Source organism: Arthrobacter sp. 10N418 (genome assembly GCF_056394725.1).
Window position 1 is genome coordinate 55,856 of the sequence record NZ_JBFTIK010000006.1, and the last position, 56,360, is coordinate 112,215.

The window sequence follows — 56,360 nt, forward strand, 5'->3', positions numbered from 1 at the left end:
CGTGCGAGCACCCGCACCCATCCCGTGGAACCGTAGCCCTGGTATGCGATGGTCTGCGGGATGAAGTGCCAGCGGCGGGCCGTTTTGAGGCGCAGGCCGTTGACGCTGTCCGAGACCCAGTGGGCGAGGTGGAAAACCCGGTTGCCGGACAGGGGTTGCTGCTGCGGGGGTTGCTGCGAGGCCAATTCCATGCCTCCACTCTCCCACAGCGCCGAGCCCGCACGCGGACTGCGGGCAGCGAATTGGCCAGCTCGGGCCCCGCCTCACCGGCCGTCCCCTAGCAAGCTGCGCAGTGTGGCGGCGTTGCGCACGGCGTGGCCGCCGCCGTCGTTGTTGAAATAGGCAAAGACGTCCTTGCCGGCGGTCTCCCATTCGCGGATCCGGTCCGCCCACCAGCGCAGGTCCTCGTCCGGATATGAGCCGCCGTACAGGTGGCCCGGGTCCGGCCCGTGCAGCCGGACGTAGACGAACGGCGCCGTCGCGCGCAGGATACACGGGAGCCCGGCGCCGCTCATGACGCAGTACGCCGCGCCATGCCGCTCCAGCAGGGAGAACACGTCGGGATCCTCCCAACTGGGGTGGCGGAACTCCACGCTGACGCTGATCCACTCCGGCAGTGCGGCCAGGAAGTAGTCCAGCCGGGCGTCATCACGGGCGAAGCCGGGAGGCAGCTGGACCAGCAGCACGCCGCGTTTGTCGCCGAGCTCGTGCCAGCATCTGACAATCCGTTCCACCCAGGCCTCAGGGGCGTAAAGCTTCTTGGCGTGGGTCAGGCCGCGCGGGGCCTTGACGGACAGCAGGAACCCTGCCGGCAGGCGGCGGCGCCACCCGGCGAAGCTCGACTCCCGGGGCCAGTGGTAGAAGCTCGCGTTGAGCTCCACGGTGCGGAAATGGGCCGCATAGTGTGCCAGGCGGTCCCGTGCCGGAAGCCCCGGCGGGTACAGCACGTTTTCCCAGTGGTCGTAGCTCCAGCCGCTCGTTCCAATGTGGTTCGTCCCAAAGTGGTAAATCCCCACGTCGGGCGCCATGTCGGCCGTCCCGTCTCCTGCGCCCGCCGGTGCCGGCCTAGACTTCCCCGGCCCAGTCCCGTGCGTGCGGGGCGAACGCCTCTTCCCAGCGCTGCCGCTCGTGCTCCGGCAGCGGGCCGCGCGCGACGGCGGCCGCCGCGGCATCGAGGTTGGCGGTCTTCGATGTGCCGACGATCGCTGTGCCGACACCGGGGGCGAACGCCGAGAACCGCAGGGCCGTCCCCTGCCAGTCATCGGCTTCGGGCTCCAGGCCCATCTCCCGCAGGCGCAGCCAGTAACTCTCGCCATACACCCCGGCCGGCCGGTCACGGTGGCGCCAGGGCGCATTGGCCAGCGGACGCTTGGCGACCACTCCCAGGCCGCTCCGGGCCGCGTCGGGGAGCACTTCACGAAGTGACCGCTGGTCCGCCAGGTTCACGGACGACTGCACGGCCCCGAACACCCCGGCCCCGGCCGCCCAGGCAAGCGCGTCGTTCTCCCCGCTGTAGCCGGGCATCCGGACCTTTCCGGCCTCCACGCAGGCGAGGAGCGCCTGGATGGCGTCGCCCTGTTGCAGCACCGCGAGGGGGCACGAATGCAGGAAAACGACGTCGAGGACGTCCGTGCCCAGCTTCGCCAGGGCCTCGTCCACGCCGCCGGTCACGGCGGCAGCGCTCCAGTCCGCAGCGCCGTCGACGCCGTAGCCGACCTTCGTGGACAGCACGACGCCGTCGCGGTGCGCGGGGATCCAGCTGCCGATCCGTTCCTCGGACAACCCGTAGCCCCGGGCGGTGTCGATGAAGTTGATGCCCAGTTCCAGGGCCCGGTCCAGGAGCGCATGCGCCTCGCGCTCCGTCACGCCGTCGTATCCGATGTGCCCCGCGCCGAAGCCGAGGGCCGAGACCTGCAGGGGCGAGTCTCCTGCGCGTGTCGTTCCGAAGTTCCGTTTAAGCATGGTTGGATCCTAGCCCTGCGGGCCGGGCGGCCCGCAACTCCGGGCCGGCGCTGAAAACTCGTCCGCAGCCGTGGGGTGTGGCACTGTAAGTGTCATGGCACGCATCGAGGATTACGCAATGGTCGGCGATCTGCACACCGCCGCCCTTATCAGCACCGAAGGCTCCATCGACTGGCTGTGCCTGCCCCGGTTCGACTCGCCCGCGTGCTTCAGCGCGCTGCTCGACACACCCAAGGCCGGCCGCTGGCTCCTGGCGCCGGCAAGCGGCGGCGAATGCACGCGGCGGCACTACCGGCAGGACACGCTCATCCTGGAAACGGAATGGGAGACGCCCGACGGCACGGTCAGGATCATCGACTTCATGCCGCCCCGCGACTCTGTGGCGGACATCGTGCGGATCGTTGAGGGTGTCCGCGGCACAGTGCGGATGCGCGGGGAGCTGACGCTGCGGTTCGACTACGGCCACATCGTCCCGTGGGTCCGCCATGACGAGCACGGGATCCATGCGATCGCCGGACCGGACGCCGCCTACCTCGTGACCGAGGCTCCGCTGCGCGGCGAGCGGATGCATACGGTCAGCGACTTCACGGTGACCGCGGGGGAACGGGTGCCGTTCGCGCTGACGTGGAGCCCCAGCCATCTCGGCCGCCCCCGCCCGGTGGATCCGGAAGCGGTCCTGGTGTCCACCGAGGCTTTCTGGAAGAACTGGTCGGCCAAGTGCAAGATCAAGGGCCCCTACCGTGACGCCGTGAAGCGGTCCCTCATCACCTTGAAGGCGCTGACCTTCGCCCCGACCGGCGGCATCGTCGCTGCGGTGACAACCTCCCTGCCGGAGGAGATCGGCGGCACCCGGAACTGGGACTACCGCTTCTGCTGGCTCCGGGACGCCACCCTCACCCTCCAGGCGCTCCTTGCCGTGGGCTATACGGAGGAAGCCGGTGCATGGCGAGACTGGCTGCTCCGGGCAGTCGCCGGAGACCCAGCGGACCTGCAGATCATGTACGGGCTCCACGGCGAACGCCGGCTGCCGGAGATGGAACTTCCCTGGCTTGGGGGCTATGAAGGTTCCGCCCCCGTGCGGACAGGGAACGGCGCGGCGGGGCAGCTGCAGCTCGACGTCTGGGGCGAAGTGCTCGATTGCCTGTCCCTGACGCGGAATTCCCTCCTGAAGCACACCGACGACGCCTGGGACGTCCAGGTCGCCCTGATGGAACACCTTGAGACCGCATGGCGCCACCCGGACAACGGGCTGTGGGAAATGCGCGGCCCGCAGCGGCACTTCACGCACTCCAAGGTGATGGCCTGGGTCGCCGCAGACCGCATGGTCAAGGGGGTCAGGGACTTCGGCCTGACCGGTCCCGCAGACCGGTGGGAGGAACTGCGCGACACCATCCACGCTGAGGTCATGGCCAACGGCTTCGACGCCGAGCGCAACACCTTCGTGCAGTCGTACGGGCGGCCGGAGCTGGACGCGAGCCTTCTGCTCATCCCGCGGGTGGGATTCCTGCCGCCTGATGATCCGCGCGTCATTGGAACCATCGACGCCGTCCAGGCCGAACTGACGCACGACGGATTCCTCCTCCGCTACAAGCCGGCGGAAAGCGACGACGGGCTCCCCGGCGAGGAGGGCGTCTTCCTCGCCTGCTCGTTTTGGCTGGTGCAGGCCCTGCTGGGGGCGGGCCGGCGCCACGAGGCCAGGGAACTCTTCGAGCGCCTGCTGGCGCTGCGCAACGACGTCGGGCTCCTCAGCGAAGAATGGGGCGTCGACACAGGACGGCAGCTGGGCAACACGCCGCAGGCATTCAGCCACTTCGCGCTCGTGCTCAGCGCCCTGGGGCTGCACGAAGACGGCGTGCACCGCAGCGACACCCCGCTGACGACTTCGGCCATTGAAGAGGTCGCCGCGCCGGCGGACCCTGCACGGGCGGCCTTCGTGAACCCGTAGCACGGCCGGCGCCGGACGTTCCGCACAGCCCGGGGCTTTGTCGAGACAAAGCCAGTAAGTACACTTACTAATATCCCAACGTGGGGTGATGGGCAGAAGGAGTGTGCAGATGGCTGGGTATTTCGAGCTCGTGGACGCGCCCGACGGCGGATACCGCATCCGGATGATGGACGGAACGGGCAACCTGATGGCGGTTTCAGTCACGTTCGCCACCAAAAAGGCGGCCGTGGCCGGAGTCGCGCTGGCCCGGGAGATCGCCGGAACGGGCCTCATCCGGGACCGCAGTTCCGACGGCCAGGCCGCAACGATCGGTTCCGTGCCCAGGGTGATGAGACGGACCGTTGTCGGCGCAGGACGCGGGCCGTCCGTCACGGGCGGTTCGCTTGCAGCAGGGCGGAGGGCCCGTGCCCACCACTGATCCTGCCGCCAACCCTCCTGCCGGCCGGCACGAAGCCGCCGTCCTCTTCGATGTCGACGGGACGCTGGTCGATTCCACCTACCTGCACACTCTCGCCTGGTGGCGGGCCTTCCGGCAGGCCGGCCACGACATTCCGATGGCCAGCATCCACCGCTCGATCGGCATGGGCGGGGACAAGATCCTCGCCGCCCTGCTGCCTTCGGGCCGGGACCTCTCCGGGGACGACGCCATCTTGTCCGCCCAGTCGGCCGTGTTCGCCACCTTCTGGTCGGCACTGCGCCCCCTCGACGGGGCCAGGGATTTGCTGGCCGAGTGCCACGGGCGGGGCCTCGCCGTGGCCCTGGCATCGTCGGCCCGGGGCCGGGACCTTGAAATTCTCAGGTCCACGATCGGGGCGGACGACTACGTTCACGCAGCCACGAGTTCCAGCGACGCCGAGGAGAGCAAGCCCGCGCCGGATATCCTCGTCGCTGCCCTGGCGGCCGTCGGCGTGCAGGCCGGCGATGCCGTCTACGTCGGCGACGCCGTCTGGGACATCTACGCCGCCGGGGCGCTTGGCATCCCGGCCATCGGACTGACGTGCGGGGGGACCAGCGAAGCGGAGCTACGCGAAGCCGGCGCCGTCGAAGTCTACGAGAGCCCGCGCGCGCTGCTGGAGAATCTCAGCGACAGCGCGATAGGACGGCTCCTCACGGGAACTTCTTCCACGCCTTGAGAAAGTCCGCCTCGGATCCGGCCGCCAGCTGCTCTTCCTTGGCGTGCAGCCGTCCGTAGGTGAAACCGGCCTCCGCGCCGCCCGGCGAGCGCCTGCCGAGCTCGCTCAGCAAGGCGCGGGCAACCACACTGTCCTGGTGCAGGCCAAGGACTGTTTGAATCCGGCGCGCAGCCGAAGCCGCACGTTTGGCCCGCTTGCCGGCATTTCCCCCGAGCGTTGCGGCGAACTCGGAGGCGTAGCGCAGACGCTTGGCGGCCTTGCGGATCTCGTGCAGGCGGGTGTCCCGGGGAACGGTGCCGGCCTGCGTGTGAAGCGCCTGCACGGCGCGCCTGAGGCGCGCTTCATCCTTGGCGACGAGCTTTCGGCTGGTTTTGCGCGGGCGCCGGGACGCTTTCGCCGACAGGGCTCCAGCCGCGAGCAGCTCCGAGAGGCCGGCCAGCAGCTGGGCGTACCTTTCGCTCCCAAGGGCAGCCAGGACGCCCTCAAGTCCAGCAGCGGCGGACGCCTCGAGCTCCTCGTCGATCCGTGCAGCGGCCGGACCGAAGACCAGGTCCTCGGGCTCGGCTGCGAGCAGCTCCTGGAGCCGGGCCTGGACCACCCCGGGATCCCGGGCTGCGCCGAGCACCCCGGAGAGCCACTTCAGCTCGGACCGCACGCCCTCTCCGGCGCCGTCCACGAACAAGGTTCGGCCGGTGGCCAGCAAAGACCTGAGGCGGCGGCCCGAAATCCGCATCTGGTGGATGGACTCCGCCTGGCCTGCACGGACACCCGGGGCATGGCGGCGCAGCTCGCCGAGCTGTTCCCCGAGATAGGCCAGCAGGACGGTGCCGGCGGTGGTCGCCATGCTTCACTCTACTTCGCGCAGCCCGGCAATTGTGGGGAGCCGGGGGTCCGGAATGCCGGCAGTTTGCTGTGCCACTGCTGGTCAAACGCCTATTGTCGGACGATGGAACAACGCGTATTGGGAAAGACCGGCCGGAACGTTTCAGTTGTCGGGCTCGGCACGTGGCAGCTGGGGGCGGACTGGGGCGAGGTGGACCAGTCCCAGGCGCAGGCTGTCCTGGCCGCGTCGGCCGATGCCGGCGTTACCTTCTTTGACACGGCGGACGTCTACGGCGACGGCCGCAGCGAGCAGGCGATCGGCGCCTTCCTGGCCGGGCGCCCGGACCTGGACGTCACGGTCGCCACCAAGATGGGCCGCCGGGTGGAGCAGCGCCCGGAGAACTACACCCTTGCCAATTTCCGCCAGTGGGTGGACCGTTCACGGCGGAACCTGCGCACCGACCGCCTGGACCTCGTGCAGCTGCACTGCCCGCCAACCGCCGTCTACAGCAGCGCCGAGGTCTACGACGCGCTGGACACCCTCGTGACCGAGGACGCTATCCGGAACTACGGCGTGAGTGTCGAGCGCACCGACGAGGCCCTCGAAGCGATCCGGCACCCCGGCACGGCGACCGTCCAGCTCATCCTCAATGCGTTCCGGCTGAAACCGCTGGATGAGGTGCTCCCGGCGGCCAGGGCAGCCGGCGTCGGCATCATCGCCCGGGTGCCGCTCGCCTCGGGGCTCCTGTCCGGCAAGTATTCCCGGGACACGTCCTTCGCCCCGGACGACCACCGCAACTACAACAGGACGGGTGCGGCGTTCGACGTCGGGGAGACGTTCTCCGGCGTGGACTTTGAACAGGGGCTCCAGGCAGCGGCGGAGTTCGGCCGCCTCGTGCCGGAGGGAGCCACACCTGCCCAGGCCGCCATCGCCTGGATCGCCGCCCAGGACGGCGTCAGCTCCGTCATTCCCGGCGCCCGCAGCGCGGACCAGGCGCGCGCCAACGCCGCGGCCGCGCAGGTCCGAATCGATGCGGAGTTCAAGGCCGGCGTGCAGGACATCTACGACCGCTACTTCCGGCCCACGATCCACCCCCGCTGGTAACCCTGCCAGCACGGGTTCCGGCGCGGCGCCGCTAGAGCGGCAGCAAACCGGAGAGGTCGGCGCGCAGGCCGGAGGCGGCCACCCGGCCGGCGGCGACGGCGTCGGTCCAGCCCAGCTGTCCGCTGACCATCGACAGCCAGGTGTCGGCGTCGCACTCAATAACGTTCGGGGGAGTGCCGCGCGTGTGCCGCGGGCCTTCCACGCATTGCGTTACGCCAAAGGGCGGGACACGGACCTCCACCGAGTTGCCGGGTGCCCGTGCGGTGACTTCCTCCAGCGAGTAGCGCACCGCCGTCGCGAGCGTGCTGCGGGAGAGGGGGGAGGCGCCGGCGCCTGCGTCCGGCGCCGGGACGGCCGCCCCCAGCCACGCGGCCAGCGCGGCGCGGCCTTCGTCGATGGCGATGCGGCGGCGGGCGACAGCCACGGACTAGTCCAGCAGGGCCGAGACGGCGCGGCCGAGGCGGATCTTGCCCACAGGGCGGCCCCCGCCCAGGACGGGATCGACGACTTTCTCCAGCACGCTGGACACTTCCGGGATCTCGACGGCGCCGGATGCAGCAAGGAGGGTCAGTCCGATCAGCGTGGTGGCCCGGATGTTGCCGTCAAGGATCTTGATGGCGACGGAAACGCCCTGCGGGGTGGCCATCACCAGGACGCCTTCGGCGCCGACCTTGGCCAGGATGCCGAGCTCGTCCATGACAATCGTGTTGGCCTGCCCGCGTCCCTGGACGGCCCAGGGGTAGTCCAGCATGGACGTCGCGATCGTGGCGGCGCGCGCATTGGAGTTCTTGTCCCCGGGGGCCTTGGCCAGCTTCGAGAACGCCCGTGCCAGGCCGGTCAGCGACACGGCGGCGACGGGGGCGCCGCAGCCGTCGATGCCCAGGTGGGCGATGCGTTCGCCGCAGTACTCCTCGATGACGGTGCGGACGCGCTGCTGCAACGGGTGGTTGGGCTCAAGGTAGCTGTGGGTGTCCCAGCCGTTTTCCGTGCACGCCCAGAGGAAAGCGGCGTGCTTGCCGGAGCAGTTGAACGCAAGCCGGGACTTGCCCCGCTCAGTCTGGACCAGCCAGTTCCTGGCCGTCTCGTCCTCGGGCCACGCGCCCGGGCACTGCAGCTGGTCTTCCTTGACCCCGGCCGCCTTCAGCATGCCCTCCACGACGTCCATGTGGTCGAGCGAGCCGACGTGGCTGCCGCAGGCGATCGCCACCTGGGCCCCGCGCAACGGGACGCCGGACTGCATGGAGGCGAGGGCCTGCAGCGGCTTGAGGGTCGACCGGGCAAAAATCGGGGTGTTGATGTCACCCAGTTCGGTCACGATAGTGCCGTCCGCGGCCAGTACGACAGCCGAGCCGATGTGGCGGGATTCGACAAAGCCGCTGCGTTCAACGACTGCCAGTTCGACGGCGGACTCGACTGTGAAGGTGGCATGCGGGTTCAGGGGCATGTAGCAAGTCTAAGGTGCCCGGTGGGGATACCCCGGTTATTCCACGGTCACCATGACGGACTGCCAGCCGGAGGCGCCGTCGGGCACGGGATCCGCCCGCTTGTCCGTCTGCAGCTCACCGGTGCCGTCGGTGGCACGGGCCTTGATGTAGTGCGGGCCCGGGGTGGCATCCCAGTCAAGGGACCACTGCCGCCAGGTCACGACGGATGCCTCGTCGGAGAGGACCGCCTCCATCCACGGGCCGTTGTCGATCTGGACCTCGACCTTGGTGATGCCGCGGGTCTGGGCCCAGGCAGTGCCGCCGAGGGCCACCCGGCCGGCGGGCACTTTGGCGAAGGATTTGGGGACCTCGACCCTGGCCATGGTTTTGATCGGGCCGCGCTCGGACCAGCCGCGCTGCGTCCAGTACGCCTTGTTGTCGGCGAAGCGGGTGACTTCGAGATCCACCACCCATTTGGTGGCCGAGACGAATCCGTATAGCCCGGGAACGACCATGCGCACCGGGTAGCCGTGTTCCAGGGGAAGAGCCTCGCCGTTCATGCCGATCGCCAGCATGGCGTCCCGGTCATCCTGCAGGACCTCCAGCGGGGTGGAGGCGCTGAAGCCGTCCACCGAAGTGGAGAGCACCATGTCGGCGCCCTGCTTGGGCCGGGCCATTTTGAGCACGTCGCGGATGGGCATGCCCAGCCACTTGGCGTTGCCGGCCAGGTTCCCGCCGACGGGGTTGGAGACGCACGTCAGGGACACATGGGATTCGATCAGTTTCGCATCAAGCAGGTCCTGGAAACTGAGCCGTACTTCCTGCTCCACCAGGCCGTGGACACGCAGCTCCCAGTCCTGGGCGTTGATCTCCGGCACGCTGAGGGCCGTGTCGATGCGGTAGAAATCCTTGTTCGGGGTGAGCCATGGCGTGACACCGGGAGTCCTGGACTGCACGCCAGCGGGAACAGCAGCGGCAGGCTTCGCCGGGGCCGGCAGCTTCAGGGATTCCCGGGCCTGGGCCACGTTGCTGCGGGCCGCGCTGAGCAGCCGCCCGCCCGTGGCGGCGATGACCGACGCCGCGGCGGTGATGCCCGTGGCGGCGAAGAAGGCGCGGCGGCTGGTGGCCGGGCGTTCGGGCTCCTTGGCGGCCACGTCGGCGGCCATGTCCGGCCACGCCCGCATCCGCCACAGGCGCGTGATGAGCAGCCGCAGCACGATGAGGCCGGCCACGGTGCCGATCAGGGACGGAATGGCATCCACGGGCTTCACGCTGGCCCGCGTCACCACGCTGGCGACGATGACGGCGCCCATGACGAGCACCCCGGCCACGCCGAGGGCCCATTTGCGGTAGGCCACCACACCCAGCACGCACGCCAGGATCAGGATCGTCAGCCCCATGCCGACGAACAGAGCGGCCTTGTCGTTGGTCCCGAACGTGGTGACCGCGAAGTCCTTCATCCACGGCGGCGTGAAATCGATGAAGGTCGATCCCAGGGCGATCAGCGGTGTCGCCCGCGCTGTGAAGAACGCGCCGACCAGTTCCGCGACGGACAATACGACGGCGGCGGCGGCCACACCGGCCACCGCGGCCAGGGCGGTGGCACCTGAGAACCGCTGCGTGGGCTTCTTGCTGGGCTTCTTCATACAGGCTGTTCGTAGCGGCACGGTCCGCGGATTGTCCTGCGAGTGGACATGCTCACCGGGCCTCGGGGGACATGTCCAGCCTGGGCCCGAGGAAGGGGCATGTCCGGGCACAAGATTGGGCATGTCCAGCCCTGGGCCCGAGGAAGGGGCATGTCCGGGCACAAGATTGGGCATGTCCAGCCCTGGGCCCAAGGAATGGGCATGGTGGCATTATGTCCAGTGGCCGCGTCCGGGACTGGGCATGTCCCGGTGGTTGCGCGGCGGTTCCAGAGTGGACATGTCCAGCCTTGGGCCTAGGGAATGGGCATGGTGGCATTATGTCCAGTGGCCGCGTCCGGGACTGGGCATGTCCCGGTGGTTGCGCGGCGGTTCCAGAGTGGACATGTCCAGCCTTGGCCCTAGGGAATGGGCATGGTGGCATTATGTCCAGTGGCCGCGTCCGGGACTGGGCATGTCCCGGTGGATTGCCTGCGGCTGGGCATGTCCGGGCATGCCCAGGCACAAGATTGGGCATGTCCAGCGGCAGTCACAGCTTAGGAGCCTTCGGGTCCAGCACGTACCCTTGGAGACTGTGAAGGTACTTGTCATCGGCCCCGGCGGCCGCGAACACGCCATTGTCCGATCCCTGCTTGCAGACCCCAACGTGTCCGAGGTCCATGCGGCCCCGGGCAACGCCGGCATCAGCAAGCTGGTCCCCACACACGCCATTGACGCGAACGACCCTGGCGCGGTTGCCGCCCTGGCCAGCAGGCTGACGGCGGACCTCGTGGTGGTCGGCCCGGAGGCGCCCCTCGCCGCCGGAGTGGCCGACGCCGTCCGCGCCGCCGGCATCCCGGTCTTTGGACCCAGCAAGGCCGCGGCGCAGCTGGAAGCATCCAAGGCCTTCGCCAAGGAAGTCATGGCCGAGGCCAGCGTGCCCACGGCAATGGCCCGGGTCGCGAGCAACGCCGAGGAAGCCGCCGACGCCCTCGATACCTTCGGCGCACCCTATGTCGTGAAGGACGACGGCCTCGCCGCGGGCAAGGGCGTCGTGGTCACCAACGACCGGGACGAGGCCCTCGCCCACGCCCAGAGCTGCTTCGACACCGGCGGCACGGTGGTGATCGAGGAGTTCCTCGATGGCCCCGAGGTCTCTGTGTTCGTCCTCTGTGACGGCCGCAACACCGTGGCACTGTCCCCGGCGCAGGACTTCAAGCGCATCTTCGACAACGACGAGGGCCCCAACACCGGCGGCATGGGTGCCTACACGCCGCTGGAATGGGCGCCCGAAGGCCTCGTCCAGGAAGTCATCGACCGCGTGGCCCAGCCCACGGTCAACCAGATGGCCCACCGCGGCACGCCGTTCGTGGGCGTGCTGTTCGTCGGCCTGGCCCTGACCTCCCGCGGCACGCGTGTCATCGAATTCAACGTCCGCTTCGGCGACCCTGAAACCCAGGCCGTCCTGGCCCGGCTCAAGACCCCCCTGGGCGGGCTGCTGATGGCAGCCGCCAAGGGCGAACTGGACAAGGTGCAGCCGCTGCGCTGGTCCAAGGACACCGCAGTCGCCGTCGTCGTCGCCGCGGAGAACTACCCCGGCACGCCCCGCACCGGGGACCGCATCCGCGGGCTCAAGAAGGTCGAGGCGCTCGAGGGCGTCCACGTCATCCACGCGGGCACGAAGCTTGACGCCGAGGGCAAGGTGGTGTCCGCCGGCGGCCGTGTCCTCGCCGTCGTCGCCCTGGGGGCCGACCTGGTGGAGGCCCGCGAACGGGCGTACGACGGCGTCGAGCTGGTCCAGCTGGACGGCGGCCAGTTCCGCACCGACATCGGACGCAAGGCGGCGCGGGGCCAGATCCGTGTAGCGGCCCCTGGGGCCCCGGCCGCGTCGAAAGCGAAGGCATGACCGTGACCGAATCTCCATCATCGACGCCGGAAACCGCCGCCCCGAAGGGCGGGCTGGACACCGCGGCCCTGGACCTGCCCGGCTGGAGGCACGTCTACTCCGGCAAGGTCCGTGACCTGTACGTTCCGGTGGATGAGTCCATCACGGCGAGCTTCGGCCGCGAATGCGTCCTGGTGGTCGCGAGTGACCGCATCAGCGCCTACGACCACGTGCTGGCCAGTGAGATCCCGGACAAGGGGCGCATCCTGACCCAGCTGAGCCTCTGGTGGTTCGAGCAGCTCGGGGTCGAACACCACGTGCTCGCGTCGACGGTCGGCAGCGGCGTCCCGGCCGCCGTCCAGGGCCGGGCGATGATCTGCAAGAAACTGGACATGTTCCCGGTGGAATGCATCGCCCGCGGCTACCTCACTGGGTCCGGCCTCCTGGAGTACAGGCAGTCCCGCACTGTGTGCAGCATTCCGCTGCCGGAGGGCCTGGTGGACGGGTCCCGTCTCGCCGAAGCCATCTTCACCCCGTCGGCCAAGGCCGAGGTGGGCGAGCACGACGAAAACATCACCTACGGCGCCGTCGTGGACCTGGTGGGCGAGGACATCGCCGCCAGGCTGCGCGAGCTCACCCTGGCGATCTACACGAAGGCCGAGGCCATCGCCCGCGGCCGCGGCATCATCCTCGCCGACACCAAGGTGGAGTTCGGCTTTGACGCCGCCACGGGCGTCATTACGCTGGGGGACGAGGTGCTGACCCCGGACTCGTCACGTTTCTGGGATGCCGCCACCTATGAGCCCGGCAAGGCCCAGCCCTCCTATGACAAGCAGTACGTCCGTGACTGGCTGACCTCGGCCGAGTCCGGCTGGGACAAAGCGTCGGACGCGCCGCCGCCGGCGCTTCCAGCCGACGTCGTGGTGCGCACCCGCAGCCGTTACGTGGAAGCTTACGAGAAGCTCACGGGCCGGGCGTTCGCCTAGCCTGCCGGGTGCCTGCCGGTGCCGTTGCTGCAGCCTATGCTTCCGCCGAGGCTGCGGCCTCGGCGCGCCGCTGCGCCAGACGGATTTCCAGCACCGCGTCCATGGCTTGCTGGACCCGGTCCGAGGCTCCCGCCGCGCTGAATTCCTTCTGGGCTTCTTCGAGGTAGACGAGCGCCTCGGCGGATTCCCCGGCGGCCTTGAGGGCCTTACCCAGCAGCAGCGAGACCTCCCCGGCCGTATGCCGGGCGAGTGACTCCCGTTCGGCGTGGATCTCGCGCAGTTTTTGCACGGCTGCGACGATGTCCCCGGTGAGGTAGAGCCAGCGGGCCCGGATGAACGCCACTTCCAGCTGGTCCGTTTTGTTGCCGCCCACGATTGAGAGCGCCAGTTCGGCACGTTCGATCGAGGACAGGGTTTCCGGTTCCACAATCCCCGAGGAGAGCCGGACAGCCGCGGAGGCCTTGTTGAACCGGGCCCAGAGGTCGATGTCGTTGGCGGGCGAGAGCAGCCTGGCGGCACGCTCGTGATACTTGATGCCCTCGGGGTAGTCGTGGCGCATGAAGGCCACGTTGCCGATAACCCAGGCGACCTCGCCGGCGAGCTGGGACATGGAGTGGTCGTCCATCTGCTCGTTCATGGCCTGGCAGTATTCCCAGGCCTCATCGAGCCGGCCGCTCTCGGCCAAGGCGCCGATCAGTGAGCGCAACGCGCCGATGATCATCGTGGAGCCCTTGGGCAGCTGGGCGCAGAGCTTCACAGCTTCCTGCGCGTTCTCCACGGCTGCGGTCAGCTGGCCCTGTCCCTGGGAGGCGGCAGCGAGCATCTGCCGGGCCCTGACGCCGAGGCCGGCCGATTCGGCGGCCATGGGGTGGTCCAGGAGGTGCTGGATCACGTCCTTGCATTCTTGCCACAGTCCCTGTTTGATCAGGCATTCGGCCTGCATGTAGGTCATGTTCCACCACGCGCTCGTGTTCTTCGCTTCCAGGGCGATCTTGGCGGCGGCGGCGGCGTGGGCGGCGGCCACCGGGTAATCCCGGAGGTCCCAGGCCTGGCGGGCGTACAGCCCTGCGAGCACGTACTCGGCGTCGCTGACGGACACGGGCTGGCTCCAGGCCTCCAAAGCCTTGGGGGCAAGCTCAAGCCGACGGGCGAGCTCCTCAATAACATCGGCGGTGGGTTCGCGGCGCCCGGTTTCCAGCAGCGAGATGTAGCTGGGGGAGTACAGGTCGCGGCCCAGCTCCGCCTGCGTCAGGCCGCGCTCAAGCCGTTCCGCCCGGAGCTTCTCCCCAAATCCGTTTCCCACGGATACCTCCTAATTCCGGACATTCTTTGTACTAAATGCTTGACAGTCTCTGTGGAAAACATTTTACAATGTATGTCAACAAGGGTAGTGCTGACTTGGTAAGGACCCCGACTCATATTGAGGAACTCTATGTTGAAGAAGATTGCAGCCGGCGTCGTGCTTGCGGGCGCGCTGGCATTCTCCGCTGCGGCCCCGGCCGTCCTGTCCGCCGCGTCCCTCACCGAGAACTCAGGCGTTGCCGCCGTCGGCAACTGGCCCGATCCCATGTCCGTGCCTCAGGCGGTAGGGAACTGGCCCGATCCGATGGTCTACTCCACCAACGTCGGCAACTGGCCCGACCCCATGTAGCAGGACCTGTTGTCACAGGCCGCAGGCCAGAGCTTCGCAGCCCCGGGACACGGTGTTCCGGGGCTGTTTTGTGCCCGGACAGCGGTCCAGGTGTGACAGGGGCGGACCGAGGAGGCGCGCCAGGCCCGACCCGGGCGGGCCCCGGCGCACCCGGGATCGGGCATAAAAAAGAGGGCCTTCCGAATGGAAGGCCCTCTTCTGATTGGTCGGGATGACAGGATTTGAACCTGCGACCTCGTCGTCCCGAACGACGCGCGCTACCAAGCTGCGCCACATCCCGATCCGCTGCAAAAGCAACTTCACAAGAGTATCCGATGGGAGCCCCGGATGTGAAATCGGGGTACGGGCCATGCGGCGGACTGCCGGGCCGGATCAGACCAGGGAGTCCTTCCAAGCTCCGTGCAACTGCGCGAAGCGTCCGCCGCCGCCGATCAACTGCGCCGGGGTCCCGTCCTCGACGATGCGCCCGTCATGGACCACCAGGACACGGTCGGCAGTCTCCACCGTGGAGAGCCGGTGCGCGATGATCAGCGCCGTCCGCCCGGCGTCGGACCCGCCACCACGTACTCCGCGCAGGAGTTTCGACAGCCCGGTCTGGACCAGGCGCTCGGACGGGATATCGAGCGAGGAGGTCGCCTCGTCCAGGATCAGGACGGCCGGCCGGGCCAGGAATGCCCGGGCAAAGCTGATCAGCTGGCGCTGTCCCGCGGAGACGCGGCCGCCGCGCTTGTTGACGTCGGTGTCGTAGCCGTCCGGCAGTTCCGTGATGAACCCGTGGGCGCCCACCGCCTTGGCCGCGTCCTCGATCTCCCCGCGGGAGGCTTCCGGCCGGCCCAGGGCGATGTTGTCCGCCACCGAGCCGCTGAACAGGAAGGCTTCCTGCGTGACCATGACGACGTTCCTGCGCAGGTCTTCGGTCGTGAGCTGGCGCAGGTCCACGCCGTCCAGCGTGAGCGACCCGGAGGAGACATCGTAGAAGCGGGCAATCAGTTTCGCCAGCGTGGATTTGCCGGCCCCGGTCTGCCCCACGAGGGCGACGGTCTGGCCGGCGGGGATGTGGAGGTCCATTGTCGGAATGATGACGGGGCCGTCGCCGTAGCGGAATTCGACGCCGGCGAAATCGATGGTTCCTTTCGCGTCGGCCAGGGCCACGGGGGACTTCGGCGGCCGGACCGTGGGCACTTCCTCCAGCAGGCCGGAGACCTTCTCGAGGGCCGCCTGGGCGCTCTGGAAGGAGTTGTAGAACATGGCCATCTGGTCCACCGGCTGGAAGAAGCGCTTGGTGGACAGAATCAGGGCCAGGAGCACGCCCACCGCCAGCTCGCCGCTGAGGACCCGGAAACCGCCCAGGAGCAGCACGACGGCGACGCAGACGTTGCCGATCAGCACCAGGCCTGGCTGGAAGATGCCGTTAAGGTTGATGGAACGGACCGTCGCGGTGCGGTAGTCCTCGGAAAGCTCGGCGTAGCGGGCGGCGTTCTCGCGCTCCTTCCGGAAGGCCTTCACGGCGCGGATGCCCGTCATGGTCTCCACGAAGTGCACGATCAGGCGGGCCGAGACGACGCGGGATTGCCGGAAGGCGATCTGCGAGTGCTTCTGGTACCAGCGGGACAGAAAATACATCGGCACGCCCGCGGCCAGGACCAGCAGTCCGCTGCGCCAGTCCAGGGCGAACACCGTGATCGCCGTGAATGCCATGAACAGCATCCCGGAGGCCAGCGAGCTCACGCCCGAGTCCAGGAGTTCGCGCAAGGCCTCCAGGTCCGAGGTCTGCCGGGCGATGATGCGGCCGGAGGTGTATCTCTCGTGGAATTCCAGGCTCAGCCGCTGGGTGTGCCGGAACACGCGGACGCGCAGGTCCAGGAGCATCGACTGGCTGAGCCGGGCGGTCGACGTGACGTACAGCGCGGTCAGGCCGGCTGTGGCGACGGCCGCCGCGAGATAGGCGGCCCCGGCGAGGACCAGCGGAAGGTTGTCGCCGGCGAGCAGGGCCGGCAGGGCGTGGTCGATCCCGAAAGCGATCAGCGCCGGGCCGGCCACGCGGGCGGCCTGGGACAGCACCACAGCGGCAATCGTCAGCCAGAAGCGCCCCCGGACAGGGCGGATCAGGGAGCCCAGGAGGGCCAGCGACCGCCGCTGGACGGCCTTGCTCTCACCCTTGGTGAGGTGGGCGTTGTCCTCATTGGCGGTGCCGAACGTTGCGCTGCTCATCGGGAAATCTCCTCGGACTGGTCCTCGAGGGCTGACAGTTCTGAATCCAGGTCCCGCGGTTCCGGATCCAGGCTGGCAATCACGTGCCGGTAATGGCTGTTCTCCGCCAGCAGCCGGGTGTGGGTCCCGACGGCGGTGATCCTGCCGCCTTCAAGAAGCGCCACCCGATCGGCAAGGGCCACAGTGGACGGCCGGTGGGCGACGATCAGCGTGGTGGTGTCCGTGAGGACCTCCCGCAACCGGGCCTCGACCCGCTCTTCGGTATTGACGTCCAGCGCCGACAGCGGGTCGTCGAGGACCAGTATCTTCGGCCGCGCGGCGATGGCACGGGCCAAGGCGATGCGCTGCCGCTGTCCGCCGGAAAGGCTGAGGCCTTCCTCGCCGATCAGGGTGTCCAGCCCCTCGGGCAGGGAGTAGGCGAAGTGCGCCTGGGCGACGTCAAGTGCTTCCTCCAGGGCCGCCTCGCGGCGCTCCGCCGAGCTGTTCTCGGGGAGGCCAAGGAGGACGTTGTCGCGCACCGAACTCGAAAACAGGGTCGTGTCCTCGAAAGCCACAGCGACCACGGTGCGCAACTCCTCGACGCGGAATTCGCGCAGGTCCACCCCGTCGATCGTGATGGACCCGTCGGAGACGTCATAGAGCCGCGGGACAAGCTGGAGCAGGGCGCTTTTGCCGCTGCCTGTGGTGCCCACGAGGGCCATGGTCTCGCCCGGCGTGATGTCCAGGGAGATGTCTTTGAGGAGCGGCCTGTCCGGGGCGTCCTCGAAGGCGAACGTGGCGTTCCGGAAGCTGAGGGCGCCCTTGAGCTCGGAGGGCCGGCGCGGGGTCTCCGGACTGGTGATGGTGTTCTCCGAGTCCATGACCTCAAAGTGCCGGTCAATGGCGGTCTTGGCAGTGAGGGCCATGGCCAGCAGCATGCCGCAGAACTCGACAGGGGCGGCGATCACGGCCGCCGTGGCGAAGAACGCCACGAGGGCACCGATGCTGAGCTCGCCGCGGGAGGCGAGGAGGACGCCGACGACAAGCGCGGTGCCGAGGGCGAGCTCGGGCAGGAGCGTGACGACGAGGCTGAAGGTGGCGAGGTGTTTGGCCTTGGCGATCTCGGTCTGCCGGAGCTCCTCTGCCTGCTCGTTGAAGTTCGCGAGGGCCTCGCGGCTGCGCCCGAAGGCCTTCAGCACCCGGATGCCATGGACCGATTCCTCGACGGTGGTGGCGAGATCGCCTGCCTGGTCCTGGCTGCGGCGGGCCACTTTGCTAAAGCGCGTCCTGAACCGGAAACCGTAAATCATGATGGGCACGGCCGCGGCCAGGAAGATCAGGGCCAGCTGCCAGCTCATCGAGAACATCACAACGACGCCGATCACCACCGTGAGCGTCGTGACGACGAGCATGATGGCGCCGAACGCCATCCAGCGCCGGAGGAAGTTCAGGTCCGTCATGGCGCGGGAGAGCAGCTGCCCGGAGCCCCAGCGGTCATGGAACGAGACCGTGAGGTCCTGAAGGTGGCCGTACAGGGAGACGCGCATCCGGGTTTCCACGGTGGTGGCCGGGTTGATGACGAACTGGCGACGCAGGGCCACAAGGCCGGCCTCCGCGATGCCCAGGCAGAGGACAACGAGCGAGGCTGTCCACAGCGCGTCCGTGCTTCCGCCCGGCTTGAGGGAGTCGTTAATGAGCACGCGCAGCACCTGGGGGATGGCCAGGGCCACCACGCTGGCCGTCAATGCGCAGAGCAGACCCATGACGAGCCGCGGAATGATCGGCCTGACGTGGGGGTAGAGGCGGCTGATGGATGTGAAAAACGGAGTCTGCTTGGCCATGCCTGCTTCTTAAAACGCGCGTGCGAGATCTAGAACCGCTAGATGTAGTTTCCTGTAGCAACTACCCTAGGCCATGACGTGAGCTGATTCACACCGTATCTTGCGGCATCTGGATCTCGCCCAGTGATTATGTTCCGCAATGCAAATCCGGCCGGCCGCGCCCGCCGGGGGACATGTCCAGTCCCGGGTCCGGGGGTTGGGCATGGTGCCATTATGTCCATCGCTGCCGCCCCGGGGAGGGCATGTCCCCCGGGGACCGGCCACACGGGGAGAGCAAGCCCGCTGAAGGATGCGGGAGCGGTACAGGCTCAGGCGCGGGAAGTGAGGGTCAGCAGCACGGCCTCGGGCTTGCAGGCGATGCGGACCGGCGCGAAGCGGGAGGTGCCGATACCGCCGGAGACGTTGACCGGCGTCGTGCGTCCGTTGCTTTCCCAGTCGTTGAGGCCCTTGGCGCGCCAGGTGGGGAGATCACAGTTGGCAACGAGGGCGCCGTAGCCGGGAACGCAGATCTGGCCGCCGTGGGTGTGGCCGGCCAGCAGGAGGTCGGCTCCGTCTTCAGTGAAGTGATCGAGCACGCGCTGGTAGGGCGCATGCGCGACGGCGACCCGCAGGTGCGGATCGGAGTCCCTGCCCTTGGTGCCCCGGGGCCAGCCGGCGTACCGTTCCAGACCCAGATGCGGGTCATCCACGCCGGAAAAATCAAAACGCATGCCCTTGAGCACGAGCGACTGGCAACGGTTGGTCAGATCCACCCAGCCGCCCATGCCAAAGCCGGAACGCAGCCGCGGCCAGTCCAACTCCCGGTTCTTCCGCTGCGAGGACGGGTCCAGGAAGCGCGAGGACGGGCCCAGGAGATATGCGGCAGGGTTCTTGAAGATGGGCGCGACGTAGTCGTTGGAGCCGGGCACAAACACGCCGGGGAACTCCATCAGGGGACGCAGCGCCGCCAGCAGGGGATCGATGGCCTTGGCGTGGCTTAGGTTGTCGCCGGTGTTCACCACAAGGTCCGGCGTCAGGGCCGCCAACGACTCGAGCCACGCGGCCTTCCGGCGCTGGCCCGGCACGAAGTGTATGTCCGAGAGGTGCAGCACCCGGAACGGGCCGAATCCTGCGGGCAGAATGGGCAGCGTTTCCTCCCGGAGGACGAACTGGTTCTTCTCCCACAGCCCGTACCCGGTGGCGGCGGCCCCGGCTGCAGTCCCGAGCGCGGCGGTCACGGCGAAGCCGCGCCCGATGCTACGGACGCGGCTGGCCACGGAACTTCCCTGGCTCATCGGCTACGGCTGCTTGCCGGGGGGCGTGGCGTTACCGTTGCCCGGCTGGGCGCCCTGCGTCGCCGGCGCCGACGGCGCGGGCGCATTTGTCGGCGCAGGCGCCGGTGCAATGTTCTGCGTTGACGGGAACGTCTGGCGCGGCGGTGCGACCGGTCCGGTGACCATGTTCGACGGCGGGGCCGGGAACGGGTTGGTGCCGTACGCCGGGGCGACCTGGGACATGTAGTTCGAGAACTGCGGTCCGGCGATCATGTAGCCGTCGATGCCCTTGTAGAACTTGCCGTTGATGGTGATGTTCTGGCCGGCACGGTGCTGGCCGTTCAGGGGATCGCCAAACCAGGTGGCCGTCGCCAGACCTGAAGTGTAGCCCGCGACCCAGGTGGAGCTGTTGTTGTCGTTGGTGCCCGTCTTGGCGGCGACAGGGAAGGTGGTCCTGGTGGAGATCCGGGGCTGGATGAGCGAGCCAGAGCCGCGGTTGAGGACTTCCTGCATGGCGTAGGCGACGCCGTGGGCCACGTCGGGCTTGATGGCATCCCGGCAGCTGACGGACTGGGCCGGCAATTGGGCGCCCGCCGGGTCGGTTACCGACTCGATGGCGATCGGATCGCAGTACTTGCCGTCGTCGGCGAAGGCGGCAAAGGCGCTGGCCATGGTCAGCGGCGCCGTCTGGGTGGAGCCGATCAGGTTACCGAGCGTGGTCATCGGCACCTTGGGGTTGGGGTCGCCGTTCGCCGGGTTGCCCGCGTGGACGCCCAGGGAGTCCACGACCTTCTGGATGCCGCACAGGTCCAGCTGGGCCGCCGAGGCAAAGGTGATCGTATTGATGGAGTTCGCCAGGCCGTCAAGGACGGACATGTACTTGTAGTGGTCCGGGTCGGCGTTCTGCAGGTCATGGCTCTGGTTGGTGTCGTCATACCAGCCGACGGTCGGCGCAGGGCACGTGTTCTTCCAGGGGAAGTTCTGCGGGTAGCGCCGGACCGCGCCGTTGAGCAGGGTGTTCATGGGCTTGCCCTCATTGAGCCACTCCGCGAAGGTGAACGGTTTCATCGTGGAGCCCGGCTGGAACCCGCCGAGGCCGTTCAGGTCGTTGCCCTTGGCGTCCTGCACATCGACGTTGAAGTTCTGGGTCTGGTCGAACTTGCCGTCGGTGGGGAACCAGACGGTGTTCTGGGCCATGGAGACGATCTTGCCGCTGCCCGGCTGGACGGAGACCAGCGAGGCTCCCCACTTGTCCGGGTTCGCGCCGGCAGAGGCGTCGACCTGGGTCTGTGCCACGGCCTGGGCCTTGGGATCCAGGGTGGTCTTGATGGTCAGGCCGCCGCGGAAGATCTTGCGTTCACGCTCGGCGGCGTCGGCGCCGTAGGCCGGGTTGTTCAGCAGCAGGTGCAGGACGTAGTCGCAGAAGTACGGTGCCGTCGTCGCGTAGGCGCAGCCCTGGTGCGGCTGGTTGACCTTGGTAACCACCGGCGTCGCCACGGCGGCGTCGTAGTCGGTCTGGTTGATCTTGCCCTGGGTCAGCATGGACTTGAGCACCAGATCGCGTCGGACCTTGGCGTTGTCCGGGTGGGCGATCGGGTCATAGAAGGACGGGCTGTTCACGACGCCGGCCAGCAGTGCGGCCTGGGGGAGGGTCAGGTCCTTGGCGGTGGTGCTGAAGAAGAACTTGGAAGCGGCTTCGATGCCGTAGGCGTCACGGTTGAAGAACACGATGTTGAGGTAGCCCTCGAGGATCTGGTCCTTCGTGAATTTCTTCTCCAGGGCGATGGCGAGTTTCATCTCACGGAGCTTGTCGCCGACACCTTTGTTGACACCGTTCAGCAGGACCTGGTCGCCCTTGCCCTCGGATTCAAGGGAGGAGTTGATGACGTTGTTGACGTACTGCTGCGTGATGGTCGACGCGCCCTGCTTCTGGCCGCGGGCGGTGCTGACCAGGGCGCGCAGGATGCCGGTGGTGTCCACGCCGCCGTGCTCGTAGAACCGGTTGTCCTCGATGGCGATGATCGCATTCTTGATGTTGGGGGACATCTGGTCCAGCGATACCCGCGTGCGGTTTTCCGCATAGAGGTTGGCGATGACGCTGCCGTCCGACGCGAGGACGGTGGTCGACTGGCTGGGCGGGTCCACCTTCAGCTCGGCAGGGAGGGTGTCAAAGAATTGAATCGACCCGCTAGCTGCGCTGCCGGAAACAGCGGCCGCGGGGACAAGGAGCCCCGCCACCAGGACGCCACAAATGGCGCTCACGCCCAGGAAAAGAAGAAGCTTTCCGAGGGTGGTGGCCGTGTCGAATAAAGGGTTCTTACCAGTCGCCATGTTTTCCACTTTACCGGCAAGGACTAGGCTTTATGTCATGACCAAATGGGAGTACGCCACGATTCCGCTCATCATCCATGCTACAAAGCAGATCCTTGACCAGTGGGGCGAGGGCGGCTGGGAGCTTGTCCAGGTTGTCCCGGGCCCTGACGGAAACGGCCTGGTTGCCTATTTGAAGCGGGAGAAGCAGTAGCCATGAGCACCCCAGCGCCGGCCACCCCGGCAAGCCCCGGAAACACCGCCGGCAGCACGGCTGAGGCGGCAAACGCCGTCGACGGCGCGGGCGCGTCGTCCGCCGTCGAACAACGCCTTGCCGAGCTCGGCCTGACACTGCCGGAGGTGGCCGCACCGGTGGCTGCGTACGTACCGGCCGTGATTTCCGGCAACCACGTCTACACCTCAGGGCAGCTGCCGTTCGTCGACGGCAAGCTCGAGGCCACCGGCAAGGTCTCCACCGGCACGGAGGGCGCCTCGGACGAATACACGGTGTCCCCGGAAGCGGCCAAGCACTACGCAGCAGTCTGCGCTGTCAACGCGCTGGCTGCCGTCAAGAGTGTCATCGGCGACCTTGACCGCATCACCAGGATCGTCAAGGTGGTTGGATTTGTCTCTTCCGATCCCTCCTTCACCGGCCAGCCCGGGGTCATCAACGGCGCCTCAGAGCTTCTGGGCAAGGTCCTTGGCGACGCCGGTCAGCACGCGCGTTCCGCCGTTGGCGTGTCAGTCCTGCCGCTCGACTCTCCTGTTGAAGTCGAACTGATCGCCGAATTCGCTTAGGGCCGGTCAGTTCCTTGCCTCATTTAGCCCGTCGCCTGTTCGTCCTCCCCCCCGATCTCGAAGGGGCAGCACGCAGTTGGCTCGAACACGGCGAGCGGACGCCTCGGGCCGTCCGTTTCGCTTCCTCTGTCGTACTCCTGCGTGACTCCCCCACAGGTCTGGAGACCTGGCTTGGATACCGGCCAGGGTCCTCGCCGCTGGGCGTGGTGGCTTTCCCCGGAGGGTCGCTGGAGCCATCCGACGACGACGCCGTCGCCTGGCTTGGCCCCTCGCCCCAGCACTGGGCCGAGCAGATGGGGACGGCCGACGTCGGACTGGTGCGCCGCCACATTGTGGGCGCCATCCGTGAGCTGTTCGAAGAGACCGGCATCCTGCTGGCCGGCCCGGACCTGTCCACCACCGTGGAGGGCACCTCCAGTGCCGAGTGGATGCGTGCACGCGAGGCCGTGGCCGACCAGGAGAAGTCCTTCACCGATGTGCTCGCCAAGCGCGGTCTCTCGGTGCGGACGGACCTGCTTAAGCCGCTGGTGAATTGGATCAGCCCTGATTTCGCGCACCGCCGGTTCAATACGCGGTACTTCGCCGCCACCCTGCCGGTCAACCAGCAGCCCACGCTCCTGGCCAGCAAAGGGGTCTGGGGGCGCTGGGTGTGCGTCCGCAAGCTCATTGAGGGCCGCGAGGCCACGGTCCTGGGCGATGAGGTGGGCCAGGAGAACACCGTCGGCCGGCCCCTGGGCCAGCTCCTGGTGCCGGGCTCGGAGATCATGCTCGAGAAGATGGCCGCGGCCAACGGCTGCATCGCCTACCTCAGCTACAAGCGCAAAGCCCACGTCTACCAGCCCAAGCTCGTCGAGGAGGACGGCAGGCTGATGCTGGAGGTCGAGGCGGCGAAGACTGTCGCCGGCGAACCCCAGCGGGAGCGCTGACGCCGGTCCCGGCCCGTGGACTTGCTCCCCGCTCACCCGCCGCCCCGCGGGACATGCTCACTCCTGCCACGGGCCATTGGACATAGTGGCATCGTGTCCACGCCCCGCCGCCAAGATGGGACATGCCCTGTACTGGGCAGCATTGGTGGATCTTGGGCAGCACCGGTGGACATGCTCCCCGCTCACCCCGCCGCCGCGCGGGACATGCTCACTCCTGGCCCGGGCCATTGGACATAGTGGCATCATGTCCACGCCCCGCCGCCAAGATGGGACATGCCCTGTACTGGGCAGCATTGGTGGATCTTGGGCAGCCCCGGTGGACATGCTCCCCGCTCACCCGCCGCCCCGCGGGACATGCTCACTCCTGCCACGGGCCATTGGACATAGTGGCATCGTGTCCACGCCCCGCCGCGAAGATGGGGCATGCCCAGAAGGGCGCTCACTCCAGGAATGAGTATGTCCCCCGGGAAGGCTTCGGCAGGCTTAACCAGCGAAAGCCGGCTCCGTTTCCACGGGGCCGGCTTTCGCTTGTGCTGCGGAAAGCTTAGCGGGAGCGCTGGCGCAGTCGCTGCATGTCGAGAATGACGACGGCGCGGGCCTCCAGGCGCAGCCAGCCGCGCTGGACGAACTCGGCGAGGGCCTTGTTGACGGTTTCCCGGGAGGCGCCGACCAGCTGGGCCAGCTCTTCCTGGGTGAGTTCGTGGGCGACCAGCACGCCGTCGGTCGCCGGACGGCCGAAGCGGTCGGCCAGATCCAGCAGTGCCTTGGCCACGCGGCCGGGCACGTCGGAGAAGACGAGGTCGGAGAGCGAATCGTTGGTCCGGCGCAGGCGGCGTGCCAGGGCCTGCAGCAGCTGGGCGGACACCTCCGGGCGGGTCCGGAGCAGGGCGTTGAGGCTCTCGTTCCTGAGTCCGGCCAGTCGGGTTTCGGAAACCGCTGTCGCCGTGGCCGTACGCGGGCTCGGATCGAAGAGCGCCATTTCACCGAAGAGCTCGCCCGGGCCCAGGATGGCGAGCAGCGATTCGCGGCCGTCCGGAGACGTGCGGCCGAGCTTCACCTTGCCGGAGACGATGAAGTACAGCTGGTCACCCTGGTCACCTTCCCGGAATACCGAGGCTCCGCGTGAGAGATCCACCTCGGTGAGTTCGTCCGTCAGCAGACGGAACGCCTCGTCGTCGAGCGTGGCGAAAAGGGGTGCGCGGCGCAATACCTCGATATCCATGAAATCTCCTGTCTAACTGTGTCGGCTGGGGCGCTTCAGCTATTGTTTCAGAATTTTGGCGCGTCTGTGACGTAGTTGGCACCGAAACGCGTGGCGGGCGCCCCGAAGGGAGGGCTCCAGCGGGCCCCGGACGCCCCGTACGGGCAGCCGCGGCCCGGGGTGGTCGGCAAACTGTCAGCCTGCGCCGATAGAATTGCCCCGTAACTGTCTGTGAGGAGCACCGGTGTTCGGCTTGACCATTTTGGACCTGGCGTTGATTGTGACGCTCCTGTCCTACCTGATTCACGGCCTGCGCAACGGCTTCCTGGTGACGGTCGGAGGCCTGGCCGGGTTCGCGGCGGGAGCGGTGGCGGCGTTCGTTTCAGTGCCGGTCGTCAGCGGCCTCGTGGAGGACAGCGGATGGCGGCTGACGGCCATTGTCGCCACGGCTGTCCTGCTGATGATCCTGGGGCACGGACTCGGCACCATGATCGGGCGGAACATCCGCAAAGTGGTGCGGATCAGCCCCCTGCGCGCGGCGGACCGCGTGGCCGGCGGAGGCGTCAACGTGGTGGTGTCCGCCCTCGTCATGTCGATGTTGGCGTTCAGCATCGGCTCCCTGGGCGTTCCCTTCGTGTCCCAGCAGCTCGCGGAGTCCAAGGTGATCCGGTTCATCGACGGCATGACCCCGACGCCGGTCAAGAGTTCCATGGCACAGTTGCGGTCCGCCGTGATCGGCGAAGGTATACCGACTCTCCTTGACGGCTTCGGCCAGGCCCAGCCCGTCGCCCTTCCGGACGCCAGCACGGACACCCCCGCACTGAACAAAGCCGCCGCTTCCGTGCTGAAGATCGCCGGAACGGCCTACCAGTGCGGCCAGAACCAGACCGGAACCGGTTTCGTTGTGTCGCCCGGCCGCGTCGTGACCAACGCCCATGTCGTCGCCGGCGTGGCGGAACCGGTAGTGGAAACACCCGGCGGAGGCGCCCTCCCCGGGCGGATCGTCTATTTCGACACCAAGCATGACCTCGCCGTCCTGGCGGTGGACGGCTTGGGCACCGCACCGCTTCAGCTCAGTCCGGACCTTCCGGCCGGCAGCCCGGCCGCGTTCGCGGGTTACCCCCACGGCGGTCCGTTCCAGTCCAAACCGGCCAGCGTCCAAGACATCGCCACGGTGCTGGTCCCTGACATCTACGGGAACAATCCGGCGCCTGAAGATGTATACCGGCTCGCCGCTGACGTGCAGCCGGGCAACTCCGGAGGTCCCTTGCTGACCACCGACGGGCAAGTGGCCGGCCTGATCTTTGCCAAGGCAACCACCGAGGCCTCGCTGGGGTTCGCCATCACCATGGCCGATCTCGGCCCCGTTGCAGCCCAAGCGCCGGGTCTGGGCAGCGCCGTCTCCTCCGGGCAGTGCATCAAGAAGTAGGCATCAAGCAATAGCGCCGCCAGGGCCGCCGCGGCGGCGGCCCGGGGCCCCCCGCCGCGGCAGCTGCGCGGGCGCGCCCCGCCGCCGTCCCGCGGGATCCGCGGGGGACATGCTCAGTTCCTGGCCGCGTGCAGTCCGGCGAGGTACTCGACAGCGAAGCGGTAGCCCATGATCCCGGCCCCGGCGATCACGGCTTTGCTGATGTCCGACAGATAGGAGTGGTGCCGGAACGGCTCCCGGGCATGGACATTGGTGATGTGGACTTCGACGGTGGGCACTTCCACGGCGGAGATCGCGTCGCGGATGGCCACCGAGGTGTGCGTGTAGGCCCCTGCGTTGAGGACAATCCCGACCGCCTTTCCCCGTGCTGCATGGATGGCGTCCACGAGCGCACCCTCATGGTTGGACTGGAAGCACTCGACGTCCAGTCCGTTGGCTGCACCGGCGTCTTTGGCGAGCTGTTCGACGTCGGCCAGCGTTGCCGTCCCGTACTTCTCGGGCTCGCGGGTGCCGAGCAGGTTCAGGTTGGGGCCGTTGAGGACCAGGATGGTGCCGCGGCCGGCGTCGGTGGCGGGGGTGGCTTCAGTCATGCCTGCAAATCTATCGCTTACCGCCGCACCCTGACCGCTTCTTTACGCGGCGCTCCCGCGTCGTCGGCCCCGGGAAGTCTGGTCAGGTAACAGGGGGGTGCCTAGACTTTAAGGACCAACGTGCGGAGCTCCCGTACTGGCCAGCTCGCGCGGAAAGCCCGATCTGGGAGCGTCATCATGCGCAGCATCCTCCATTCAGGAAAAAACATCCGCCGGGCCGCCGTAGCCCTGCTGGCCCTGGCGGCGTTCTCCATCCCGGCGCCCGTCGCCGCCGCGTCCCGGGCCGACGCCGGTCACCGGCACTCGGTGATAGTCCTCCCCGGCGCTACCGGAACGGAAGGCATCGCCGCGGGGGAGGGCACCACCTTCTTCGCGGGGGACCGGCTCAACGGGGACATCTACCGCGGTGACATCCGCGAAGGCACAGCCAAACGCTTCATCCACGCACCGGATGGCAGGGCCGCCCTCGGCCTGAAGGTCGATGTCGCCGACAACCTGCTGTTCGTGGCGGGAGGCGCCACCGGCCAGGCCTACGTCTACAGCCTTGAGACGAAGAAGACCGTGCAGGCCTACCAGCTTGCCGGGGCAGGCACGAGCTTCATCAACGACGTAACCCTGACCAGCGAAGGGGCCTGGTTCACCAACTCGCAGGCCGGCGAACTCTACTTCGTCCCGGTGAACCACCACGGGAACCCCGGCGCTGCGGAGACGCTCGTCCTGAAAGGCCCAGCCGCAGGGCTTGAACAGGGGTTCAACCTTAACGGGATCGCGGCCGTGCGGGACGGGCATACCCTGATCGTCGCCCACACGGCGCGGGGCGCCCTCTACACCGTCAACCTGAAGACCGGATCCAGTGAGTTGATCGCCCTCACAGACCGCTCCGGCGGCGCCCTCACCGTGCCCAATGTGGACGGCATCCTCGCCCGGGGCGACACCCTCTGGGCAGTCCAGAACGTATCCAACCAGGTGAGCCGCATCCAGTTGGACCGTTCCCTGGCATCAGGCGTGGTCCGCGAGGTCATCACGAGTCCGCACTTCGATGTCCCGACGACGGCGGCGCTCTTTGACGACACGCTCGCCCTGGCGAACTCCAAGTTCACGTCGCCCGCTGCCACTACTTTCGAAGCCGTCCTCGTCGAAGCCGGCTCGCGGCACTGAACTCGCGGCGCCGACTAAATGGACCCGCGGAAAGGCCGGGCGGTCGACTGACGGCGCTGCCCGCACGCGGGCAGCGCCGTCGCCGGCGCCTCATTCAGGGTTGCCCCTGTCCAATGTGCCTACTTCCGGAGCGAGTGTGCGATCTGGGCCATGACGGTGTTGTCGGCCAGGGTTGTGGCGTCGCCGACCTCGCGGCCTTCCGCGACGTCCTTGAGCAGGCGCCGCATAATCTTGCCGGACCGGGTCTTGGGCAGTTCCGGCACCACGAGGATGGTCTTGGGCTTGGCGATCGGCCCGATCTCCTTGCTCACGTGGTTGCGGAGTTCCTGGATGATTGCGTCGCCGGAGTCCACGGCATCACCGCGCAGGATCACGAACGCGACGACCGACTGGCCCGTGGTCTCGTCCGCGGCGCCCACGACGGCGGCCTCGGCCACCGCCGGGTGGGACACCAGCGCGGATTCGATCTCCGCGGTGGAGAGGCGGTGGCCGGAAATGTTCATCACGTCATCGACCCGGCCCAGCAGCCAGATGTCGCCGTCCTCGTCCTTCTTCGCGCCGTCGCCTGCGAAGTACATGGTCTCGAAGCGGGACCAGTAGGTCTCCTTGAACCGCTCCGGGTCGCCCCAGATGCCGCGCAGCATGGCGGGCCACGGCTCGCGGATCACGAGGTAGCCGCCGGATCCGTTGGGGACGGACTCGCCGAGTTCGTCGACCACGTCCACGGCGATGCCGGGCAGCGGAACCTGGGCTGAGCCGGGCTTCGTGGCCGTCACCCCGGGCAACGGCGCGATCATCTGTGCCCCGGTTTCGGTTTGCCACCAGGTGTCCACGATCGGTGCAGGGGTGTCCTTCCGGCCGCCGTCGGCCCCGATGACCTCCCGGTACCACATCCACGCCTCAGGGTTGATGGGTTCGCCCACCGAGCCCAGGACGCGGAGCGAGGAGAGGTCCGACTTGGCCGGGATCTCCTTGCCCCATTTCATGAAAGTGCGGATGGCGGTGGGGGCGGTGTAGAGGATGGAGACCTTGTACTTCTCCACGATCTCCCACCAGCGGCCCTGGTGCGGGGAGTCCGGCGTCCCCTCGTACATGACCTGGGTGGCCCCGTTGATGAGCGGAGCGTAGGCGACGTAGGAGTGTCCGGTGATCCAGCCGACGTCGGCCGTGCACCAGTACACGTCCGTCTCCGGATGGAGGTCGAAGACCGCCTTGTGCGTGTACGCGCCCTGGGCCAGGTAGCCGCCGGTGGTGTGCAGGATGCCCTTGGGCTTGCCCGTGGTGCCGGAGGTGTAGAGGATGAAGAGCGGGTGCTCGGAGTCGTGACCGACTGCCGTGTGCTCGGCGGAGGCGCGGTCCACAGTGTCCGACCACCAGTGGTCGCGGCCCTCGTGCCAGTCGACGTCCTGGCCGTTGCGCTTGACCACGACGACGTTCTGGACGGTGTGCCCGTCACCATCTCCCTCGTGCGCCAGGGCCTCGTCGACGGCCGTCTTCAGGGCGCTGGGCTTGCCGCGGCGGTAGGTGCCGTCGGCGGTGACGACGAGTTTGGCCTCGGCGTCGTCAATCCGGGAGCGCAGCGCCTCGGCGGAGAAGCCGCCGAAAACCACCGAGTGGATGGCGCCGATCCGGGCACAGGCCAGCAAAGTGATGACGGCCTCGGGAATCATGGGCAGGTACACGGCCACCCGGTCGCCCTTGGCGACGCCGAGCGACTCGAAGGCGTTGGCGGCCTTCTTGACCTCCTCGGTGAGCTGCGCATAGGTGTACGTGCGGGTGTCGCCCGGTTCGCCCTCGAAGTAGATGGCGACCCGGTCCCCGTGGCCGTTCTCCACGTGGCGGTCCAGGGCGTTGTACGCGGCGTTGATTTCACCGCCGACAAACCATTTGGCGAAGGGCGGGTTGGACCAGTCCAGGGTTTGGGTGAAGTCCTTGCTCCAGCTCAGCAGTTCGCGGGCCTGCCTGGCCCAAAAGGCGGGACGGTCGGCGTCGGCCTCCGCATAGTCAGCGGCGGTGACAACGGCGTTCGCAGCGAACTCGGGGGAGGGTGCGAACCGGCGGTTCTCGTGCGCCAGGTTTTCGAACGCATCGCCCGGGCGGGGCGAAGTTGTAGCCGGGGCCGAGGAAGTCGACGTGCCGGAAGCCTGCGTGGTGGTGCCGGGAGTCTGCTGGGACATGGTGAACCTCATCATTCATCGATCCGTGCTGCGCGGGATCGCCGGATGTCCACTGCTGCGGGCCGCAGGTGCGGCGCCGGGCAGCGGCTGATCGCGGCGGTCCGCAAAAAGCTGTTCCGCAATACACACTAATACCTGGGTCCGACGGAACGTGTGCCCAGTCACAAACGCAGCCGCGAGCGGTGCTTGTTAAGCGCCGAGTGGTGCCGGGACTGCTACTTCGGGCCTATCTGGCGGCGGACGGCCCGCACCCGGGCCTCCCAGCCCGGCCAGGCACTGAACCCACTGATTCCACCGTTCTGGCAAGCGGAATACGGATGGGCCGGCATCGACGCCGATGCGTACAGCGCCTGGGAACAGCAATGCAGCCCGGCGGCCTACGTCCGGCGCCGCAAGAGCGTGGCTGAGTCTCCGGAGCCGCGGAGCCTGCCCGCGCTGGCCGCGGCCTGGCGGGGCGGGCTGGATACCGTGATCGTCCTGCCGTACGAGGGGTACTTTGCGTGGCGCGTCACGGCATCTCGCCGTCTCCGCCTCGACCCGCAACGATCCGGCCAGCTACAGCAGGGCCTTGGGAGCTGGCGGGGGCCCGCTTCCTGGCGGCGGTTCATGAGAAGCGTGCCGAAAGCGTGATTTGCCGCGGCCGCGCGCGGCTTGTCAGCTAGTGATCGGCCAAGCACTTGGCTAGGCTGAGATGAAGTTGTGACATCCGATGGAGGCAGGCGGGACCGCTGGCGGTCCGCGCTCTGCCTGCCGTTAGACGGCGCTGTCCAGGGCGCCGCCATGCTAAGGAGAACAGAATGAACGACCAAGAAAACGGGCAGCTCCAGTCGCCCGCCCGCAATCAGGGCGACACGGGCCAAGCCAGGCAGGCAGGCTTCGGGGACCCGCCCCGCTTCACGACGGACAAGAAGACCCGGAACAAGAACGAGGCCGTCCTTGGGCCTTTCACCATCCGGGACCTGACCGTTTTCGGCTCCACGCTGATTCTCTTTGTCGCCTCGCTAATTCCGATGTTTGCGTTCGGGTACAACCTCTGGAACCTGGGCAGCCTTTTCTTCCTGGGCCTGGGGATCGTGCTGCCGCTGATCGTGTCCGCCTTGTTTGTGGCACGCCGGGTCAGCCCCGGAACGCGGATCCGGGTTGGGTCCTTGTCAATCGACCAGTTCGCGTCGGTCGTGGCGTCTTTCGCGGTCGCTTTCTTCTTCCTTGCCGTTGCCGGCGCGTTCGTGCCGAGCCTGCTGGTTGGGCTCATAGGCGCGCTTGGACTCTTCGCAGCCACCGTGCTGGCGCGTCTGATCCCCTACTTCGCCGGCGACTTCCTGGGCCGCGGGGAAACCCCTGCGCATGTGGTGGCCCGTGAGGCAGCCATACCGGTGCGGAAGCCCCAGGTCCCGAAGCCGCCGAAGGAGCCCAAGGAGGCCGGGGCCGCCAAGGAAACCGGTGCCGGACCGGTCGCTGGCTGGGCCAAACGCATGACGCCGGGGGGCCGGTCAGCGGCCCCGCACAGTTATGAGACCTTCGGTGCGGCAGCAGGCGAGGCTGTTCCGACCGCCCCCGGCGCCGGACCGGCCGCCGCACCGGCCGCTGCGCCCGCCGCCCCGTCGGCCCCGGTCGTGCCAGCAGCGCGCGCGAGTGCTGCGCCGCCTGCCTCCAGCGCCCCGGAAACCCAAGTCTCCGGCGTAGTGCCGGCGGCTGTGACGCCGGCCCCGGCCCCGTCTGCCGTTCCGGCTGTGACGCCGGCCCCGTCTGCCGTTCCGGCTGTGACGCCGGCCCCGTCTGCCGCAGAACAGACCCGGGCTGCCGGCGTCGTCGCTCCTGCCGATTCTGCGCCGACGGTTCCGGCCGCGGCGGAAGAAACCCAGGCCGCCGAAGTGCCGGTTGCCTCCACGAGTGCCCCGACCACGGTCAACCCCCAGGTCCGCCCGCAGGAGCGGATCGGTGCAACCGTCGATCCGGCCAGCCGGCCCATGGAAGACGACGTCCAGCCCGTGCACGAGGCGTTCTGGTTCGCCGTCGCGCAGCCCCGCACCGCCGTTGACGAGCACACCGGGGCCCCGGCGTTCGTCATTGAACCCGGCGGCTGGGTGTTGGCCCTTGAGGACCGCGGCAACGAGTTCCTGGTCCAGCACACCGACGGCCGGGTGGGCCTGCTGCGCGACCTCAGCAACATCGAACGCGGTTAGCCGGAGCCCGGGTGGCCAGCGAAACCGGGAGCGCCCAGCCCGGCAGCCCGCGGACCTCAGGGGAATCCCTGCTGGCGCTCAAGCGTCGGGCCCGCAGAATCAACAAGGCCCTCGCGGAGCAGTATCCGTACGCGCACGCGGAGCTGGATTTCCGCAGCCCGTTCGAGCTCGTGGTGGCCACGGTGCTCTCGGCCCAGACCACGGACGTGCTGGTCAACCAGATCACGCCCCTGCTCTTTGCCCGGTATCCGGACGCGCGGAGCATGGCCGAGGCGGACCCGGCCGAGCTCGAAGCCATCATCAAGCCCACCGGCTTCTTCCGCGCCAAGGCCAGAAACCTGCTGGCGCTGTGCACCAGGCTCGTTGACGAGTACGACGGCGTGGTGCCCGGCCGGCTGCAGGACCTGGTGACGTTGCCCGGCGTCGGGCGGAAGACGGCGAACGTTGTGCTGGGCAACGCGTTCGGCATCCCGGGCATCACGGTGGACACACATTTCGGCCGTCTGGCCAGGCGCTTCGGGTGGACGGAATCGGATGATCCGGTGCGGATCGAGTCCGACGTCGCCGGGTTGTTCGAGCCGAGGGACTGGACCATGCTCTCGCACCGCGTGGTGTTCCACGGCCGGCGGGTCTGCCACTCGCGCAAACCGGCATGCGGCGCCTGCGCGGTGGCGAACTGGTGCCCGAGCTACGGGGCCGGGGAAACGGATCCGCAGAAGGCCAAGAAGCTGCTGAAATATGAACTGGCCCCGGGCCAGGAAGAACTGCTGGCGAAGCTCATGGCGGAAACCCACCGGGCCGCCGAGATCCGGATGGAATCGCAGAGGAAGCCTCGATGACCGTCCGCCAGGAACTGATCGACCTCGTTGCCGCCGTGGCGGGGGGCACGGCACCCCCGCCTGATCCGCGCTGGCGCGAGCTCGTCGTCGCGCCCGGTGAACGCGTCCGCCGTGCTGCCGTCCTGATGCTGTTCGGTGCGCTGGATAACGTCCCGGCGACTTCCGTCAAGCTCCTGGCCCCCGCGGATCTTGACGTCCTCCTGTTACAGCGCGCCCAGACCCTGGACGACCACCCCGGACAGGTCGCCTTCCCTGGCGGCGGCATCGATCCGGGCGAATCCGTGATCGGGGCGGCCCTGCGCGAGGCGGAAGAGGAGACCGGGCTCGACCCCGCCGGCGTGGACGTGCTCGGCGTCATGCCGGAGCTTGCCCTGCCCCGCGGGAACTTCCTCGTCACCCCCGTCCTGGCCTGGTGGGCCGCCCAGTCACCCGTCCGCGTGGTTGATTACGGTGAATCGGCCCAGGTCTTCCGCGTCCCGGTGCGGGACCTGCTGGATCCGGACAATCGGGTCATGGCCACAGTGAACCGTGCCGGCCAGACATTCCAAAGCCCCGCCTTCACCGTCAACGGCGTCGTGGTGTGGGGCTTTACCGGGATGATCCTGAACCAGCTCTTTGAGCAGCTGGGCTGGGCGGTTCCGTGGGACCGCAAGCGGCTCTTCGGGGTCGATGCCTAAGCCGGGCGTCCCTGTAGCGGGCCTGTCGGTCACGGGCCTGTCGGTCACGGGCCTGCGGTCGGTCAGGTAGCCGGACGCCCAGCTGTGCTGTTGCCGGGGAACGCGGGTGCGGCGCCGGGCTGGCGTTACCTGCTGTGGCCGGAACGGTCCACAACCAGGCCCGTCGCGGCATTCTCGCGCACGGCCGTGATGCCGGCCGCCGCGCCCTTGATGGTCTTGAACAGCGGCGAAACGGCCACTACCGTCCCGTCTGCCGCCGTAAGCCTGAAGAAATAAGCTTTCTCTCCCGCTTCAGCGATTTCAAAAATGCCAGCCAAACCGTTGCCTCCCCAATTTCCTTGCGTCGTTGCAAATGACCGGCAGTAACGATGGGATTTCTTACCGGCCATTCGAGACTAACCGGGGGGACGGACAGTGCACAACGCTACCGACGGGTACGTTACAGCGGGTGACTGTGCCCGCCTATTTGGCCTTGTCATAGGAGTCCACGACGGCCAGGCTCACGGGAAACTCCACCGGGATCCTGCCGAACAGCAGCTCTTTGGCGGCATTCGCAGCGTCCTCAATGGCACGGATGCACTCCTCCACGGCCCCCTCCGGGCAGTGGACCATCACTTCGTCATGCAGGAAGAACACGAGTTCCCCGCCCGGGACGCCGGCGGAGCCCATGGCGCGCAGCCGCCGTCGCAGTTCCGCGAGCCAGCAGGCGGCCCAGTCGGCGGCGGAGCCCTGCACCACGAAGTTCCGGGTGAACCTGCCGCGGGAGCGGGCCGCCGAATCGGCCCTGCGCTGCTCTTCCGCGGTGGTGGAGTGCTGGCTCTGCAGCCAGCGCTCCGACGGCGGAGGGCTGCTGCGGCCCAGGCGTGAGGTGACCGTCTTGCCGGCTTCGCCCTCGCGGGCCGCCTCTTCGACGAATCCGACGGCCCGCGGGTAGGTGCGCGTCAGCTGCGGCATCAGCCGGCCGGACTCGCCGGTGGTCGCACCGTAGATCGCCCCGAGCAGCGCCACCTTGGCCTTGGCCCGGTCGCCGCCGAAACCCTGCGCAGCGATGCCGGCATAGAGGTCCTTGTCCCGGGCGGCCTCCGCCATTTTGGAATCCTGGGCCAGGGCCACCAGCACCCGCGGCTCCAGCTGGGAGGCGTCCGCGACGATCAGCTTGTACCCAGGGTCAGCATGGACGGCGCCGCGGATCTGGCGCGGGATCTGGAGAGCCCCGCCTCCGCGGGAGGCCCAACGGCCCGAAACCACCCCGCCCACGACGTACTCCGGCTGGAACCGGCCGTTCTTGACCCAGGCATCCAGCCATGCCCAGCCGTTGGCAGCGTGCAACCGGGCGAGTTTCTTGTAGGCCAGGAGCGGCTCGATCGCGGGGTGGGTCGCTTCCTTCAATTCCCATTGCCGGGTGGTCTTGACCTCGATGCCATTCCGGTGCAGGGCGCGCATGAGCTCCTGCTGGGAGTCGGGGTTCAGCGACGGGGAATTCAGCAGCCGGCGCAGCTCCGTGGTGAGCGCCTCAAGCTTGGCGGGACGGTGGCCGGGTTGCGGGCGCGGGCCGAGGTAGTCCGCCAGGATCCGTTCGTGCAGTTCCTCCTGCCACGGCACTCCGGTGTGCTGCATCTCGGCGGCAATCATGGCGCCGGCTGATTCGGCTGCCAGCAGGAGCTGCAGGCGCTGCCGGCGATTGTCGCCGAGGAGTCCGGCGCCGCCCGCGCCGGTTCCGGCGGCGCCGGCGAGCTTCAGCGCTTCCTGCTGGGCCGCGTATTCGGCACGGAGGTCTTCGGGCGAATGACGGGGCGCGGCGCGGAGGCCCGGATCGTCGAACAGTGCGCCCTGATCCGCCGGCGGAGGCGGGGGCTGCAGGGCACGGGGCAGGGGCTGCAGGTCATCGTCCTGGGTCAGCTTTTCCGCGTTCATGGCATACGCGGTATGGGCCGTGAACTCCGAATGGGCCAGGATAGCCCCGCAAAGAGTGAGGTCGTAGCAGCGTTCAAGCTCCACGCCGGCGCCGAGCAGCGCGGGATACCAGTCCTGGGTGCGGTGCCAGATCCAGCGCGGGCGCTGTTTTTCGAGTTCGCGCACGACGCCGGCCAGCCCGCCCGGGCTGATGATGCGCGGTTCCGGTTTGGCCGGGTTCGGGGAGCCGTCCATCGTGAGCTCCTGGAGGGCTGCCCCGTCAGCGTGGGCGGCGAGCAGCAGGTACATAGGGTCAATTCTGCCTTGCAGTTGGGCGTGGCGGGTGCCGCGTCGAACTTCCGCGGCTTGTCCACATAGGGCACGACGGCGGTTCCCCCGCGATCCGTGCGGCTGCATAGTGGCACCATGAGCAGGCACCAGGGACAGGGTTCGGGGCCAAGGCCGCCACGGGACGCCGGGGCGTGGATCCCCGCTGCATCCGGGGAGACGCTGCTGGTCACCGGGATCGACCTCCTCCGTGCCGAGGTGGAACGTATCGTCGCCGCGGCCGGGGGCCACCTGCGGGCGGTCCAGGACGTCGGAGAGGCCGCACCGTTCTGGGACCCGGCCGAGGCCGTGCTGGTGGGAAGCGACATCCGGGAGCTGCCGATGCGCAGGGGGCGCCCGGTTGTACTGGTCGGCCTGACCGGGGACGGGGACAGCCTGTGGCACCTGGCCGCCGCCATCGGTGCGGACCTGGTGGCAGTGCTGCCCGACGCCGGGTCCTGGCTGGCGGAATACCTCAGCCGGTCCCGCGCGCCCGAAGCAGTCGGCCTCGTCCTGGGCATCACCGGTGGCTGCGGCGGCGCAGGAGCCACGACGGCGGCCATCTGGATCGCCCAGGCGGCCGCCGGGCTCGGCGCGAAGGTCCTCCTGATCGATGGCGATCCCTCCGGCGGCGGGCTGGAACTGGCCTTGGCCGCCGAGGATTACCCCGGGCTGCGCTGGCCCGATCTCGCCGATGTGAGCGGGAGCATCGACCCCGTCCAGCTCACCGAGGCGCTGCCGATGGCCGGCGGATTCTCCTTCCTGTCCTGGCCGGGCAGCCGGAACCGGGCCCCCGGGGCCAGCGCCGCCACCGCGGCCGGTGTTCTCGACGCCGCCCGCCGCGGTTGCGAGCTGGTGGTCCTGGACATCGGGCGCGAGGCATTGCGGACCTTCGCGTGGGAATGCGACCGGATCATCATCGTCGCACCCGCACAGCTGCGCGCGGCAGTCGCATCGGCCCTGCTGCTGAACGAGCTTCCTGCCGTCGAAACCGGCCTCGTGGTCCGGGGGAGGCCAGCGGGCACCCTGGACGCGCCCCGGATCGCTGAATCCGTCGGGCTGCCCCTGCTCGGGATCATGCCGGAAATCAGGGGCGTCCCCGCCGCAACGGAACTCGGACGGCTTCTGGAAACCGGGCGGCAGCGCAGTGTCCGGCGGTTCGCCGCCAGGCTCCTGGACCTGGGCGAGGAAGATCTGTGATGAGCACACATTCCGCGCTTGGGCCTCCGGACCGGGACCCCGGCACCCCGCGTTCCCGGGGCTTCCGGGCACCGGATTCGGTGGACGCGGGGCTGCTGGAGTCCGTACGGGAGTCCGTCATGGCCGACGAGGGGCCGGTGACTCCATCACGGGTTGCCGCCGCGGTCCAGGCCAGCGGGAGACTGCTGGGCACCGCCGGTGCCCTGGCCGCCGTCGAGACCATCAGCGCGGAGCTGAACGGACTGGGACCCCTGCAGAGGCTCGCGCGCGACCCTGCGGTAACGGACATCTTCGTCAACGGTCCGGAGTCCGTCTGGCTGGACCGAGGCCACGGGGCGGAACGGGCTCCGGTTGCCTTTTCGGGGGAGCCGCAGATCCGCGCCCTCGCGGTGCGGCTGGTGACAGCGGGCGGCCGCCGCCTGGATGATGGTTCCCCCTGCGTCGACGTCAGGCTCGACGGCGGTTACCGGGTGCACGCAGTGCTGCCGCCGATTTCCACGGCCGGGACGCTGCTGAGCATCCGCATCCGGCGGCCGAGCGTCTTCTCCCTGGACGAGCTGCGGCGGGCCGGGATGTTCGGGCCCCTTGTCCAGGCCGTGCTCGAGCAAATCGTGGAACGCCGGCTGAATTTCCTGATCAGCGGGGCCACCGGCTCGGGGAAGACGACACTCCTGTCCACGCTGCTGGGGTTGTGCCACCCGGGGGAAAGGCTGGTCCTGATCGAGGACGCGGCGGAATTGAACCCCGCCCACCCCCACGTCGTCTCGCTTGAGTCCCGGCACGGGAACCTCGAGGGCGGCGGTGCAGTGGACCTCGGCGAACTGGTGCGTCAGGCTCTTCGGATGCGGCCCGATCGCCTCCTGATGGGCGAATGCCGGGGAGCGGAAGTCCGGGAGCTCCTGTCCGCAATGAATACCGGCCACACCGGAGGAGGGGGAACGATCCACGCCAATGCCGCGGCCGCCGTGCCCGCCCGGCTGACCGCCCTCGGCGCGCTCGCGGGAATGGGCGTGGATGCCGTGCGCCTGCAGGCGGCCAGCGCCCTCGACGCCGTCGTGCACCTGGCCCGCACCGGTCCCGGGCGGGAAGTCGCGAGCGTCGGCGTCATGGAGGACGGCGATACGGGCCTGGGCGTCACCGCTGCGCTGTCCGTCGTCGATGGTGGCGTCGGCTTCGGGCCGGCGTGGCCGCAGTTGGCGGCCCGGCTCGGCATCGATCCCTCGTGTCCGGACGGAACGTCCGCGGCAGGCACCCAGCCCTCCGATTTCTCCCGGCCGTCCCCAACGGGCGGTGACGGCCCGGCCCGGCCGCCGCGGTGACGGCCGGGGTCATCGTCCTGCTGGCGCTCGCTGTGTGCCTGGCGCTCCTGCCGTCAGGCGCCGCCGCTGGCCGGGCCCGCAAGGCACTCCCTGGCCCTCATGCGCGGAGCTCGCCGGTCCCTGCGCCGCACGCCGCCCGGAGGGTGCTCAGTGCCGTCCGGTTCGGCCGGCCAGCCGGAGGCGCGGCTGACCCGGGGACTGTCCCGATGACGGAGGTGGTCCAGCAAATCGCTGCTCTGCTGAAAGGAGGACGCACCACCGCCAGGCTGTGGGATGAGTTGTGGGTGTTGTACGCCGGCGGTGCCTCGCAAGGCCACGCCTGGGATGATGACGCCGGGACCCGCACGGGACGGGGACAGCGGCAGGGGCCCGGACGCGGGCACGGGGGCGGCCCGTCGCTGGCCCCGGAGTCCCGCATCATGCTCGCGGCCGTCCGGGCGGCAACCCTGGGGGGATTGCCGGCGGGCGGTGCTATCCGCGGGGCGGCGCTGGCAGTCGGCACCGGCAGGGACCGGGGGAAGAGCGCGGGCAGGGGCGCGGGAGCCCACGAACAGAGAGTGTGGGGCGAGCTCGCCGCGTGTTTCGACATTGCCGAGGCCAGTGGCTGCCCCCTCGCAGACGTGCTGACGCGCTTCGCCGCGCAGCTTGAATCCGACGACGACGCCGAGGCCGTCCGGCAGACCGCTCTGGCCGGCCCCAGGGCCACGGTCCGTTTGCTGACATGGCTGCCGCTGTTCGGATTGGGCCTGGGCCTGCTGTTGGGCATTGATCCGATGAAGATCCTACTGGGGACTCCGTTCGGAGTCGCTGCGCTTGCGGCGGGTCTGATCCTGACCACAGCCGGGCGTATCTGGTCCTCACGGCTGGTTCGGGCGGCAGCAGGGGCGCCGCCGTGACCCCGGAGCTGGGGGGCATAATGGTCGCAGCCAGCCTCGGCGGCGCGGCCGCCCTGGCGCTCGCCGATCGCGTCCGGGCGCGCCAAAGACTCGGACGGACAGTCCCCGCCGGGATGGGCCGGGCCGGCCTGCACCCGGCAGGGGAGGGCTCTGCACTGCACGGCCGGGGCAGGTTGCCCGGACTTCGGGACACCGCCATGATGCTGGAATTGATCGGCGCCATGCTGGACGCGGGGGCCGGGCTGGGGCGATCCTTGGAGCTCGTAGCCGCTCAGGCCTCACCCGAGCTCGGCCGTCAACTTCGGCCTGTCGTGTCCGCACTCGCCATCGGCGCGGACTGGGACACCGCGTGGCGCAGTTCCGAAGTCCGGCCGCCGCAGATCCTGGCCCTCCGGGATGCCCTGTCATTCGCCGCCCTCACGGGCGCACCATCGGCCGCGATCCTGTACGCGCAGGCGGCCAGGATCCGGCGAGAACGGTTCAGAGGCGCCGAAAAACAGGCGGCGGCCCTGGGCGTGAAGCTTGTGGTGCCGTTAGGCCTGTGTTCCCTGCCGGCCTTCGTCTGCCTCGGCGTCGTGCCCGTATTGCTGGCCATGCTGCCAGCGTGATCCGGCTGCCCCGGGGGCGAAAGCGCCGACTGAAGCGTGCGGCGCATCCCAAGGTTTACTCAAGCTGGTTGGGGTTATTGTGCCCGTAGGCATCATCGCCGTTGGAGCAATTTCGTTTGGGGCCGCGGTTTGGCAGCCCGGAGCCACTACAGAGTCGCAACTCGGCGGTGGCGTCCTGGACTAGAACTGGCCTAAGACGCGGGTTTCTCTCATGCAACGCCGATGTTGGAGGACCGATCGATGAACCGGGTGTTTGGAGTTTGCCTCGCTGGCATCCTTGCGCTGGCGCTTCGCGGTCTCACGGTGTCAACTTCCGGCACCGCGTCGGCTGCGGCGTTGGCCTGCGAGAGCAGCGCTGCGGCGCCAGTGGATCCCTATCCGGGTGCGACGGCAGTCGCGAGCAGCTTCGAATCGGGCTCCCTCTCGGGCTTCCAAGTCTTCACCGCAGGGACCGGAACCGCCGATGTCTCCCTGGGGCCGTCGCACTCCCACGCGTGCGCGGCATTCCTGCACGCCACCACCGACGTGGGCTCCATCGCGAAAATGTCGGTTGGCCTGGCGGCCGGGGCGACGGAGGTTTATGCGGACGGCTGGTTCAATATCGCCGCCGAAGGCATCGCAGGGAACAACGTCCCCTACTTCCGCATCTTCTCCGGAGGCACGCGGATAATCGATGTCCTCCGGCAAAACGTCACCCGCGATCTCGTTCTCCGCGTCTCGTCCCCAACGGGTTACGTCTATGCACCGCTGGTGGCGAACGTAGGACTGGGCACCTGGCACCATTTGGTGATGCACGTTGTCCCCGGCGGTCCGTCAACCGGCGTGCAGATCTGGTGGGACGGGAAGTCGATCTATGCCAACGACGCCGTCAATATCATCGCGACCACGGCGGACAAGGTGCAGCTCGGGTCCGAACATGACCAGCAGATGGGCGACATTTACGTCGACGACGTGATCATCAACAGCCGCTCCGCAGCCCCGTCACCGATACCCGGATCCCTTCCGCCGCCTACCCTGGATCCTTCGAGATGGCTGAATGACCTTACTGGTGACGCCACGGGAGATCTGACGGCGTGGAAGTCCAGCGGCGATCCATGGCTCTACCGGAACGATGCGGTCGGGGACCGGGCCGCGCGGGCTGACAGGGGCCCCGTCCGGACCAGGACGACCGCCAACCTGCGCGCCGAGAACCCGACGCTGAAGACGTAGTTCGCTGCCAGGGCGGGCCGCGGGGTGTGATCGAATCGCGGTGCAGGGGCTCTGCCTCGCGGGCAGGCATGTCTTCGAATCTGTGTCCAGATCCCGGGCCAATGCTCCAGTGCGGACGGCTGGCCGACTCCTCCTCCACAACTTCGCGCCCGAGGGGAGTTTTCCACTTGGAGGCAATGAACCCTTACCGGAGTGGGCTGTGGCCGCGAGATTGGGAGAAGCCGGTGATCGTGCCGGAGTCTTCTGAGAGGAATGCCCATGTCCATCCATCGCAGCATTGAAACCCGTCAGGCTCCTACTGACCCACGGAGTGCGGAAGTGTACGAAATCTATCCGGGTGCCCGTCAGGAGACGCCCTGGCCGACCCGCCCGGTGCTGGTGTACCCCATCCATATCCGTCCCCGCCGACGGTTCCGGGCAAGGAGGGCGGGCTCCGAGACCGGGATGGCAACGGCAGAATACGCGATCGCCACGCTCGCTGCTGTTGGGTTCGCGGGTGCCCTCGTTTTCATCATGCGCAGCGATGAGGTCCGCGGGTTCCTGCTGAACCTGATCCGTACGGCACTCGCCCTGCCATGAGCTGCGGGTGGCAGGCTTGCGGAAGTGCCCGGCCCGGGGCATTCCGCCCCACTGCGGATTTTCGCGGATGCAGTGCCGCCATGGAACGGTCTGCCGGAGCCAGCGGCGGACGCGGACAGGGCTGGGACCAGCCGTCCGGATGGCAGGGCTCGCGGGACGCGCCCCCTCCACCCGCTGAGGAGCACCTCCCTGGACGGTTGTGCACGCGCCGCGCGTCATGCCGCGGTGCCGTCACTGCTGAGTTCGCGGTGGCGCTGCCCGCGGTCATGCTGCTGCTGGCCCTGCTGCTGGCAGGCTCCGCCGCCGGGGTGGCACAGCTCCGCCTCGAGGAAGCCGCCCGCGGAGGCGCCAGGGCACTGGCGCGAGGAGCGGATGGTGTTGAAGTCGCCGGGATAGTCCACCGGCTCGCCGGAGACTTCGCGGAGTCGGCCGTTGCCTCCGACGGCGAGTGGCTCAGCGTCACGGTCTCCGGCCGGGTCCCTGGTGCTATCGGCGCGCTCATTCCGTGGGCACTCACGGCGCGTGCGTGGGCCCGCGGGGAAGCTCCCGAAGCCGCTGGTGCGACCTTGGTGTTCGAGGCCGCGCGCTGCCAGGCCGTGCGGCGGAGCGAGTCAACGTGACCCGGGGTGCCCGCCCGCACGGACCGCGGTACTTGCACCAGCATGGGCCGGTCCAGGGAGAGCGCGGGTCGGGGACCGTGTTGGCACTGGGTCTGGGGCTCGTCGTCATCATGGCGACGGCCTTGATGCTGCTCCTGGCGCAGGCAGCCGTGGCGGCCTCGAGGGCTGCAGCCGCGGCTGATCTCGCGGCGCTCGCGGCAGCGGATGCGGTCCGGGGAGTCACCGCGGGCGATCCGTGCGCCGTCGCCCGGGATGTAGCCCTCCGGAACAATGCCAGAGTCCTTAGCTGTTTGGAGGGCGCCGGCGAGGCCGTGCAAGTCCGCATCGAGCTCAGCGCAAGATCAATTCTGGGGGCGGCGAGCGGGTTGGCCAGAGCCGGACCGCCGCCTGGACCGGACAACGGCCCCGCGCCCTGACCGCGGCTCCTGAAAGCCCTCCCGGTAGTGCAGGCACACCAGGCCACGGGCCGGTTCCGTGGTCGAGTCAGGCCCGGAGCGGACGCGCGGAGGTGCCGGTCCGAGCAGCCTCGCCAGCGGTCGGAACCCCTTCGTCGGCCGCCGCCCCGGCAGGAGCTCCCTGGTCCGCCGCCCCGGCAGGAGCTCCCTGGTCCGCCGCCGACTCGTGGAGATGTCCGGAATGCATCCGATCAGTCGAACCGTTCAGCAGCACATCGATCAGGATGACGGCCGCGTCCTTGTCCAAGGGGTTGTTCTTGTTGCCGCACTTGGGCGACTGAACGCAGGAAGGACAGCCGGACTCGCATTCACAGGCCTTGATGGCGTCGCGTGTGGCGGCGAGCCACACCCTGGCTTTGTCGTAGCCGCGTTCGGCGAAGCCGGCGCCGCCGGGATGGCCGTCGTACACGAAGATGGTGGGCACGCCGGTGTCGGCGTGGATGGCTGTGGACACGCCGCCGATGTCCCACCGGTCGCTTGAGGCCACCAGTGGCAGGAGGCCGATGGCTGCGTGTTCGGCGGCGTGGAGGGCCCCGGGGAATTGAGCTTCGATGAGCCCGGCAGCGGTCAGCGATCGGTTGTCGACGACAAACCAGACGGCCTTCGTGAACAGGTCCCGGGCGCCCAGTTCCAGCGGCTCTTCCCCCAGAATCTCGTTCGAAATCAGTGCCTTGCGCTGGAAGGAGACCACCTGGGTCGTTACTTTCACGTCCCCGAAATGCACGGCCACGTCACCCCACTGCGTGGTGCGCTGGGTTTCAAGCACCTCGATTTGGGTCACGTCCCGGGCCGTCGTGTAGTAGTCCGGGTTGGCCCGGCGGACCATCACGCAGTGGTCGTCCTCGTTCAAATCCTCCACGACGTAGCTCTCACCCTGATGGACGTAGACGGCACCTGTGTGGGCCTGGTAGTGCGTCTGCGGGGAATCCATGGTGCCGAGGAGGGAGCCGGTGTCGGCATCCACGATGCTTACCGGCCCGCCGCCGTCAGCGCGCAGGTTCACCATCGCCGCGGCGCTCTGCGGGTGGGTCCAGAACCATCCGGCCGGCCGCTTGCGGAGATAGCCCTGTCCCACCAGCCGGTCGAGCAGTTTCTCGGCCGTTCCGCCGAAGAGCGCCAGTTCGGCGTACCCCAGGGGCAGTTCGGCGGCGGCGGCGCACAGGTGCGGTCCCAGGACGTAGGGGTTGGAAGGATCGAAGACCGTGGCTTCCACCGAGACATCGAAAATCGCCTCGGGGTGGTTCACCAGGTAGGTGTCGAGGGGGTCGTCGCTCGCCACGAAGGCGGCGATCGCATCCTGTCCGGCCCGGCCCGCGCGTCCGATTTGTTGGAACAGCGACGCACGGGTGCCCGGCCAGCCGGCCACGAGCACGGCGTCGAGCCCGGAAATGTCGATGCCCAGCTCGAGGGCGGAGGTGCTGGAAACGCCCAGCAGCTCCCCCGAGCGCAGGGACTTTTCCAAGGCCCGTCGTTCCTCCGGCAGGTAGCCCGAGCGGTAGGCAGCCACCCGTTGCGGGAGGCTTGGATCCACCTCGTCGAGGAGGCGCTTTGTGATGGAGGCAATCGTTTCCGCACCTCGCCGGGATTTGATGAAGGCGATGGTCCTGATCCGGGAGGACACCAGGTTGGCCAGCAGGTCCGCGGTCTCGGCGACGGCGGTCCGACGCTCCTTGGCACCGTTCTCGCCGCGGAGCTCGGTCAGGGCCGGCTCCCAGAACGCGACCGTGGTGGAGCCGTGCGGCGAGCAGTCCTCGGATACAGCCCGGACGGGGGCCCCGATGAGCCGGCCGAACGATGTCCCGGGTTCGGACGCGGTCGCGGACGCCGCGATGAACACGGGGCCGGAGCCGTCGGGGCTGTAGTAGGCGCAGATACGGCGCAGCCGGCGCATGAGGTTTGCCACATGGGATCCGAAGACGCCGCGGTAGCTGTGGGCCTCGTCCACGATCACGTAGCGCAGCCGGCGGAAGAACCGGGCCCACCAGGCGTGGTTGGGCAGGATCCCGAAGTGCAGCATGTCCGGGTTGGCGAGGATGAAGTTGGCGTGGTCCCGGATCCAGCGACGGGATGCCGGGTCGGTGTCGCCGTCGTACGTTTCGGCCCGGACGGTGGGGAGCTTCAGCGCCCGGATCGCGGCCAGCTGGTCCGCGGCCAAGGCTTTGGTGGGGGACAGGTAGAGGGTCACGGCGCCGTCGTCGTGGATTTTGCCCGGATCGGCCAGGACCCGGAGTTCGGAGCGGTGGATCGCATCGAGTGCAGGCAGCTGGTAGGCCAGTGATTTCCCGGAAGCGGTGCCTGTGGCGATGACGACGTGCTCCCCGGCGTGGGCTAGCTCGGCGGCCTGGATCTGGTGGCGGTAGGGCTCGTGGATGCCCAAAGACCCATAGGCGTTCACCAGGTCCGGGTGGGCCCAGTCCGGCCACGGGGCATGGACGGCCTGGCGCGCGGGGATGGTGCGCACATGACGAAGCTGTTCCGGGTCCGGGCCGCGGCCCAGCAACGGAATCAGGGATTCATGCGGGTTCACTCATTCATTGTTCCACCCAGGCTCAAATCGTCCGGGCAGACGGCACCAACGGCGGATCAGCTGACCGACAGATCCGCGCCTTCATTCGAGGCCGAGAGCATCAGGACGTGGCACACCGTACGCCAGCCCAGGTGCGAGTACAGTTTCTGGCCGTCCAGTGAGGCAAGCAGCAGCCCCGAGTCGACGTCGTGCTCGAAAGCCGTGGCAGCGAGTGCCTTCATGATGAAGCTGCCCAACCCGCGGCGCTGGTATGCGGAGTCCGTGACGATTTTGTCGAAGATCGCTGTGTGGCCCACCACGAAGACCTGCCCGCTCGCGGCGATTTTCTCGCCCGCGTGCACGACTGCATGGTGGACGCCGTTGTCTTTCGACGTATCCAGCTTCAGATCGTCGTCGGAAAGCCAGGGATCCTCCGAGTCCTGGGTTTCCATGTCCACGATCATCATGGTCTGGGAGGCGGATGTGACATTGAGCCCGTGCTTTGGCGCCAGGGAGATGTACCGGGCGACATCATTTGTCAGGATCGTGAGGATCCTGGCCGGCACTTCAGCCGTCTTCGCCGCCAGGTCCGCGAACTCGGAATCGGTAGGATCAAAGGCGAAAAATTCCCATTCACGGGTGGTATCCGCACGCAGCGCCGCAGGAAAACGGCCCTCCCTGCGCGTCTCATAACCCCGGCAGCCGGCCCAACCGGCCACCCAGACTTCCAGCAGGTGGGTGGTGTCTTCAACCATGGCGTCAAGACTCATGTGATGAGCGTATTCCAGCGTCGCCGCGAGCAACAGTGGCCGGGTCGGGGAACAGTGGTTGCTTATCCAATTGTGATTCTCGCCCGAGCCCGGGCGGCGCCCGAACCCCGGCCGGCCCACCCCGGCCGGCCCACCCCGCCCGGGCGCCGGTGCCCGGGCCGCCCGCGGGCGCCGGTGCCCGCTCTCCGACCCACCAAGTACCCTTAAAACGTGGCTTTAAACAGGATTGTGCTCTTTTACGGCTTTACCCCGCTTGCGGACCCCGAGGCCGTCAGGCTCTGGCAGCGCGCGCTTTGCGAAAAACTCGGGCTGACCGGCCGTATCATCATCTCCAAGGACGGCATCAACGCCACCGTCGGGGGAGAGCTGAACGCCGTCAAGCAGTACGTCAAGACGACGCGCGAATACAAGGGCTTCCACGGCATTGACGTGAAGTGGTCCGACGGCGGCGCGGAAGACTTCCCCAGGCTGAGCGTGAAGGTGCGGGACGAAATCGTGTCCTTCGGTGCTCCGGGTGAACTGAAAGTGGACGAAAGCGGCGTCGTTGGCGGCGGAAAACACCTCAAGCCCGAGGACCTCCACCGGCTGGTGGAGGCCGGGAAAGAATCGGGCGACGAAGTGGTGTTCTTCGACGGACGCAACGGCTTCGAGGCCCGGATCGGCAAGTTCAAGGACTCAATCGTCCCCGACGTCGCCACCACGCACGACTTCATCAAGGAGCTCGACTCCGGTAAATACGATTCGCTCAAGGACAAACCGGTCGTCACGTACTGCACCGGCGGTATCCGTTGCGAGGTGCTCTCCAGCCTCATGGTGAACCGTGGATTCAAAGAGGTCTACCAGCTCGACGGCGGCATCGTCCGTTACGGAGAGGCTTTCAAGGACCAGGGCCTGTGGGAGGGCTCGCTGTACGTGTTCGACAAGCGGATGCACCTCGAATTCAGTGAGGACGCCAAAACCATCGGTGCCTGTGTCCGGTGTGCGGCGCCCACCAGCAAGTTTGAAAACTGCTCCAACCCGAGCTGCCGCACGCTTACGCTCTACTGCGCCGGATGCGCCGCGAGCCCGGAAACCCTGCGCTGCCCGGAGGGCTGCACGGCCTGACCGCCGCCCTGAAGCGCCGCGCGGCCCAGCGCCGGCTGACCGCCGCCCTCAAAGCCGGACCACGCGGTACGCGAAGTTTGCTGCAGCCCGCCCCATCACCTCGACGGTCAGCACCGCGTCCGCGGACAGATGGACCACGCTCACCCTTGACGTGCCGCAGCGCAGGCTCAGGTCCACCAGCGCCGCCTCGCCGTTGCGGACCGTGAATGACACCCGGTCCGTGCTCCGGCAGGCCAGGGTCAGGGCGTAGTTGCCCCCCGGCAATTGGGTGGTGGTCTCGCTTCGTGTGACGGCGGCATCTACTGTGCCGAAGCCCTTATGGAAAACCTGGCCCTGGGCCTCGGGCAGGACCTCGTCCACCCAGTCATCCAGCGCATCTCCGGACACGGGCTGGTTGGTCCGGGGATCCTGCGGCAGTGCCGCGCTCGTGGACGGAGGAGGCGACGCGGAGGGTGTTGCATCGTCCCAGTGGTCGCCGCTGTATTCGTATTCGCAGCCGGAGAGGGCGGCCCCGAGAAGGAGCACTGCTGAGAGCACGACGCCGGCTGCCGCGGCGCGCTGTCGCGGCACCGTCGTTGCCGGCACGATGGGCATATCCTGACTTTAGGCCCGCCCCAGACTAAAGGCCATATGCCCTGGCTCCGCCGCGGCGGCCTTGGCTGGCGCCCTAGTGTCCGGGGCCGGCGGGGACGATCCTGAAGCCCGCCACGGCCCCGTTCCCGGGGCGGGAGCCTCCACCGTTGTACCTCATGACGCCCGCCTCCACCGGCCCCGCTTCGAGTTCCACAGTCTGCTGCGTGGCGGCCTCACAGTCGAAGGTGAGCTCGAGGTGGGCGCCGCCGTTCCTGCCGTCCTGCCTGAGGAACAGCTGCGCGTCCGGAGCGCCCACGCAGGCGACCGTCACGGTGTACGGTCCCGCGTCTGCGGCGCGTACCGAGCTGTTGAATCCCCCGGCGCTGCCGGCTCCCCCAATGGTGCCCGTGCGGCCGAGCAGCATCGTCTCAGGCACGGCGCCGAGGAGCCGCTCAAGTTCCGCGGTGTTCGTGGCCTCGCGGGCATCCAGTTTGGGGTCCCGCGTCGGGAGCGGGGCCCGGGCCGGCGCGGTCCGGGCGGGCTGGGCCGTGGCCCCCGATGGGGGCGCATCGACGTCGTCCGCATACTCACACCCGGCCAGGACAGCAGCCGCGGCAGCCACAGCCAGCAGCAACGCCCAGCGGCGAACGCACTGCGTACCCCCAATTGCTGACATGCCCCGAGCCTAGTGTCGTTCTCCATCGGCGCAAGTCACAGCCCCCGGAACAGGCCGGGCCGGCCGCTAAGGAGAAGGAACCAGCTGGTACGCGTAAATGAGCGGGGCGTCCACGCTGGAGGCGCTGACCTCCAGCTTGCCGGCCTGGGGGACCGTGATGTTCGCGGTTTCGCGGCTGCTGTTGCAGGCCGCCCCTGCTTCGGTCAGCCGTTTGCCGCCGAGGGTGACGGCGAAGAAGGCTTTGCCGCCGCCGTCGCAGCTGATCGTCAGGACGTAGTTCCCTGCCGGAACGCTGGCCGCGTCCTTGACGATCGGATCCCGCGTGAGGATTTTTCCCGCGTCTTCCAGGACGATTCCGCCGGCCGACGGCAGCGCCGTTGCTTTCCATGCCGGGACGTCGGCGGATTCGATGGAACCGGCGGGAGAACATGAGCTCGCGCCCAGCAGCACGGCGGCGGCAGCCGCACCGGTGAACATCCGCCGGAACATCCGGGAACCCGGCGGGCAGGGGGAAGGGAAAACCATGCCCCCAACTTACCGCGTTGGAGCCAGGCCCTGGGCAGCCCACAACGCCGGCCCCGCCCGGACCCGGGCAGCCCACAACGCCAGCCCCGGCCGGCCCCGGGCCGCCTCTGGTCCTGCCGGCGGCGTCCCCGGCCCGCCCTTGACCTTGACGCTGCGTCAACCTTTAGGGTCGAGATGTAGGACCCGCAGGAGCAGGTATCAAGGCGAAGGGATCGAGGCATCATGGATTGGTCCGTGCAACAGATCGCGAAAATCGCAGGCACCACCAGCCGGACCTTGCGTCATTACGACGACATCGGGCTGCTCAAGCCGAGCCGCACCGGGGACAACGGTTACCGCTACTACGACCAGGCCGAACTCGTCCGGCTGCAGCGGATTCTGCTGTTGCGCACTCTGGGGCTTGGGCTGCCGGCCGTAGCCCAGGTACTCGGCCGGGAGCCGGATGCCGCGACGGCGCTGGTACGCCATCTTCAGTGGCTGGAGCAGGAACAGGACCGGCTGGCACGGCAGATCGCCTCGGTCCGGCGAACCATTAAAACGATGCAAGAAGGAGGAGAGATCATGGCAGAAGAAATGTTTGACGGCTTTGACCACACCCAGCACAAGGACGAGGTGGAAGGACGGTGGGGCGAGGACGCCTACGCGACAGGGGACGCCTGGTGGCGGGGCATGGATGACGCCGGGAAGGAAGCATGGACGGCGCGATCCCGGCAGCTGGGTAGCGACTGGAGCGCTGCGGCTGGATCCGGCGCAGCGGCAGGCGGCGCCGAGGCGCAGGAGCTGGCCAGACGCCACGTCGAATGGCTCACGGGCATCCCGGGCACGCCGGCGGCATCCCCGGGCGGCGACGTCAAGGGATACGTGACGGGCCTCGGCGAGATGTACGTGGCAGACCCCCGCTTCAGCGCGAACTACGGCGGGACGGCCGGGGCAGCCTTCGTCCGGGACGCCCTGCGGATCTATGCGGAGAACCACCTCTGAGCACCCGGGACTAAACTTGTCCGGTGACTTCCTCAGCGCAGGCCCCCTCAACGCCGTTCACCGCCGGCAACACCCCCGATGCTCCGCGGAGTGACCTTCCCGGGCTGCTCGCGGCGCTGGCAAACGACCTCCAGGCGATCGGCTACACGGTCGACGGCGTCGCGGCCTTCCTGGGCGCGGCCGCGCACTCGGCTCTCAGCCGGGACCAGCTCATCCCCGCACTGATCGTCACGGAGTCTGCCACCCGGGGGGAGCCGACGACGGCGGCGCTCGCCGCCGTCGTGCGCCTGTGGCTGCTGGCCGAGCCGCAAAGTCCGGAAACTCTCGACGCCGCCCTGCCGGGCGTCCGCACGGAGGGGCTGCGGGAACTCGGACTCGTGGAGCCGGCTGCGGAAGGACGGGTCCAGGCAAAAGTGGACCTGCGGCCGTACGGGTGGGACGGAACCCCCGGGGAAGGCGCTGCCAGCGGCGGTGGGGCGGACCTCTGGGTGGCCAGCGACCTCGCGGCCCATCAGCGGCCAGGCGTCCTGCGACACGACCACGTGCTGGGGATCGGGCAGGCCTCCACAACCCTGGTCCAGGTCACCGCCCGTCGCCATGCCACCCGCGCCCTGGACCTCGGCACCGGCTGCGGCATCCAGACCTTCCACCTCCTGCACCACGCCGATCATGTCACCGCCACGGACATCTCCGTGCGCGCCCTCGCGTTCACTCGCTTCAACCTCGTGCTGAACGCTGCGGCGCTTGAGGTGGATCCGGCCGATCTCGAAAGCCGCGTCAGCCTCCGGCTGGGCTCCCTGCTGGAACCGGTGGCGGGTGAGGAGTTCGACCTCGTGGTCTCCAACCCGCCGTTCGTCATCACGCCCCGCCGCCTCGGCGAGGGCGCCACGGACCAGTTCACTTACCGCGACGGCGGCCTCCCGGGGGATGACATCGTCGCCACGCTGGTCCGGACCCTGCCGTCGGTCCTCGCCCCCGGCGGAACGGCCCAGCTCCTGGGCAACTGGGAAATCGCCGCCGGCACACCCTGGGCCAAACGCCCGCAAAGCTGGGCCCGTCCGGACACGGACGTGTGGATCATCCAGCGCGAGCAGGTGGGGCCGGAACAGTACGCCGAGACGTGGCTTCAGGACGCCTCCGAATCCCGCGACCGCCGGCTCTACCAGGACTCCTATGCGGCGTACCTGGACGACTTCGCGTCCCGAAACGTGGAGGGCATCGGCTTCGGCATGATCTGGCTGCGCCGGCCGGCGGCGGGCAACGGGCCGGTGATCTCCCGCTTCGAGGAAATCACCTATCCGATCGAGCAGCCCGTCGGGCCGCACCTGGGCGCGGCCGTGGAGCGTGCCGACTGGCTGGCCGCCAACGAGGTGGAGACGGCCCACCTGCTGGTGGCCGAAGACGTCACCGAGGAGCGGCACCAGCGTCCCGGGGCCGAACACCCCGGCGTGATCCTGCTGCGCCAGGGTGCCGGGCTGCGACGCACCAACCTGCTGAGCACCGAGCTGGCCGGCTTTGTCTCAGCGTGCGACGGCGACCTCTCCGCCGGGCAGATCGTCGGCGCCCTCGAAGCGCTCCTGGGCGGCTACGAAGGCTTCGACGCCGAGACCTTCCGCAGCGGCCTCCTCGCCGAAGTGGGGAACCTGGTCCGCGACGGTTTCCTCCTGCCCGCCTGACGCCGGCACGCCTGACACCGGCCGCTCAGTCCCGGGAACCGCGCCCTCCTGCCCGAAGCGGGGCAGCACGTAGGCGGCCGCCGCGAGGGCCACCAGGACCCCCGCTGTGCCCGTGATGAGGAAGCTCAGGCGCACCGGAACCAGCGCTCCCATCAAACCGCCCAGGGCCAGCGCGGCGATCGAAACAGCGCGGGTCAGTCCGCCGATGATGGCCATTGCCTGGCCGCGGCCGCTCTCCGGAATCCGCAGGATCGCGATCGCGCCGAAGCAGGCGTTCAGCACGCCGCACGCCGCCCCCATCGCGGTGTAGGCCACAAACAGCAGTTCCACGGTAGGAACCAGCGCCATCATCGCCAGGAAGGCCGAGGTCAACGTCATGGACGCCAGGAGCGCCCGCAGACGTGCCGGCGGGCTCGTGATCCGGCCGGCTCCGGCGGCTCCCACAGCCGTGCCGAGGCCAAACGCCGCCGCGAGCAGCCCGTACTGCGTCTCCGTGGCGCCGAGCTCCCCGCGTGCCAGGAAGACCTCGAGGACATTGGTGGCTTCGCCGGCGACGATGAAGAACAGCGCGCCAAGGACCAGCGCCCACACCAGCCTGTCCCGGCGGATCAGGCGGAGCCCGTCCAGCAGGGCAGGCTTTTCCCTGCCGGCGCGCTCGGCGGCCAAACCGCGCCGGGTCCGGATCAGCAGGGCGCCGACGCCCATCGCCAGGTAGCAGGCGCTGGCAACCGTGAACACGAGGGCGGACCCGCCCCAGCCGCTGAGGAGTCCACCCGCGGCGGGACCGGCCATGCCGGCGATCATGATGGTGGCCTGCATGGTGCCCATGGCGCGGGGGGTGCGGTCCTCGCCCACGATCCGGGGCAGCAGGGCCTGCCAGGTCGGGCCGGCCACGGCCTGGGCTGCGTCCAGCAGGAACGTCATGGCAAAGAGGACGGGAAGGTGGTTCTCCACGTACTGCATGCCGAGCCCCATGACGGCCACGGCGGCGGCGCTGACCACGGACGACGCCGTCGCGAGAGTGCGGGAATCCCTCGTGTCCGCGAGCCGGCCGGCCCAGGGGGCCAGCAGCACGAGCGGCAGTGCCGAGCACGTCAGGTAGGCCGCCACGAGCCACGGGCCGGCAGTGGCGGTCCCGCTGCCGGCGGCCGGGCCTTGCAGATGCAGCATGACACTCACCACAACAGCGCCCATGCCGGCGGTGGCCACGAACCGGGCGCCGCTGGCGAGGAGGAAGTCGCGGTTGCGCCAGACGGACCGCGGTGCCCGGGAGTCACCCGGCAATTTATGAAGTGTTTGTTTCATAACAGGGAAACTACTCCGCCCCCGGATGGGGTGTCAAGCATTTCTTTCATAGTTTGGCGGTGCTCGGTAGACTGGTGGGGTGAATGCAGAAACCCCAACGGCGGAGTCCCCGGTACCGCCGGCCGCCAAGCGCCGGCCGCGTCCGGAAAAGAAAGTGGAAATCACCGACCCGACGGCAATCCGGGCCCTGGCCCACGCCGCGCGGCTGGAAGTCATTTCCGAGCTGTATTCCACCCAGGTGAGCCGCACGGCCACCGAGCTCGCTGCCCAGACCGGCCTGACGCCCAGCGCGATGAGCTATCACCTGCGCGCCCTGCAGAAGTGGGGTATCGTGGTGCCGGCCGCCACCGCCGGCGACGCCCGTGAACGGCGCTGGCAGGCCGCCGGCACCGACTTCAGCATCAACTCCGGCGGGGGAGTGGCCAGCCCTGAGTTCGCTGTCCTGGACCTGGAACTGGATGCCTACCGCCGCCGGGTCAACGCCTACGCCAGGGCCCGGGACGAGCGGCGCAAGCGCGGCGAGCCCGCGGATGGCCCCTCCTCCGTGGTGCTGGCCAGCAACCTGCTGTACCTGACGCCGGCCCAGCGGGCGGAGCTGAACAACAAGCTCTTCGACCTCCTCAAGGACTACGAACTCGAGGACCCGGACCACATTCCGGAGGGCACGCAGCGGATGGCGACCATGTGGTCGATGATTCCGGATGACCGCGCACCCGCCTCCGCGAAAGGCCCCGCGGACACCGCGGGGAGCCCCGTCGGCACTCGCTGAAACAGGCCGTCACGACGTCGGGAGGGGCCTGTTCATGACGCGCGGAAGTCGCGTCGGGGAGCCCCGCCTTTCCACACGGATGCGCGGGATCCCGCAAAATATGGTGAACTAGGCGGGTATGGGCGCATCTGCCCGAGCCACCTTTTTCTGTAGGAGCACCGTGCCAAGCAAGGCCAAAACCGGCAAGAAACTCGTGATCGTAGAGTCTCCAGCCAAGAGCAAGACCATCGCCAAGTACCTCGGCGAGGGCTTCATTGTGGAGGCCTCCATCGGTCACATCCGGGACCTCCCGCAGCCCTCGGAACTGCCCGCGGATCTGAAGAAGACCTCGGTGGGCAAGTTCGCCGTCGATATTGAAAACGACTTCAAGCCCTATTACGTGGTGTCGCCGGACAAGAAGAAGAAGGTGACCGAGCTCAAGGCTGCGCTCAAGGATGCCGACGCCCTCTATCTCGCAACTGATGGGGACCGCGAGGGCGAGGCCATCGCGTGGCACCTGCTGGAAGTGCTCAAGCCCAAGGTCCCGGTCTACCGGATGACGTTCGGTGAAATCACCAAGGAAGCCATCCACCGCGCCATGGACAACCTGCGCGATGTGGACCAGGACCTGGTCGACGCACAGGAAACCCGCCGCGTGCTGGACCGGCTTTACGGCTATGAGATTTCCCCGGTGCTGTGGCGCAAGGTGGCGCGCGGCCTGTCCGCCGGCCGTGTGCAGTCCGTGGTGACCCGCATGGTGGTGGACCGGGAACGTGAGCGCATGGCGTTCAGGGCCGCCTCCTACTGGGACCTGACCGGCCAGTTCGGCGCAGGCTCGGCGTCCTTCAAGGCGAAACTCGCCTCCGTTGACGGCGCCAAGGTCGCCAGCGGCAGGGACTTCAACGACAGCGGCGAGCTCACCTCCCGCACCGTCGTACACCTGAACGAGGAACTCGCCACGTCCCTCGCCGCGGGCCTGCAGAGCGCTGATTTCCGTGTCCGGTCCGTCGACACCAAGCCCTACACCCGCCGCCCGGCTGCGCCGTTCACCACCTCCACCCTGCAGCAGGAGGCCGGCCGCAAGCTGCGCTTCTCCTCGAAGAGCACCATGCAGGTGGCCCAGCGCCTCTACGAAAACGGCTACATCACCTATATGCGTACGGACTCGTCCGCGCTGAGCAACGAGGCCGTCACGGCTGCCCGGCGCCAGGCATCCGAGCTGTACGGTCCGGAGTACGTGCCGGCCTCACCGCGCGTTTACAGCGGCAAGGCAGCCAACGCGCAGGAGGCCCACGAGGCCGTCCGCCCCGCCGGTGACTCCTTCCGCACCCCGGCGCAGGTGGCCAAGCAGCTCTCCGGCGACGAATTCCGGCTCTACGAGCTCATCTGGAAGCGCACGGTCGCCTCCCAGATGGCCGACGCCAAGGGCTCCACCGCCACGATCCGCCTCGGCGCTGTGACTGCGGGTCCGGGCGAGAGCCGCGACGCCGAATTCTCCGCCTCCGGCACCGTCATCACCTTCCCCGGCTTCCTGGCCGCCTATGAAGAGGGCAAGGACGAAAGCCGCGGGGACGATGACTCCGAGGAAGCACGCCGGCTGCCGAACGTGGCCAAGGGCGACGCCCTGACCGCCTCCGAGATCGCCGCCGTCGGGCACGAGACGTCCCCGCCGCCGCGTTTCACGGAAGCCTCGCTGACGGCGGAACTGGAAAAGAAGGGCATCGGGCGCCCGTCGACCTATGCCTCCACCATCTCCACCATCCAAGACCGCGGCTACGTCCGGAAACAGGGGTCAGCACTGGTCCCCAGCTGGATCGCCTTCTCCGTGATCCGGCTGCTGGAACAGCACTTCCACGACTACGTGGACTACGAGTTCACCGCCGACATGGAAGCCGACCTGGACAAGATCGCCAACGGCCAGGCCGAGGGTCCTGCCTGGTTGAAGCACTTCTACTACGGCGAAGACTCCGCCCCGGGGCTCCTGAGCATTGTCAACAACCTCGGTGAAATCGACGCCCGGGAAATCAACTCCATCCCGATCACCGAGGGCATCACCCTGCGGGTCGGAAAGTTCGGGCCGTATCTGGAAAGCTCCGTCCCGACCATTGACCCCAAGACCGGCGAAGTCGTCGAGGCTGCGCGCGCCAACGTCCCCGAGGACCTGGCCCCGGACGAACTCACGGCGTCCAAAGCTGTCGAGCTGATGGAGACCGCGGCACCGGAGGAACGGGTGCTCGGCGCGGATCCGCACACCGGACACACCGTGGTCGCCAAGAACGGCCG

General features: G+C 68.4%; 50 protein-coding genes, 1 tRNA gene and 1 pseudogene (2 of these 52 running past the window's edge). 28 read left to right on the forward strand and 24 right to left on the reverse strand.

The window, feature by feature from the left end:
* The 3 genes from AC1DCZ_RS06400 to AC1DCZ_RS06410 all read right to left on the reverse strand — a co-directional run.
* A protein-coding gene (locus AC1DCZ_RS06400) for an App1 family protein (RefSeq protein WP_476973839.1) crosses the window boundary here: on the reverse strand, positions 1-191 show its beginning. Its footprint begins 880 nt before the window's first position; 191 of the gene's 1,071 nt are visible here — the first part of the coding sequence; it begins with the start codon at positions 189-191; its stop codon lies off the left edge, out of view.
* Between the two features lie 72 nt (positions 192-263).
* On the reverse strand, positions 264-1,028 hold the full coding sequence (locus AC1DCZ_RS06405; RefSeq protein WP_476973840.1) for a DUF72 domain-containing protein: 765 nt from the start codon (positions 1,026-1,028) through the stop codon (positions 264-266).
* A gap of 37 nt (positions 1,029-1,065) precedes the next feature.
* Positions 1,066-1,962, reverse strand: coding sequence for an aldo/keto reductase (locus AC1DCZ_RS06410; RefSeq protein WP_476973841.1), 897 nt, complete (start codon positions 1,960-1,962; stop codon positions 1,066-1,068).
* A gap of 94 nt (positions 1,963-2,056) precedes the next feature.
* Between AC1DCZ_RS06410 and AC1DCZ_RS06415 the strand changes: the two genes are divergently transcribed.
* From AC1DCZ_RS06415 to AC1DCZ_RS06425, 3 genes are all read left to right on the forward strand, one after another.
* Positions 2,057-3,907 (forward strand): glycoside hydrolase family 15 protein, encoded by a 1,851-nt coding sequence (locus AC1DCZ_RS06415; protein WP_476973842.1) that lies wholly within the window; start codon positions 2,057-2,059, stop codon positions 3,905-3,907.
* Positions 3,908-4,016: 109 nt separating this feature from the next.
* A complete protein-coding gene (locus AC1DCZ_RS06420) occupies positions 4,017-4,325 on the forward strand; it encodes a DUF1508 domain-containing protein (protein ID WP_476973843.1) in 309 nt (102 codons plus the stop codon).
* Positions 4,312-5,040 (forward strand): HAD family hydrolase, encoded by a 729-nt coding sequence (locus tag AC1DCZ_RS06425; RefSeq protein ID WP_476973844.1) that lies wholly within the window; start codon positions 4,312-4,314, stop codon positions 5,038-5,040. Before AC1DCZ_RS06420 ends, AC1DCZ_RS06425 begins: the two co-directional genes overlap by 14 nt.
* Here the strand turns inward: AC1DCZ_RS06425 and AC1DCZ_RS06430 are convergent.
* Positions 5,015-5,884: a CHAD domain-containing protein gene (locus AC1DCZ_RS06430; protein ID WP_476973845.1), complete on the reverse strand. Its 870-nt coding sequence runs from the start codon at positions 5,882-5,884 to the stop codon at positions 5,015-5,017. The genes AC1DCZ_RS06425 and AC1DCZ_RS06430 overlap by 26 nt on opposite strands.
* Positions 5,885-5,986: 102 nt before the next feature.
* On the opposite strand from AC1DCZ_RS06430, the gene AC1DCZ_RS06435 reads away from it, so the two are divergent.
* The gene (locus AC1DCZ_RS06435) at positions 5,987-6,967 is read left to right on the forward strand and encodes an aldo/keto reductase (protein WP_476973846.1); all 981 of its coding nucleotides are present in this window, start codon (positions 5,987-5,989) and stop codon (positions 6,965-6,967) included.
* Positions 6,968-6,998: 31 nt separating this feature from the next.
* On the opposite strand, the gene AC1DCZ_RS06440 is transcribed toward AC1DCZ_RS06435, so the two are convergent.
* From AC1DCZ_RS06440 to AC1DCZ_RS06450, 3 genes are read right to left on the reverse strand one after another with little or no spacing between them, the layout of a single operon-like run.
* Complete coding sequence (locus tag AC1DCZ_RS06440) at positions 6,999-7,391, reverse strand: sterol carrier family protein (RefSeq protein WP_476973847.1); 393 nt, start codon at positions 7,389-7,391, stop codon at positions 6,999-7,001.
* Between the two features lie 3 nt (positions 7,392-7,394).
* Positions 7,395-8,411: an asparaginase gene (locus AC1DCZ_RS06445; protein WP_476973848.1), complete on the reverse strand. Its 1,017-nt coding sequence runs from the start codon at positions 8,409-8,411 to the stop codon at positions 7,395-7,397.
* A 36-nt stretch (positions 8,412-8,447) separates the two neighbouring features.
* Positions 8,448-10,037 (reverse strand): molybdopterin-dependent oxidoreductase, encoded by a 1,590-nt coding sequence (locus AC1DCZ_RS06450; RefSeq protein ID WP_476973849.1) that lies wholly within the window; start codon positions 10,035-10,037, stop codon positions 8,448-8,450.
* A gap of 571 nt (positions 10,038-10,608) precedes the next feature.
* On the opposite strand from AC1DCZ_RS06450, the gene purD reads away from it, so the two are divergent.
* Together purD and AC1DCZ_RS06460 are read left to right on the forward strand one after the other, a co-directional pair.
* Positions 10,609-11,919 carry a phosphoribosylamine--glycine ligase gene (gene purD / locus AC1DCZ_RS06455; protein ID WP_476973850.1) on the forward strand — a complete coding sequence of 437 codons (1,311 nt, stop codon included), beginning with the start codon at positions 10,609-10,611 and terminating at the stop codon, positions 11,917-11,919.
* The gene (locus AC1DCZ_RS06460; protein ID WP_476973851.1) at positions 11,916-12,884 is read left to right on the forward strand and encodes a phosphoribosylaminoimidazolesuccinocarboxamide synthase; all 969 of its coding nucleotides are present in this window, start codon (positions 11,916-11,918) and stop codon (positions 12,882-12,884) included. Before purD ends, AC1DCZ_RS06460 begins: the two co-directional genes overlap by 4 nt.
* Positions 12,885-12,918: 34 nt before the next feature.
* Here AC1DCZ_RS06460 and AC1DCZ_RS06465 read toward each other — a convergent pair whose 3' ends face one another.
* Complete coding sequence (locus tag AC1DCZ_RS06465) at positions 12,919-14,187, reverse strand: helix-turn-helix domain-containing protein (protein WP_476973852.1); 1,269 nt, start codon at positions 14,185-14,187, stop codon at positions 12,919-12,921.
* Positions 14,188-14,316: 129 nt separating this feature from the next.
* Here AC1DCZ_RS06465 and AC1DCZ_RS06470 point away from each other — a divergent pair, with 129 nt between their 5' ends.
* Entirely contained in the window at positions 14,317-14,535 is a 219-nt protein-coding gene (locus AC1DCZ_RS06470) for a hypothetical protein (protein WP_476973853.1), read from the forward strand.
* A 203-nt stretch (positions 14,536-14,738) separates the two neighbouring features.
* Here the strand turns inward: AC1DCZ_RS06470 and AC1DCZ_RS06475 are convergent.
* From AC1DCZ_RS06475 to AC1DCZ_RS06495, 5 genes are all read right to left on the reverse strand, one after another.
* Positions 14,739-14,815 (reverse strand) — tRNA-Pro (locus tag AC1DCZ_RS06475).
* A 92-nt stretch (positions 14,816-14,907) separates the two neighbouring features.
* A complete protein-coding gene (locus AC1DCZ_RS06480) occupies positions 14,908-16,746 on the reverse strand; it encodes an ABC transporter ATP-binding protein (protein ID WP_476973854.1) in 1,839 nt (612 codons plus the stop codon).
* Complete coding sequence (locus AC1DCZ_RS06485; protein WP_476973855.1) at positions 16,743-18,566, reverse strand: ABC transporter ATP-binding protein; 1,824 nt, start codon at positions 18,564-18,566, stop codon at positions 16,743-16,745. The genes AC1DCZ_RS06480 and AC1DCZ_RS06485 overlap by 4 nt, the downstream gene beginning before the upstream one ends.
* Before the next feature lie 308 nt (positions 18,567-18,874).
* Positions 18,875-19,840 carry a metallophosphoesterase gene (locus tag AC1DCZ_RS06490; RefSeq protein ID WP_476973856.1) on the reverse strand — a complete coding sequence of 322 codons (966 nt, stop codon included), beginning with the start codon at positions 19,838-19,840 and terminating at the stop codon, positions 18,875-18,877.
* A gap of 3 nt (positions 19,841-19,843) precedes the next feature.
* A complete protein-coding gene (locus AC1DCZ_RS06495) occupies positions 19,844-22,150 on the reverse strand; it encodes a transglycosylase domain-containing protein (RefSeq protein ID WP_476973857.1) in 2,307 nt (768 codons plus the stop codon).
* 37 nt (positions 22,151-22,187) lie between these two features.
* Between AC1DCZ_RS06495 and AC1DCZ_RS06500 the strand changes: the two genes are divergently transcribed.
* Genes AC1DCZ_RS06500 through AC1DCZ_RS06510 form a run of 3 tightly spaced genes read left to right on the forward strand, consistent with a single transcriptional unit; the run spans position 22,188 to position 23,853 of the window.
* On the forward strand, positions 22,188-22,343 hold the full coding sequence (locus AC1DCZ_RS06500; RefSeq protein ID WP_476973858.1) for a hypothetical protein: 156 nt from the start codon (positions 22,188-22,190) through the stop codon (positions 22,341-22,343).
* Between the two features lie 2 nt (positions 22,344-22,345).
* On the forward strand, positions 22,346-22,927 hold the full coding sequence (locus AC1DCZ_RS06505) for a RidA family protein (RefSeq protein ID WP_476973859.1): 582 nt from the start codon (positions 22,346-22,348) through the stop codon (positions 22,925-22,927).
* Positions 22,928-22,941: 14 nt separating this feature from the next.
* Positions 22,942-23,853 carry an NUDIX hydrolase gene (locus AC1DCZ_RS06510; protein WP_476973860.1) on the forward strand — a complete coding sequence of 304 codons (912 nt, stop codon included), beginning with the start codon at positions 22,942-22,944 and terminating at the stop codon, positions 23,851-23,853.
* 544 nt (positions 23,854-24,397) lie between these two features.
* Here AC1DCZ_RS06510 and AC1DCZ_RS06515 read toward each other — a convergent pair.
* Positions 24,398-25,075, reverse strand: coding sequence for a Crp/Fnr family transcriptional regulator (locus AC1DCZ_RS06515; RefSeq protein ID WP_214961308.1), 678 nt, complete (start codon positions 25,073-25,075; stop codon positions 24,398-24,400).
* Between the two features lie 223 nt (positions 25,076-25,298).
* Between AC1DCZ_RS06515 and AC1DCZ_RS06520 the strand changes: the two genes are divergently transcribed.
* Positions 25,299-26,483, forward strand: coding sequence for a MarP family serine protease (locus AC1DCZ_RS06520; RefSeq protein ID WP_476973861.1), 1,185 nt, complete (start codon positions 25,299-25,301; stop codon positions 26,481-26,483).
* 113 nt (positions 26,484-26,596) lie between these two features.
* On the opposite strand, the gene aroQ is transcribed toward AC1DCZ_RS06520, so the two are convergent.
* Complete coding sequence (gene aroQ / locus AC1DCZ_RS06525; protein WP_476973862.1) at positions 26,597-27,073, reverse strand: type II 3-dehydroquinate dehydratase; 477 nt, start codon at positions 27,071-27,073, stop codon at positions 26,597-26,599.
* A 177-nt stretch (positions 27,074-27,250) separates the two neighbouring features.
* Between aroQ and AC1DCZ_RS06530 the strand changes: the two genes are divergently transcribed.
* Positions 27,251-28,231, forward strand: coding sequence for an SMP-30/gluconolactonase/LRE family protein (locus AC1DCZ_RS06530; RefSeq protein ID WP_476973863.1), 981 nt, complete (start codon positions 27,251-27,253; stop codon positions 28,229-28,231).
* A gap of 119 nt (positions 28,232-28,350) precedes the next feature.
* Here the strand turns inward: AC1DCZ_RS06530 and acs are convergent, their stop codons facing one another.
* Positions 28,351-30,408, reverse strand: a complete 2,058-nt coding sequence (gene acs / locus AC1DCZ_RS06535) for an acetate--CoA ligase (protein ID WP_476973963.1) — start codon at positions 30,406-30,408, stop codon at positions 28,351-28,353.
* Positions 30,409-31,205: 797 nt separating this feature from the next.
* On the opposite strand from acs, the gene AC1DCZ_RS06540 reads away from it, so the two are divergent.
* Genes AC1DCZ_RS06540 through AC1DCZ_RS06550 form a run of 3 tightly spaced genes read left to right on the forward strand, consistent with a single transcriptional unit; the run spans position 31,206 to position 34,107 of the window.
* Positions 31,206-32,591 (forward strand): hypothetical protein, encoded by a 1,386-nt coding sequence (locus AC1DCZ_RS06540; protein WP_476973864.1) that lies wholly within the window; start codon positions 31,206-31,208, stop codon positions 32,589-32,591.
* Positions 32,592-32,602: 11 nt separating this feature from the next.
* Positions 32,603-33,430: an endonuclease III gene (gene nth / locus AC1DCZ_RS06545; protein ID WP_476973865.1), complete on the forward strand. Its 828-nt coding sequence runs from the start codon at positions 32,603-32,605 to the stop codon at positions 33,428-33,430.
* A complete protein-coding gene (locus AC1DCZ_RS06550; RefSeq protein WP_476973866.1) occupies positions 33,427-34,107 on the forward strand; it encodes an NUDIX hydrolase in 681 nt (226 codons plus the stop codon). Before nth ends, AC1DCZ_RS06550 begins: the two co-directional genes overlap by 4 nt.
* 125 nt (positions 34,108-34,232) lie before the next feature.
* Here the strand turns inward: AC1DCZ_RS06550 and AC1DCZ_RS06555 are convergent, their stop codons facing one another.
* Together AC1DCZ_RS06555 and AC1DCZ_RS06560 are read right to left on the reverse strand one after the other, a co-directional pair.
* A complete protein-coding gene (locus AC1DCZ_RS06555; protein WP_476893733.1) occupies positions 34,233-34,496 on the reverse strand; it encodes a YegP family protein in 264 nt (87 codons plus the stop codon).
* 73 nt (positions 34,497-34,569) lie between these two features.
* A complete protein-coding gene (locus AC1DCZ_RS06560) occupies positions 34,570-36,309 on the reverse strand; it encodes a bifunctional 3'-5' exonuclease/DNA polymerase (RefSeq protein WP_476973867.1) in 1,740 nt (579 codons plus the stop codon).
* Positions 36,310-36,426: 117 nt separating this feature from the next.
* Here AC1DCZ_RS06560 and ssd point away from each other — a divergent pair, with 117 nt between their 5' ends.
* From ssd to AC1DCZ_RS06600, 8 genes are all read left to right on the forward strand, one after another.
* Positions 36,427-37,527 carry a septum site-determining protein Ssd gene (ssd, locus tag AC1DCZ_RS06565; protein ID WP_476973868.1) on the forward strand — a complete coding sequence of 367 codons (1,101 nt, stop codon included), beginning with the start codon at positions 36,427-36,429 and terminating at the stop codon, positions 37,525-37,527.
* Positions 37,527-38,846, forward strand: coding sequence for a TadA family conjugal transfer-associated ATPase (locus AC1DCZ_RS06570; protein ID WP_476973869.1), 1,320 nt, complete (start codon positions 37,527-37,529; stop codon positions 38,844-38,846). Before ssd ends, AC1DCZ_RS06570 begins: the two co-directional genes overlap by 1 nt.
* A 206-nt stretch (positions 38,847-39,052) precedes the next feature.
* A complete protein-coding gene (locus tag AC1DCZ_RS06575; protein WP_476973870.1) occupies positions 39,053-39,742 on the forward strand; it encodes a type II secretion system F family protein in 690 nt (229 codons plus the stop codon).
* Between the two features lie 20 nt (positions 39,743-39,762).
* The gene (locus tag AC1DCZ_RS06580) at positions 39,763-40,350 is read left to right on the forward strand and encodes a type II secretion system F family protein (protein WP_476973871.1); all 588 of its coding nucleotides are present in this window, start codon (positions 39,763-39,765) and stop codon (positions 40,348-40,350) included.
* 240 nt (positions 40,351-40,590) lie between these two features.
* A complete protein-coding gene (locus AC1DCZ_RS06585) occupies positions 40,591-41,559 on the forward strand; it encodes a polysaccharide lyase family protein (protein ID WP_476973872.1) in 969 nt (322 codons plus the stop codon).
* Positions 41,560-41,817: 258 nt separating this feature from the next.
* On the forward strand, positions 41,818-42,138 hold the full coding sequence (locus tag AC1DCZ_RS06590; RefSeq protein WP_476973873.1) for a DUF4244 domain-containing protein: 321 nt from the start codon (positions 41,818-41,820) through the stop codon (positions 42,136-42,138).
* 80 nt (positions 42,139-42,218) lie between these two features.
* Positions 42,219-42,758 carry a TadE family type IV pilus minor pilin gene (locus AC1DCZ_RS06595; RefSeq protein WP_476973874.1) on the forward strand — a complete coding sequence of 180 codons (540 nt, stop codon included), beginning with the start codon at positions 42,219-42,221 and terminating at the stop codon, positions 42,756-42,758.
* 77 nt (positions 42,759-42,835) lie between these two features.
* Entirely contained in the window at positions 42,836-43,174 is a 339-nt protein-coding gene (locus AC1DCZ_RS06600) for an Rv3654c family TadE-like protein (protein WP_476973964.1), read from the forward strand.
* Between the two features lie 67 nt (positions 43,175-43,241).
* Here AC1DCZ_RS06600 and AC1DCZ_RS06605 read toward each other — a convergent pair whose 3' ends face one another.
* Positions 43,242-45,740 carry a DEAD/DEAH box helicase gene (locus tag AC1DCZ_RS06605; protein WP_476973875.1) on the reverse strand — a complete coding sequence of 833 codons (2,499 nt, stop codon included), beginning with the start codon at positions 45,738-45,740 and terminating at the stop codon, positions 43,242-43,244.
* A 56-nt stretch (positions 45,741-45,796) separates the two neighbouring features.
* Positions 45,797-46,489: a GNAT family N-acetyltransferase gene (locus AC1DCZ_RS06610; RefSeq protein WP_476973876.1), complete on the reverse strand. Its 693-nt coding sequence runs from the start codon at positions 46,487-46,489 to the stop codon at positions 45,797-45,799.
* Positions 46,490-46,699: 210 nt separating this feature from the next.
* Between AC1DCZ_RS06610 and trhO the strand changes: the two genes are divergently transcribed.
* Positions 46,700-47,593, forward strand: a complete 894-nt coding sequence (gene trhO / locus AC1DCZ_RS06615; protein ID WP_476973877.1) for an oxygen-dependent tRNA uridine(34) hydroxylase TrhO — start codon at positions 46,700-46,702, stop codon at positions 47,591-47,593.
* A 48-nt stretch (positions 47,594-47,641) separates the two neighbouring features.
* Here the strand turns inward: trhO and AC1DCZ_RS06620 are convergent, their stop codons facing one another.
* The 3 genes from AC1DCZ_RS06620 to AC1DCZ_RS06630 all read right to left on the reverse strand — a co-directional run bounded on the left by AC1DCZ_RS06620 (position 47,642) and on the right by AC1DCZ_RS06630 (position 49,367).
* The gene (locus AC1DCZ_RS06620) at positions 47,642-48,187 is read right to left on the reverse strand and encodes a hypothetical protein (protein ID WP_476973878.1); all 546 of its coding nucleotides are present in this window, start codon (positions 48,185-48,187) and stop codon (positions 47,642-47,644) included.
* A gap of 73 nt (positions 48,188-48,260) precedes the next feature.
* On the reverse strand, positions 48,261-48,842 hold the full coding sequence (locus AC1DCZ_RS06625; RefSeq protein ID WP_476973879.1) for a hypothetical protein: 582 nt from the start codon (positions 48,840-48,842) through the stop codon (positions 48,261-48,263).
* 66 nt (positions 48,843-48,908) lie between these two features.
* Positions 48,909-49,367 (reverse strand): hypothetical protein, encoded by a 459-nt coding sequence (locus AC1DCZ_RS06630; RefSeq protein WP_476973880.1) that lies wholly within the window; start codon positions 49,365-49,367, stop codon positions 48,909-48,911.
* Positions 49,368-49,589: 222 nt separating this feature from the next.
* Between AC1DCZ_RS06630 and AC1DCZ_RS06635 the strand changes: the two genes are divergently transcribed.
* Positions 49,590-50,348 carry a MerR family transcriptional regulator gene (locus AC1DCZ_RS06635; protein WP_476973881.1) on the forward strand — a complete coding sequence of 253 codons (759 nt, stop codon included), beginning with the start codon at positions 49,590-49,592 and terminating at the stop codon, positions 50,346-50,348.
* Positions 50,349-50,371: 23 nt separating this feature from the next.
* The gene (locus tag AC1DCZ_RS06640; protein WP_476973882.1) at positions 50,372-52,024 is read left to right on the forward strand and encodes a DUF7059 domain-containing protein; all 1,653 of its coding nucleotides are present in this window, start codon (positions 50,372-50,374) and stop codon (positions 52,022-52,024) included.
* Positions 52,025-52,105: 81 nt separating this feature from the next.
* On the opposite strand, the pseudogene AC1DCZ_RS06645 reads toward AC1DCZ_RS06640, so the two are convergent.
* Positions 52,106-53,329, reverse strand: a pseudogene (locus tag AC1DCZ_RS06645) (MFS transporter); the annotation flags it as partial.
* Positions 53,330-53,408: 79 nt separating this feature from the next.
* Between AC1DCZ_RS06645 and AC1DCZ_RS06650 the strand changes: the two are divergent.
* Together AC1DCZ_RS06650 and topA are read left to right on the forward strand one after the other, a co-directional pair.
* Entirely contained in the window at positions 53,409-54,098 is a 690-nt protein-coding gene (locus AC1DCZ_RS06650) for an ArsR/SmtB family transcription factor (protein ID WP_476973883.1), read from the forward strand.
* A gap of 160 nt (positions 54,099-54,258) precedes the next feature.
* A protein-coding gene (gene topA, locus AC1DCZ_RS06655) for a type I DNA topoisomerase (RefSeq protein ID WP_476973884.1) crosses the window boundary here: on the forward strand, positions 54,259-56,360 show its 5' portion. The gene runs 634 nt beyond the window's last position; 2,102 of the gene's 2,736 nt are visible here — the first part of the coding sequence; the start codon lies at positions 54,259-54,261; its stop codon lies beyond the right edge, outside the window.

Excerpts from the sequence above, each read along its gene's own strand:
- aroQ (WP_476973862.1), bottom strand. The coding sequence starts at position 27,073 with ATGACTGAAGCCACCCCCGCCACCGACGCCGGCCGCGGCACCATCCTG.
- AC1DCZ_RS06500 (WP_476973858.1), top strand. The coding sequence starts at position 22,188 with ATGACCAAATGGGAGTACGCCACGATTCCGCTCATCATCCATGCTACA.
- AC1DCZ_RS06610 (WP_476973876.1), bottom strand. The coding sequence starts at position 46,489 with ATGAGTCTTGACGCCATGGTTGAAGACACCACCCACCTGCTGGAAGTC.
- AC1DCZ_RS06635 (WP_476973881.1), top strand. The coding sequence starts at position 49,590 with ATGGATTGGTCCGTGCAACAGATCGCGAAAATCGCAGGCACCACCAGC.
- ssd (WP_476973868.1), top strand. The coding sequence starts at position 36,427 with ATGAGCAGGCACCAGGGACAGGGTTCGGGGCCAAGGCCGCCACGGGAC.
- AC1DCZ_RS06435 (WP_476973846.1), top strand. The coding sequence starts at position 5,987 with ATGGAACAACGCGTATTGGGAAAGACCGGCCGGAACGTTTCAGTTGTC.
- AC1DCZ_RS06550 (WP_476973866.1), top strand. The coding sequence starts at position 33,427 with ATGACCGTCCGCCAGGAACTGATCGACCTCGTTGCCGCCGTGGCGGGG.
- AC1DCZ_RS06430 (WP_476973845.1), bottom strand. The coding sequence starts at position 5,884 with ATGGCGACCACCGCCGGCACCGTCCTGCTGGCCTATCTCGGGGAACAG.
- AC1DCZ_RS06540 (WP_476973864.1), top strand. The coding sequence starts at position 31,206 with ATGAACGACCAAGAAAACGGGCAGCTCCAGTCGCCCGCCCGCAATCAG.
- AC1DCZ_RS06625 (WP_476973879.1), bottom strand. The coding sequence starts at position 48,842 with ATGTCAGCAATTGGGGGTACGCAGTGCGTTCGCCGCTGGGCGTTGCTG.
- AC1DCZ_RS06460 (WP_476973851.1), top strand. The coding sequence starts at position 11,916 with ATGACCGTGACCGAATCTCCATCATCGACGCCGGAAACCGCCGCCCCG.
- AC1DCZ_RS06495 (WP_476973857.1), bottom strand. The coding sequence starts at position 22,150 with ATGGCGACTGGTAAGAACCCTTTATTCGACACGGCCACCACCCTCGGA.
- AC1DCZ_RS06410 (WP_476973841.1), bottom strand. The coding sequence starts at position 1,962 with ATGCTTAAACGGAACTTCGGAACGACACGCGCAGGAGACTCGCCCCTG.
- AC1DCZ_RS06480 (WP_476973854.1), bottom strand. The coding sequence starts at position 16,746 with ATGAGCAGCGCAACGTTCGGCACCGCCAATGAGGACAACGCCCACCTC.
- AC1DCZ_RS06590 (WP_476973873.1), top strand. The coding sequence starts at position 41,818 with ATGTCCATCCATCGCAGCATTGAAACCCGTCAGGCTCCTACTGACCCA.
- AC1DCZ_RS06470 (WP_476973853.1), top strand. The coding sequence starts at position 14,317 with ATGTTGAAGAAGATTGCAGCCGGCGTCGTGCTTGCGGGCGCGCTGGCA.
- AC1DCZ_RS06585 (WP_476973872.1), top strand. The coding sequence starts at position 40,591 with ATGAACCGGGTGTTTGGAGTTTGCCTCGCTGGCATCCTTGCGCTGGCG.
- AC1DCZ_RS06530 (WP_476973863.1), top strand. The coding sequence starts at position 27,251 with ATGCGCAGCATCCTCCATTCAGGAAAAAACATCCGCCGGGCCGCCGTA.
- AC1DCZ_RS06580 (WP_476973871.1), top strand. The coding sequence starts at position 39,763 with ATGGTCGCAGCCAGCCTCGGCGGCGCGGCCGCCCTGGCGCTCGCCGAT.
- AC1DCZ_RS06415 (WP_476973842.1), top strand. The coding sequence starts at position 2,057 with ATGGCACGCATCGAGGATTACGCAATGGTCGGCGATCTGCACACCGCC.
- AC1DCZ_RS06575 (WP_476973870.1), top strand. The coding sequence starts at position 39,053 with ATGACGGAGGTGGTCCAGCAAATCGCTGCTCTGCTGAAAGGAGGACGC.
- AC1DCZ_RS06555 (WP_476893733.1), bottom strand. The coding sequence starts at position 34,496 with ATGGCCGGTAAGAAATCCCATCGTTACTGCCGGTCATTTGCAACGACG.
- AC1DCZ_RS06485 (WP_476973855.1), bottom strand. The coding sequence starts at position 18,566 with ATGGCCAAGCAGACTCCGTTTTTCACATCCATCAGCCGCCTCTACCCC.
- AC1DCZ_RS06570 (WP_476973869.1), top strand. The coding sequence starts at position 37,527 with ATGAGCACACATTCCGCGCTTGGGCCTCCGGACCGGGACCCCGGCACC.
- AC1DCZ_RS06505 (WP_476973859.1), top strand. The coding sequence starts at position 22,346 with ATGAGCACCCCAGCGCCGGCCACCCCGGCAAGCCCCGGAAACACCGCC.
- AC1DCZ_RS06560 (WP_476973867.1), bottom strand. The coding sequence starts at position 36,309 with ATGTACCTGCTGCTCGCCGCCCACGCTGACGGGGCAGCCCTCCAGGAG.
- AC1DCZ_RS06450 (WP_476973849.1), bottom strand. The coding sequence starts at position 10,037 with ATGAAGAAGCCCAGCAAGAAGCCCACGCAGCGGTTCTCAGGTGCCACC.
- AC1DCZ_RS06445 (WP_476973848.1), bottom strand. The coding sequence starts at position 8,411 with ATGCCCCTGAACCCGCATGCCACCTTCACAGTCGAGTCCGCCGTCGAA.
- AC1DCZ_RS06490 (WP_476973856.1), bottom strand. The coding sequence starts at position 19,840 with ATGAGCCAGGGAAGTTCCGTGGCCAGCCGCGTCCGTAGCATCGGGCGC.
- AC1DCZ_RS06620 (WP_476973878.1), bottom strand. The coding sequence starts at position 48,187 with ATGCCCATCGTGCCGGCAACGACGGTGCCGCGACAGCGCGCCGCGGCA.
- acs (WP_476973963.1), bottom strand. The coding sequence starts at position 30,408 with ATGTCCCAGCAGACTCCCGGCACCACCACGCAGGCTTCCGGCACGTCG.
- AC1DCZ_RS06420 (WP_476973843.1), top strand. The coding sequence starts at position 4,017 with ATGGCTGGGTATTTCGAGCTCGTGGACGCGCCCGACGGCGGATACCGC.
- AC1DCZ_RS06630 (WP_476973880.1), bottom strand. The coding sequence starts at position 49,367 with ATGGTTTTCCCTTCCCCCTGCCCGCCGGGTTCCCGGATGTTCCGGCGG.
- AC1DCZ_RS06595 (WP_476973874.1), top strand. The coding sequence starts at position 42,219 with ATGGAACGGTCTGCCGGAGCCAGCGGCGGACGCGGACAGGGCTGGGAC.
- AC1DCZ_RS06515 (WP_214961308.1), bottom strand. The coding sequence starts at position 25,075 with ATGGATATCGAGGTATTGCGCCGCGCACCCCTTTTCGCCACGCTCGAC.
- AC1DCZ_RS06405 (WP_476973840.1), bottom strand. The coding sequence starts at position 1,028 with ATGGCGCCCGACGTGGGGATTTACCACTTTGGGACGAACCACATTGGA.